General features: G+C 67.0%; 34 protein-coding genes. 16 read left to right on the top strand and 18 right to left on the bottom strand.

The genetic code is table 11. The features are described from left to right. Positions 1–179 precede the first annotated feature (179 nt). Positions 180–2,789: a TerB N-terminal domain-containing protein gene (locus tag TSH20_RS23390; protein WP_247874519.1), complete on the top strand. Its 2,610-nt coding sequence runs from the start codon at positions 180–182 to the stop codon at positions 2,787–2,789. Continuing rightward, the gene (locus TSH20_RS23385) at positions 2,782–4,089 is read left to right on the top strand and encodes an ATP-binding protein (protein ID WP_199232119.1); all 1,308 of its coding nucleotides are present in this window, start codon (positions 2,782–2,784) and stop codon (positions 4,087–4,089) included. The genes TSH20_RS23390 and TSH20_RS23385 overlap by 8 nt, the downstream gene beginning before the upstream one ends. A gap of 69 nt (positions 4,090–4,158) precedes the next feature. Here TSH20_RS23385 and TSH20_RS23380 read toward each other — a convergent pair whose 3' ends face one another. The 3 genes from TSH20_RS23380 to TSH20_RS23370 all read right to left on the bottom strand — a co-directional run bounded on the left by TSH20_RS23380 (position 4,159) and on the right by TSH20_RS23370 (position 8,411). Further along, complete coding sequence (locus TSH20_RS23380; RefSeq protein ID WP_109492990.1) at positions 4,159–5,550, bottom strand: hypothetical protein; 1,392 nt, start codon at positions 5,548–5,550, stop codon at positions 4,159–4,161. Positions 5,551–5,658: 108 nt separating this feature from the next. Further along, the gene (locus TSH20_RS23375; RefSeq protein WP_109157330.1) at positions 5,659–7,740 is read right to left on the bottom strand and encodes an AAA family ATPase; all 2,082 of its coding nucleotides are present in this window, start codon (positions 7,738–7,740) and stop codon (positions 5,659–5,661) included. Then, positions 7,737–8,411, bottom strand: a complete 675-nt coding sequence (locus TSH20_RS23370) for a winged helix-turn-helix domain-containing protein (protein WP_146205457.1) — start codon at positions 8,409–8,411, stop codon at positions 7,737–7,739. The genes TSH20_RS23375 and TSH20_RS23370 overlap by 4 nt, the downstream gene beginning before the upstream one ends. Before the next feature lie 148 nt (positions 8,412–8,559). Here TSH20_RS23370 and TSH20_RS23365 point away from each other — a divergent pair, with 148 nt between their 5' ends. Then, the gene (locus TSH20_RS23365) at positions 8,560–10,824 is read left to right on the top strand and encodes a DEAD/DEAH box helicase (protein ID WP_109157328.1); all 2,265 of its coding nucleotides are present in this window, start codon (positions 8,560–8,562) and stop codon (positions 10,822–10,824) included. A 454-nt stretch (positions 10,825–11,278) separates the two neighbouring features. Here the strand turns inward: TSH20_RS23365 and TSH20_RS23360 are convergent, their stop codons facing one another. Beyond that, positions 11,279–11,788 carry a hypothetical protein gene (locus TSH20_RS23360; protein ID WP_109157327.1) on the bottom strand — a complete coding sequence of 170 codons (510 nt, stop codon included), beginning with the start codon at positions 11,786–11,788 and terminating at the stop codon, positions 11,279–11,281. 171 nt (positions 11,789–11,959) lie between these two features. Continuing rightward, entirely contained in the window at positions 11,960–14,098 is a 2,139-nt protein-coding gene (locus TSH20_RS23355) for a 3-hydroxyacyl-CoA dehydrogenase NAD-binding domain-containing protein (protein ID WP_199232118.1), read from the bottom strand. A gap of 222 nt (positions 14,099–14,320) precedes the next feature. On the opposite strand from TSH20_RS23355, the gene TSH20_RS23350 reads away from it, so the two are divergent. After that, positions 14,321–15,106, top strand: coding sequence for an SDR family NAD(P)-dependent oxidoreductase (locus TSH20_RS23350; RefSeq protein ID WP_109157326.1), 786 nt, complete (start codon positions 14,321–14,323; stop codon positions 15,104–15,106). 31 nt (positions 15,107–15,137) lie between these two features. Then, the gene (locus tag TSH20_RS23345; RefSeq protein WP_109157325.1) at positions 15,138–15,419 is read left to right on the top strand and encodes a GNAT family N-acetyltransferase; all 282 of its coding nucleotides are present in this window, start codon (positions 15,138–15,140) and stop codon (positions 15,417–15,419) included. Here the strand turns inward: TSH20_RS23345 and TSH20_RS23340 are convergent. The 3 genes from TSH20_RS23340 to TSH20_RS23330 form a co-directional block, all read right to left on the bottom strand. Then, positions 15,416–16,096, bottom strand: coding sequence for a ChrR family anti-sigma-E factor (locus tag TSH20_RS23340; protein ID WP_109157324.1), 681 nt, complete (start codon positions 16,094–16,096; stop codon positions 15,416–15,418). The genes TSH20_RS23345 and TSH20_RS23340 overlap by 4 nt on opposite strands. Continuing rightward, positions 16,093–16,686 (bottom strand): sigma-70 family RNA polymerase sigma factor, encoded by a 594-nt coding sequence (locus tag TSH20_RS23335; RefSeq protein WP_247871623.1) that lies wholly within the window; start codon positions 16,684–16,686, stop codon positions 16,093–16,095. The genes TSH20_RS23340 and TSH20_RS23335 overlap by 4 nt, the downstream gene beginning before the upstream one ends. 95 nt (positions 16,687–16,781) lie before the next feature. Then, complete coding sequence (locus TSH20_RS23330; protein ID WP_109157322.1) at positions 16,782–18,029, bottom strand: MFS transporter; 1,248 nt, start codon at positions 18,027–18,029, stop codon at positions 16,782–16,784. Between the two features lie 289 nt (positions 18,030–18,318). On the opposite strand from TSH20_RS23330, the gene TSH20_RS23325 reads away from it, so the two are divergent. The 4 genes from TSH20_RS23325 to TSH20_RS23310 all read left to right on the top strand — a co-directional run bounded on the left by TSH20_RS23325 (position 18,319) and on the right by TSH20_RS23310 (position 22,696). Then, entirely contained in the window at positions 18,319–19,137 is an 819-nt protein-coding gene (locus tag TSH20_RS23325; RefSeq protein ID WP_109157321.1) for an enoyl-CoA hydratase-related protein, read from the top strand. A 47-nt stretch (positions 19,138–19,184) separates the two neighbouring features. Further along, on the top strand, positions 19,185–20,366 hold the full coding sequence (locus TSH20_RS23320) for an acetyl-CoA C-acyltransferase family protein (protein WP_109157320.1): 1,182 nt from the start codon (positions 19,185–19,187) through the stop codon (positions 20,364–20,366). A gap of 244 nt (positions 20,367–20,610) precedes the next feature. After that, positions 20,611–21,792 carry a glycine betaine/L-proline ABC transporter ATP-binding protein gene (locus TSH20_RS23315; RefSeq protein WP_247871622.1) on the top strand — a complete coding sequence of 394 codons (1,182 nt, stop codon included), beginning with the start codon at positions 20,611–20,613 and terminating at the stop codon, positions 21,790–21,792. Then, a complete protein-coding gene (locus TSH20_RS23310; protein WP_109157319.1) occupies positions 21,785–22,696 on the top strand; it encodes a proline/glycine betaine ABC transporter permease in 912 nt (303 codons plus the stop codon). Before TSH20_RS23315 ends, TSH20_RS23310 begins: the two co-directional genes overlap by 8 nt. A 2-nt stretch (positions 22,697–22,698) precedes the next feature. On the opposite strand, the gene betI is transcribed toward TSH20_RS23310, so the two are convergent. Continuing rightward, positions 22,699–23,274, bottom strand: a complete 576-nt coding sequence (betI, locus tag TSH20_RS23305; RefSeq protein ID WP_109157318.1) for a transcriptional regulator BetI — start codon at positions 23,272–23,274, stop codon at positions 22,699–22,701. Positions 23,275–23,426: 152 nt separating this feature from the next. Here betI and TSH20_RS23300 point away from each other — a divergent pair, with 152 nt between their 5' ends. From TSH20_RS23300 to TSH20_RS23270, 6 genes are all read left to right on the top strand, one after another. Beyond that, positions 23,427–24,401, top strand: coding sequence for a choline ABC transporter substrate-binding protein (locus tag TSH20_RS23300; RefSeq protein ID WP_109157317.1), 975 nt, complete (start codon positions 23,427–23,429; stop codon positions 24,399–24,401). A gap of 245 nt (positions 24,402–24,646) precedes the next feature. Continuing rightward, entirely contained in the window at positions 24,647–27,343 is a 2,697-nt protein-coding gene (locus TSH20_RS23290) for a HAMP domain-containing sensor histidine kinase (RefSeq protein WP_247871621.1), read from the top strand. Positions 27,344–27,367: 24 nt separating this feature from the next. Then, positions 27,368–28,966, top strand: a complete 1,599-nt coding sequence (locus TSH20_RS23285; RefSeq protein WP_247874517.1) for an ABC transporter substrate-binding protein — start codon at positions 27,368–27,370, stop codon at positions 28,964–28,966. A 65-nt stretch (positions 28,967–29,031) separates the two neighbouring features. Next, the gene (locus tag TSH20_RS23280) at positions 29,032–30,414 is read left to right on the top strand and encodes a diguanylate cyclase (protein ID WP_247871624.1); all 1,383 of its coding nucleotides are present in this window, start codon (positions 29,032–29,034) and stop codon (positions 30,412–30,414) included. 382 nt (positions 30,415–30,796) lie between these two features. Continuing rightward, positions 30,797–31,774: a pyridoxal-phosphate dependent enzyme gene (locus TSH20_RS23275; RefSeq protein ID WP_109157312.1), complete on the top strand. Its 978-nt coding sequence runs from the start codon at positions 30,797–30,799 to the stop codon at positions 31,772–31,774. A gap of 235 nt (positions 31,775–32,009) precedes the next feature. After that, positions 32,010–32,666 (top strand): YitT family protein, encoded by a 657-nt coding sequence (locus TSH20_RS23270; RefSeq protein WP_109157311.1) that lies wholly within the window; start codon positions 32,010–32,012, stop codon positions 32,664–32,666. A gap of 34 nt (positions 32,667–32,700) precedes the next feature. Here TSH20_RS23270 and TSH20_RS23265 read toward each other — a convergent pair whose 3' ends face one another. From TSH20_RS23265 to TSH20_RS23250, 4 genes are all read right to left on the bottom strand, one after another. Next, a complete protein-coding gene (locus tag TSH20_RS23265) occupies positions 32,701–33,423 on the bottom strand; it encodes a sulfur transferase domain-containing protein (RefSeq protein WP_109157310.1) in 723 nt (240 codons plus the stop codon). A gap of 79 nt (positions 33,424–33,502) precedes the next feature. Then, the gene (locus tag TSH20_RS23260) at positions 33,503–34,501 is read right to left on the bottom strand and encodes a hypothetical protein (RefSeq protein WP_109157309.1); all 999 of its coding nucleotides are present in this window, start codon (positions 34,499–34,501) and stop codon (positions 33,503–33,505) included. A gap of 5 nt (positions 34,502–34,506) precedes the next feature. Continuing rightward, on the bottom strand, positions 34,507–35,565 hold the full coding sequence (locus TSH20_RS23255; RefSeq protein WP_109157308.1) for a hypothetical protein: 1,059 nt from the start codon (positions 35,563–35,565) through the stop codon (positions 34,507–34,509). Positions 35,566–35,674: 109 nt separating this feature from the next. Next, positions 35,675–37,204 (bottom strand): 5'-nucleotidase C-terminal domain-containing protein, encoded by a 1,530-nt coding sequence (locus TSH20_RS23250; RefSeq protein WP_109157307.1) that lies wholly within the window; start codon positions 37,202–37,204, stop codon positions 35,675–35,677. A gap of 174 nt (positions 37,205–37,378) precedes the next feature. Between TSH20_RS23250 and TSH20_RS23245 the strand changes: the two genes are divergently transcribed. Beyond that, complete coding sequence (locus TSH20_RS23245; RefSeq protein ID WP_109157306.1) at positions 37,379–38,077, top strand: type 1 glutamine amidotransferase; 699 nt, start codon at positions 37,379–37,381, stop codon at positions 38,075–38,077. Here the strand turns inward: TSH20_RS23245 and TSH20_RS23240 are convergent. The 5 genes from TSH20_RS23240 to TSH20_RS23220 form a co-directional block, all read right to left on the bottom strand. Beyond that, complete coding sequence (locus tag TSH20_RS23240; RefSeq protein WP_109157305.1) at positions 38,034–39,686, bottom strand: molybdopterin-binding/glycosyltransferase family 2 protein; 1,653 nt, start codon at positions 39,684–39,686, stop codon at positions 38,034–38,036. The genes TSH20_RS23245 and TSH20_RS23240 overlap by 44 nt on opposite strands. 242 nt (positions 39,687–39,928) lie before the next feature. Next, positions 39,929–40,645, bottom strand: coding sequence for an XdhC family protein (locus TSH20_RS23235; RefSeq protein WP_109157304.1), 717 nt, complete (start codon positions 40,643–40,645; stop codon positions 39,929–39,931). After that, positions 40,642–40,971: an XdhC family protein gene (locus tag TSH20_RS23230; RefSeq protein WP_109155379.1), complete on the bottom strand. Its 330-nt coding sequence runs from the start codon at positions 40,969–40,971 to the stop codon at positions 40,642–40,644. Before TSH20_RS23230 ends, TSH20_RS23235 begins: the two co-directional genes overlap by 4 nt. Beyond that, on the bottom strand, positions 40,968–42,185 hold the full coding sequence (locus TSH20_RS23225; RefSeq protein ID WP_109157303.1) for a VWA domain-containing protein: 1,218 nt from the start codon (positions 42,183–42,185) through the stop codon (positions 40,968–40,970). Before TSH20_RS23225 ends, TSH20_RS23230 begins: the two co-directional genes overlap by 4 nt. 7 nt (positions 42,186–42,192) lie before the next feature. Then, the gene (locus TSH20_RS23220) at positions 42,193–43,116 is read right to left on the bottom strand and encodes a MoxR family ATPase (protein ID WP_109157302.1); all 924 of its coding nucleotides are present in this window, start codon (positions 43,114–43,116) and stop codon (positions 42,193–42,195) included. Positions 43,117–43,319: the final 203 nt, after the last annotated feature.

Below are 43,319 nucleotides of genomic sequence, written 5' to 3'. Positions count from 1 at the left end.
ATGGGGGGGTAAACCCCGCCATATCCGGTCCGACCGTGCTCTGGCTGCTACTGGCGGCGATCGGCGGCACAGGCCTCCTGGTGGTTTGGCGGCGGGGCCAGCGCTCGCGAATGGTTCCGGCTTCCCCCAGGCATGAGCCGGTCGTTGAGGCCGTGAGCTTGGATGGACACGGGCCTATCGTGTCGGCCAAGCCGGCGCAAATGGCGACGCTTCTTGATGCCGCTGATGAAAATGCCCGGGTCGCCTTGTTAAGGGTCAACCCACCGAAGGTAGAAATGGCAGTGTCAACTCCAGCCGAAGAAGCGGGAAACGGCTTGGAGGTTACGAAACCGGAGGCCAAAGAGCAGGCTGCCGGGGTTGAGGTGACCGCCCCCCAATTCGGCGATGCCGGTTCGCCATCGCCTGGCGAGATGAACCGTCGCCGTGTGACCGAGATCCTTGCCCGCAAAGCACCACTTTCCGCACCAAATCCGCCTCCACCACCTGCGCCGACACCGGGCGAGATGAACCGCCAGCGTGTGGCCGAAATCCTCACCCGCAATGCTCCGCTTTCTCCACCACTGCCGGCAAAGCCCCTTTCGCCGCCGGCGGTGCAGTCCCCGACCCTGTTCGGTGAAATGGCCGACACCATCGACTGGAGCAATCTAGGGCTTGGGCGGACGCAAGCCGCTCCGTCGCCGCCACCTCCTCCTCCCGCCCTCGCGGAAGCCGGAGGGTGGGTGCCGGCGGGGAGGTCGGTGACGGTGGCTGGCATCACAATCGCGGACGGGATGGTCTATGTCGGCCGGCATCTGCCCCGGCTGGATCGTGCCGGAACAGAAAACTGTCTGATCGATCCGTCACTTCCGGTTCGTTCAGGGACGACGCAATGGCGGATCGGCTATTTCCCGTCCTATGCGGGACTCGACCCGGTCTACCGCTACGCCTATCTGCGCTGGCTCGCCGATGGACGTTCGACCCCGGAGGCGGATATGGGGTTGGTCTTCCTGTTCTTTTATGGGCTGGAGCGACGGCTGATCGGCGACCGCAGCCAGGCGGATGCTCCCGCAATCATTGCCGAAGTCGAGCGGCTGCGCCGCGTCTACGGCGCCAACGCCTCCTTTATGCGCTATTCCGGTCAGCTCCTGACCATGGCGCGACTGATGTTCGAAGGCGTGCCGGGCGAACCGCCGGACCTTCATGACCGCAATTGGGAAATGCCGCTCGACCTCAAGGTTGGTTTGGGTCATCGCGTTGCGACGGGCGAGGCGATCAGGGGCGACTGGATGCTGGCGTGGCTGCATTGCGATCCCGATCTGGTTTGGCGCACGCCGGCGATGCGTGCGCCGGAACAATTCCGTGCCCTTTTCCTGCGTCGCTTCGCCGAACGATTCCCCAACGGCATCACCGTCAAACCGCCGCAACGCAAGCTGCGCCCCGCCTATCAGGCGTGCAGCGGAACCTTCCGCGCATCGGTGTCCATCGAGGTCGCCGGGGCGGAACTGCCGGACGTGGCGGCGCTCAGCGCGCCGCTGACCAAGGCGCGACCGCTGGCGGAAACCTGCATGGACGCTCTGGACCCCTACAGCCGCTTTCTCGGCCGCAGTCCGGAGCGGCGCGACAGCCTAGAGGCCTTCGCGCTGCTGCCGGCCGAATTGCGTGAAACCCCGCCACCGGCGGTGGAAGGGTTGCGTCGCTGGCTGGACGGGCTTGCCGCCGACCGTCCGGCCCTGGTCCCCTGGACCGAGCTTCTGCAGCGGGTGAATGGCGCCCTTCCCGACAAGCCGGGCAAGCGCGACGTGCAGGGCTTGGCGTCGTCCCTGGCGGTTCTGGGTTACGGGATCGAACCCGACCCGGCCTTCGGCGGGCGGTTGCCTCGCCAGAACGAGCCACTCGCGCTATTCCGGATCGTTGGGGACGGAATGCGGGACGGTGCGCCGGACGGGGCCGCGTCCGACGCCTACCGTAACGCGCTTCTGCGGTTGACGCTGGCGGTGATGGTCGCCGGGGCGGACGGCAGCGTCGCGGCGGAAGAGCGGGCGCTGCTTGCCGCGCATATCGCCGACGCGCCCGACCTGTCGGAGGACGAGCGGCGACGTCTGGCTGCGCATGTCCATTGGCTGGAGGCCTGCCCGCCCGACCGCAATGCGCTGAAGTCGCGCGCGGCGGCCCTGCCGGTCGAGGCGCGGGACAATGTCGGCCGGCTGGCCATCGCCATGGCCGCTGCCGACGGGCGGGTGGACGCCGAGGAGATAATGCTGCTCCAGAGGCTCTACAAGCTCCTGGGTCTCAATCCCGACACGCTGTACTCCGATCTGCACGCCCTTGGGGCGGAGGACCGGGGCGGTTCCGGTCCTATCGGCGGTCCTGCTGCCACCGCGCCGGAACCTGACGCATCCGCCGGGCTGCGCCTGGACCCCGAACGCATCCGCCGCATCCAGGCGGATACCGCCCGTGTGTCCAGCGTGCTGGGGTCGGTGTTCGCCGACGAGGTCGCGGTGCCGGAAACCCCGCCCCCCGTCGCTGCGGCCGACGATAAGGAGGATGCGGATGAAGACGATCCTTTCGACGGGCTGGATTCCCAACACCGGACCCTGCTGCGCGAACTCTGCGCCGCCGAACGGTGGAGCCGCGACGATTACATGGCGCTCGCCCGCTCGCTGGAGCTGATGCCGGACGGCGCCATCGAAACGATCAACGAATGGGCCTTCGACCGCTTCGACGAGGCCATCCTCGACGATGACGATCCGATCACCGTCACCCTCTCCCTTCTGCAACCGTCCATGCCGGAGCCTGCTGCGCATGTCTGAACCGATCGCCAAGATCAAGCCCAAGGACCGCGATGCCATCCTTCAGGCGCTGCGTGCCGGCGTCGTGCCTCGCCTGGGGCTGCAACACATCCAGGTCGGCCGCGCCCGTGAGGTCGAGGAGATGATCCGCGACGTTGAGCGGATCGCCCAGGGCGGTGCGTCCATCCGCTTCATCATCGGCGAATATGGGGCGGGCAAGACCTTCTTCCTCAACCTCGCCCGGTTGATCGGACTGGAAAAGAAGCTGGTGGTGGTCGGCGCCGATCTGGCCCCCGACCGCCGTCTCCACGCCAGCGGCGGACAGGCGCGCGGCCTCTACGCCGAACTGCTGCGCAATCTGGCGACGCGCACCAAACCGGAAGGCGGGGCGCTGGCCAGCGTGGTTGAGCGATTCATCGGTGACGCCCACAAAGCCGCCAAGGCGTCGGGCCGGGAGGTCGAGGAGGTCGTTCACGAGCGTCTGGCGCCGCTGGAGGATCTGGTTTCCGGGTTCGACTTCACCACCGTCCTCACCCGCTATTGGCAGGCGTCGGAAGAGGGCAGCGAAGCGGGCAAGGCGGCGGCACTGCGCTGGCTGCGCGCCGAATACTCCACCCGGACGGAAGCCCGCCAGGCGCTGGGCGTGCGCGACATCATCGACGATGCCAGCTTCTACGATTATCTGAAGCTGCTGGCGAAGTTCGTGGTGATCGCCGGCTATGATGGGCTGCTGGTCGTGCTGGATGAAATGGTCAACCTCTACAAGCTGACCAACGCCCAGGCCCGTTCGGCCAATTACGAACAGATTCTGCGGATCCTGAACGATGCGTTGCAGGGTTCGGCGGCCAACATCGGCTTCCTGTTCGGCGGCACGCCGGAATTCCTGATGGACCCGCGGCGTGGCCTGTACAGCTACCCGGCACTGCAATCGCGGCTGGCCGAGAACAGCTTCGCGCAAGGCGGTTTGGTCGATCTGTCCGGCCCGGTGATTCGCCTTCAGAACCTGACGCCGGAAGATTTGTATGTTCTTCTGCGCAATCTGCGCAACGTCCACTCCGGTGGCGATCCGGCACGCCACGCGGTTCCCGACGAAGCGCTGGGCGCCTTCATGGAGCATTGCAGCAAGCGGATCGGCGACGCCTATTTCCGCACGCCGCGCAACAGCGTGACCGCCTTCATCAATCTGCTGGCGGTGCTGGAGCAGAATCCCGGAACATCGTGGCAGAGCTTGCTCGGCACGTTGGAGGTGGCGGCGGAAACGTCGTTGCCCGATGCGATGCCGGAGGGTAACGGCGACGAGTTGGCGTCGTTCAGGCTGTAGGGGAGGAGGGAGGGTTGACGCCTACCGTGGTCTCCTCCCAGCTTCCGGGCGTCCAGGCTACAACCCGGTTCATGGGCGATGGGCCTGACAGGGGGACCGTGGCGATGTGGAAGCGGCGCGGCTCGGTGCTGTCGATGCACAGGCCGATGCCGCAGTCAGCATCCAGCTTGGCATTCGTCTGCCGGGCGCGAGCGTGCAGGATCGCGCTGTTGGCGACGACCATGCGATCAATGAACTTGTCCGCCAGATCCACCCACGCTTGTGGGTCCAGCGGCCGACCCGCAGCGAGGCGTCGAGGACCGGGGTGAACACCCAGTCCGGCCGCGTCAGGCGGCAGGCCGCGCGGCTGGGCATGTCCTGCTCCAGATCCTCGCAGATGAGGACCATCAGCCGGCGTCCCGCTTCGGTCTCCACCACTTCCAGCACATTTCCCGACCACGTCCATTCCCGGTGGTCCATCCCCGTGGCGGTGTGGTCGATCCCACAACCGGTAAGCCGACCGCAATCCATGGCATAGCCGTTCATCTTCCGCTGTTGCCACAGCACGTCGCCACGTCCGTTGAGCGCGGTGCACTCGTTGTAGAAGCGATCCTCCTCAGCCGGTTCCTCGCTGATACCGGAGCCGAGAAGGATGAGCGAGAGCGAACCCGCCGGCTTCCGTCGCAGCCCCTCGCGGATGAGGCGGCGCGTGGTAGGGCCGACGCACAGTTCCGGGAACACGGCGATGTGTGCGCCCTGGGCATCCAACTCCGCCAGAGCTTTCAATGCCCGCTCGGCGAGCGCCGTCTCGTCCGTCGGCACCACGTCAAGGAACGCGCCACCCTCGGAGGGTGTGATCGCCTGGAAGTGGAGATCGTCGGCTTGTTCGGCCAGCGGAACAAAGCCGACGCGGGTGTCGTCGGGAGCGTCGGCGCTCATCCGCCGCGGCAACACACGGACGTTCAGGCGGTAAGCTGGCCCCAGGGCACCCGGACGAACAACGGTGAGGTGGGGGAATTCCTGCTCCAGATTGTCACCGTTGCCCCCGACCTTTCCCCTGTCCAGGCGGAGCGGCCCGCGCGGGATCACATGTCCCAGCGCGCCAGGATTGCGGCCGTAGCTGCCGTGCTGCCGCTGCTGGCGGTTGAAGGCGCCCAGTCCTTTGCTGGCCTTAAGCAGGCCGCCAGCTGGGGTTGCCTTGGGCCGTATCGTCTCGAAGGCGAGGTCGATGCTCTGCGCCACCACGAAGGCGCGCCGCAGCCAGGGCTTCGGCGGCACCGTGAAACGAATCTTCCGGTCGAAGGGTTCGGTGCCTTTCAGATAGGTTTCCATGAGCGGTGGCAGTCGGCCGTCCGGCGCGTTCAGCAGCAACTCGACGAAGCGGTCCACCTCGGCCGGACGCTGATGTCCCCAGGCATGCCCGACAACCTTTTGGATGTTATTCTCCAGTTCCGCCCACAGGCAGGCGAACACGTCGGGCACCCATTCAACATAGTCGGACCATGTAGGAAAAAATTGTTCGGTCGGAGAGTGAGGCGACATAAAAGCTTGTCCAAAGGGTGATGCCAAAGGCGCTTCTGCGCGTGAAGGTTATACGCTCTCCGGATGTATGGGAACATGTTTGTTCGCCGGCTTGCGAGCGCGCTTAAGGGGTCCGGCGATTCTCTTGATCGTGTCCACAAGGTCCTGGTCGATTTCTTCCTTTACCGCTTTGGCAAGCTTGGTGTAGCGGTCAAGAAGCCGACGTCCCACCTCTCTGAAAAGCAGCGGCTCTCTTTCCGCAATTGGTCGAATATTTTGCAAGCATTCCTTCGTGCATTGGAACGCTTCATCCTTCACTTTTGTTTTTCCTAATGCAAAAACTAGAGTTTCGCAGACTAGTGAGTAATAGAAATAAGGGGTCGCCGAAGAAGTTCTTAATGACACGCTGAGATAAACTTCTTTCACAGCGCGACATATATCCGCTATTGCCTCAAAATTACCAAAATCTCCCATAATCTCGCAGATAGCCATCTGAACATTGTAAACCGATGGTATATCAAGTATTATTTCATCTTTCTTTGCTTTCTCAAATATTTTTCTGGTCTCTTCATAAGATTCTTTCAATCCTTTGAAATCTTTTTCTGCGCTTAGCGATTTCATTAAGGTTGCGTATAGAAACGAAAGCGTGTAAACGCTGGTTCCTATATTCAATACGGAATCATCAAGAAGATTGATGGCTTCCCTTGCAACTTTCTGTGCGGATTTGTTTTCGTGTTTTAAGAGATGCACCCGTGCTAGCGTAGACAACGCCTCGGCGAGCGACGCCTTTGACGAAGCAGTCTTTTCATTGCTGAGGGACTGCCAAATGGCCACACACTCCTGAGCGGCCAAACCTGCGGCATCAAAACGCTCTTTCCGCAAGTAAATGTTTGCAGATCTTAAGAGCAGGTTCGATAGGCAGGGAGCCAATCGGCTGGCACGCTTATCAACAAGCGGCCTGTAGGTGTCGATTGCGCACTCCAAGAGATCCAATGCGGTTTCGACTTGGTCGGTTACGGCCAAGTCATCGGATGCAGCTAGAACACCTGCAGTTAATCTCTCGACCCAAGACAGAGAGTCGACGCCCTCTCTCCGCAATTCCTCTAGCCATTCCAATAGGCGGGTGTAGCTGGTGCCAGGATTGCGGGCGAACGTCTTCAACTCCGCTTCTCTGGGATCCCGGAGTTCCACAGCGCGTTGATAGGTCTCGCGTTGCCCATCACTGAGTCGAATCGACTCCAGATCCGTCAACCCACTGACCTCACGCGCCAGCCACAGCATGTCGGCCAGCAGCGTGTTCCGCTCGCCCGGGCGATCGGCGATGGCAGCCAGCGTCTCGCCGCCGGCATAACGGGCGCGGTAGAGTACCTCGGCCTGCGCCCAATAGAGTTCCTTCTCTTCCGTTGACAGACCGCTCAGCAGGTCGTCCAGCCGGTCGCGGGCGAACTGCCAGTTCCCCTCGTAATCCGGCACGTTCTTTTCGACGCGCATCGGCACCGGGTATTGGCGGATGGCGCGACCCTCCGGCTGCTGCCGGGCGATGGACTCCGCCGTCGCGACGATGCCGAGCACGCTCTGCCGGTTGTGGACGAAGCAGTGCACCACCGTGTCCGGCAGTTCGACCGTGCAGACGCCGGACGTGTCGGACAGGCCGGTACGGCTGTCGATCAGGACGAAGTGGTACTCCGCCGTCAACGTCTCGCGCATGCGCGCAATAAAGGCTGCACCGCCGAACCGTTGATAAAAAGCAGCCCAGTCGAAGCCTTGGGACCGCGCGCCGTACTCGCCGTCCTGCCGGCCAGCGGGTACGAAGTGCAAGGACCCCTTGGCACCAGACGGCAAATTCAGCTCCTGTGCGACTCCACGAAGATCGGCGAGGTCGAGCGGGTCGCCTGCATCCTCCTTCTTCGGCGCCAGCAGCAGGTCGACATAGGCCCACAGCCGGTCGATCAGCCCCTCCGTCCGCTTCAGGTCCGGATCGCTGCGCATCAGCGGCAGGAAATAGCGGTGCAGGCCCGGCGCTTCGATGTCCCAATCAATGACCAGAACCTTCTTGCCGTTGGTGGCCAGGACCCAGGCGACATTGGCCACCGCCATACTGCGCCCGGATCCGCCCTTGTAGGAATAGAAGGTGACGACCTGCCCAGTCATGCCGCCACCAGATCGTCTTCGCGCGCATCGCTCTTGAGCGTCGTGAGGTCGAGCAGCGGCAACTCGGCGCGTTCGAACGTCCAGCCGACCGGTTCGCGCTGCATGCGCTGGTGGTAGCGTTCGGCGGAAGACATCGACCCGCCGGCGGTAAACCGACCCTCCAGGGCGGCACGCGCGGCGATGCCGAGACGGATGAAGACCTCACGCCCGGACTTCTGGCTGATGACGACGCCGGCGTCGCGTAGCGGCTTCAGCATGCGGGTCATATGCCCCGCATCCTTCTTCAGGGCCTGCGCAAGATCGACATTGCGGTACTCCTTTTCCAGCAACAGATTCAGTATGGGCTGACTGGAGGAAGCCAACAATTGCGCCTCGAAAGCGGCCGACGGGGCGCGGTCCTTGAGCGCGCCCATCATCTCCACCGCCATCGCGACCTGACCAGCGCGGAAAAGCGGATCGGACTCGCTGTCCAGCGGCAGGCGGCGCGCCATGGCATCGTACAGCGACTGCAGCCTCTCGAACTCCGCAACCGCGTCCCGGGCCGCGCCTTCTGCGGCGGCCTCGACGACGTCCTCGGCGAGGGCCATCAACAATCCGTCAATGTTCTGACTCTGATCCGCTTTCCCCTCCGGTATCGCTTCGATCAGCGTCTCTACGGAGTTCCATGGCATGGTAGGACCTTCCTGGCGTTTCGGGCCATCTCTTCACAGAGAGAATTGACTCCGAGGTCGCACAGAGTCAAGGATCGGTCAACTTTCCTGGTTGAATTAACCTGTCGGCGTTACGCGCTTTCCGATATAGTGCGCGAGAAAGGGAGACATGACGATCCCGACGCCCACCGCTCCCGATTCCTTCGACCTCCTGCATCCTGGTATTCGCCGTTGGACTTGGCAGCAGGGCTGGGGCGATCTGCGCCCGATCCAGCGCGCCGCCATCCCATCCATCGTCGCTGGCGACCGCGACGTCATCGTCGCTGCGCAGACCGCCGGCGGCAAGACCGAGGCGGCGTTCCTGCCGCTGATTTCACGGATCGCCGACGAGCCGGGCGGCGGCTTCCGGTTGCTCTACGTCAGTCCCTTAAAGGCATTGATCAACGATCAGTTCCGCCGGCTCGATGCGTTGTGCGAAGCGTTGGAAGTGCCGGTGTACCGCTGGCATGGCGACGTCTCCGCCAGCCAGAAGCAGAAGGCGCGCCAGCGTCCGTCCGGCATTCTGCTGATGACGCCTGAATCGCTGGAGGCCACCTTCGCCCGGCGTGGGCTGGAGATTCCCCGCCTCTTCGGGGCGCTCGATGCCGTGGTGATTGACGAGTTGCATGCCTTCATCGGTGCCGAGCGCGGACGGCAGTTGCAGTCCCTGCTGCATCGGCTGGAAGTGTCGATCGACCGCCGGATTACCCGAATTGGCCTATCCGCGACGTTGGGCGACATGGCGCTGGCCGCCGACTTCCTGCGTCCCGGCGAGGGGGAGCGGGTGGAATTGGTCGAGGACACGGCATCGGACCAGAGCCTGCTGCGCCTGCAATTGCGGGGCTTCACCCGGACGGCCCTGGCCGCTCCGGCCGACGCGGCACAGCGCCAGTTGTCCGCCGCCGAAGCCAAAGAGGAACTCCCGGAGGATGCGGATGAGGCGGTGCAGCGTGCCATGGCCGAGCATCTGTACAAGACCCTGCGCGGCGGCCGTCATCTGGTGTTTGCCGGGCGGCGTGGCACGGTGGAGGAGTTGTCTGACCTGCTGCGCCTGATCTGCGAGCGGGACCATGTCCCCAACGAGTTCTTTCCCCACCATGCCAACCTGTCGCGTGACCATCGCGCCTATGTCGAAGAGCGCTTGCGCGAAGGGCCGCTGCCGACGACGGCGGTCTGCACGGCGACGCTGGAACTCGGGATAGACATCGGTGACATCGCCAGCGTGGTGCAGGTCGGCCCCCCCTGGTCGGTGGCGAGCCTGCGCCAGCGGATGGGCCGTTCCGGCCGTCGCGCCGGGCATCCGGCCACTCTCCGGCTTCTGGTGGCGGAGCAGGAACTTCGCGCCGGCTTGACGCCACCGGACGCACTGCGTTTCGGCCTGACGCAGGCGGTGGCCATGGTGTCACTTCTGCTGCGCCGCTGGGTGGAGCCACCACGTCCCGCATCCGTCGATCTTTCGACCCTGGCGCATCAGACGCTCGCCCTGATCGCCGAGCGCGGCGGCGTCCCTGCAAAGTCCGCCTGGGAAATCCTGTGCCGTAACGGCCCCTTCGGACTGGTTCCGCCGCGGCTCTATGCGGCTCTGCTCCGCGCGATGGGGCGTCCGGAGGCGGGATTGATCGAACAGGCGGCGGACGGCACGCTGCTGCTCGGTGAGGCGGGAGAAAGGCTGGTCGATCATTACGACTTCTATAGCGTTTTCCAGACCAGCACCGAATTCCGCGTTGTCCATGGCGGCACCACGCTGGGCACCCTGCCGGTGGTGACGCCGCTGGCCGCAGGAATGACCATCATCTTTTCAGGTCGGCGCTGGACGGTGACGGCGGTGGTGGACCGGGAAAAGCTGATCGAAGTGGTGCCATCCTCCGCGGGGCGCCCGCCACCCTTCGGCGGCGGCGGTGGCGACTTGCACGACACCGTGGTGGAGACGATGCGCGAGGTGTACGCCGAGACCGGGAGTCCCGGTTTCCTCGACGGCACGGCGAAGGCTTTGCTGGCTGAGGCGCGAGCGGCCTACACTCGCTACGGCTTGGCCGGCAGCGGAGCGATCGACGATGAGGGGCATGTCTGGCTGTTTCCGTGGGTTGGAACCGTAAAGCTCGGTACGCTGGCTTTGGCCCTGCGCGCCCGTGACATCGATGCCAACATGCGGGGCGTTGCCTTGGAGATCATCGGTACGACACGGGAAAAGGTCGTCATGGCGCTGGACACGATCGCGTCCGCTCCGGCGCCCGACGCGATGAGCCTTGCTGCGACCGCCACGAACAGGAGCATCGGCAAGTATGACGCCTTCCTAACCGATGACCTCCTGTTGCATTCCTTCGCCAGCCAGAAGCTGGAACCGGCGGCTTTGCCGGAGATTGCGCGCCGGTTGCTGAAGACCTCTCCACTATGAATGTCGATTAATATCCATCAGGTTGACAACCTGCAGCATTCTTGGTCGGTATTATTAACTGATCGATATGTGTGGCAGGCACGGAGCTTTAGGGGTTCAGAACTGCACCAAAAACGAGCTGGTCATATGTTCACCGCCGGCAACCTCAATTCTCGGTGGTTGCGCGCCCCCGCAACCAAATCACCAAAAAGCCCGCCTCCATCTTGAGCGCGGGCTTTTTGCTGTTCCTCGTACGACAACGCCTTCGCCGAGACCAGCAACGACCTCTACAAGACGGGGGTGATTCGGCGTCGTGGGCCGTGGCGGAACCTGCGGTTCAAGGCTGGCCGTTCCGGAGCTTTCGGCGGGTTGACAGGGCTCCACCCATAAAATGCCCCGGCGGGACGGGTCCGGCCGGGGCGAAAAGGCAGTTGAGACGACGACTGCGGAAAGAAATGCGGTTACGGCACGGCGGTCACGACGCGTGGCGCAGGGGGGCGGAACCGGGGGAGTTCGGCCGTTTCTGCGCCGTGGTCGTGGGGAAGGGCAGCACCGACGGGCGGCCGTCGGACACCCGCAGGGCATCCGCAGGTTCCCGCCCGTTCAACAGCCACTGATAGGCGGCGGCGATGGCGACCCGGTCGCGGCCGTCGGCGGACAGCACGCGCAGGCCGGCTGCGGTTTCCCCAGTCGTGCCGCCGCGGCGAACCGCATCGCACAGCGCATGGCCGAGCCGGAGATCCGACACCAGAACCGCGCTGGTCCCGGCCTGGACGACGACCGAGGCCAAGGCTCCCAGATGGGAGGACGGCAGGGGGGAAAAGCCGACCTCCCGCAGATCCAGGAACAGGCCACGCCCGTTGCTGCCGCCGGACAGCGCAGTGCGCAACGTCCCGAGCCAGGCTGAAGGAGGAGCGTCACGAAGGCCGCTGCAGGCGACGGCGTGGAGACCCCAGTCGGTGGCTGCGACGGTGATGTCCTTCATGCTGTTCCCCTTCGGTGAAGCCCGGGTTCCTCATGCAGGTCGGCTCCCTTGAGTCCGCCGGCTGGGGGGGCGGATGACCGCGACGGAGCGTCCCTGCCGAAAGAGTATAGGGGAAACTCCTAACAATCAGTAACGGAAACTAGTTTCGGGATTGAAATCCGCATTCCGGCTTCAGCATCCGATGGGCCGTCCCTCCGCCGCGCATTGCAGAAGCAAAGCGGACGGGCGCCATTGCGGGCCGCCAATGTCGCGGTGGTAACGCTGAACCGCCTCGGCGATCCTGCCCACCCCTTCCTGATTGGCCCAGAACAGCAGGCCGCCGCGCCAGGACGGGAAGCCGTAGCCGTGCAGCCAGATGGCGTCGATGTCCACCGGCCGGGCGGCGATGCCTTCCTCCAGGATCTTGGCCGCCTCGTTCACCATCGCATAGAGGCAGCGTTCGCGGACCTCCTCGTCGCTGACGGTGCGCGGGGTGATGCCGCGGCGCCGGCGATCCTCCTCGATCACCGCCGCCACCTCGGGATCGGGGATCGGGGTGCGGCTGCCGGGTTCGTAGCGGTAGACGCCGGCCGAGGTCTTCTGGCCGTAACGGCCGCGTTCCGCCAGCGTGTCGAGCCAGTTGGGCGCCTGCGCCTCCGGATCGCCGGACTTGCGCCGCTCCTCGCGGATGCGCCAGCCGACATCGATGCCGGCAAGATCGGTCATCGAGAAATGGCCGAGCGGGAAGCCGAAACCGGTCAGCACGCGGTCGACCTGCTCCGGGCTGGCCCCTTCCTCGACCAGAGCCATCGATTCCCGGCCGCGCTGGTGCAGGATGCGGTTGCCGACGAAGCCGTAGCAGACGCCGACGGCCACGCCGACCTTGCCGATCCTGCGCGCCAGCCCCATCACCGTCGCCAGCACCGTGTCGGAGGTCTTGGCCCCACGCACCACTTCCAGCAGGCGCATGACGTTGGCCGGGCTGAAGAAATGCATGCCCAGCACGTCCTGCGGCCGGCCGGTGGCCGCGGCGATGGCGTCGACATCCAGCGTCGACGTGTTGGTGGCAAGGATCGCGCCCGGCTTGCAGGACTCGTCCAGCTTGCGGAAGATCGTCTGCTTGACCTCCATGCTCTCGAACGCCGCCTCCACCACCAGATCGGCGTCGGCGAGGTCGGCGTAGGACAGGGAGGGGTGGATCAGCGCCATGCGCTCCTCCACCTGCGCCGCGGTCAGCCGGCCTTTGCGGGCAGTGGCCTCGTAATTGCGGCGGATGGCTGCAATGCCGCGGTCGAGCACCTCCTGCGCGGCGTCGACCAACACGGCCGGAATGCCGGCATTGGCGAAGCACATGGCGATGCCGCCGCCCATGGTGCCGGCGCCGATCACGCCGACCTTGCGGATGTCGCGCGTCGGCGTATCGGCGGGCAGGCCGGACACCTTCGCCACCTCGCGCTCCGCGAAGAAGGCGTGGATCAGTCCGGCGCGCTGCGGCGAGTCCATGCAGGCCAGGAACAGTTCCCGCTCGCGCGCCGTGCCCTCGGCGAAGGGCAGGGTGACGGCGGCTTCCACCGCGTCGACGATGCGGTGGGGGGAGAACAGGTGCGGCTGGCGCTTGGCGAGTTCCGCCCGCTTCGCCGCGAACAGGGCGGGGTCGGTGCCGGCGATGCGGTCGGTGCGGGCGCTGACCGGCTGCGGGACGCCTCCGTCGGCCAGCAGCCGTTCTGCGGCGCGCAGGCCGGCTTCCAGCGGCGAGGTGCCGTCCTCCACCGCATCGACGAGGCCGAGCGCCAGCGCCTCTTCCGCGCCGACCGGATCGCCGGACAGGATCATGTCCAGCGCCTTGGCGGCCCCGACCAGCCGCGGCAGCCGTTGCGTGCCGCCGGCGCCCGGCAGCAGGCCCAGCTTCACCTCCGGCAGGCCGAGCTTGGCCGATTTCAGTGCGACGCGGACATGGCAGGCGAGCGCCACCTCCAGCCCGCCGCCCAGCGCGGTGCCATGGATGGCGGCGATCACCGGCTTGGTCGCGGCGTCGAGGCGCGCCACCACCTCCGGCAGGGTCGGCGGGGCGGAGGGCTTGCCGAACTCCCGGATGTCGGCACCGGCCATGAAGGTGCGGCCGGCGCAGACGATCAGCAGCGCGTCCGCCCCGTCGTCGGCCAGCCCGGCATCGAGTGCGGTGATCAATCCGCTGCGCACGCCATGGCCGACGGCGTTGACCGGCGGATAATCGACGGTGATGACGCCGACTTGGCCCCAAACTCCTCCATTTGGGCGCGCATACTGGACAGGATTGGACGGAACCGCTTCAGTCTGGGCCGGCGATGGCATCGGCACTCTCCGGAAAGCCATGGATGCGGGCCGATCCGATCGCAAACGGCGTCATGGGGGGCGGCCCGTGGATCGTCAGTCTAGCAGACGATCCAGCCGAATCAAGATTTCGGAATATAGTTCCATTATACGAAATTTGTTGCCAGCCACACGGTATCGGGAACCGAAGAGCCTGGGCGAAGGTTGGCACTCGGGTCGAAGGTTACCGCTGGAGTTGGGGTTATGGATTTGACGGGGAAGGTCGCGCTGGTCACCGGTGCAGGCTCGGGCATCGGCAAGGCGTCGGCGGTGCGTTTCGCCCAGGCCGGCGCCAGCGTCGGCGTGCTCAGCCACACCGCGGACGAGATCACGAAAGCCGCCGAGGAGATCAAGGCGGCCGGCGGCAAGGCGCTGGCGCTGACCGCGGATGTCGGCGACGATGCGGCGATGCGCCAGGCCATCGACCGGCTGGTGGGGGAGTTCGGGCGGCTCGACATCGTCTTCGCCAATGCCGGCATCAACGGCGTCTGGGCGCCGATCGACGAGCTGACGCCGGAGGAATGGGACCGCACCATCAACACCAACCTGCGCGGCGCCTATCTGACGCTGCACCATTCGGTTCCGCACCTGAAGAAGGCCGGTGGCGGATCGGTGATCGTCACTGCGTCGATCAACGGCACGCGGGTGTTCAGCAACACCGGCGCCACCGCCTATTCCTGCACCAAGGCGGCGCAGCTCGCCATGGTGAAGATGCTGGCGCTGGAACTGGCGCCGAGCCGCATCCGGGTCAACGCCATCTGCCCCGGCATCATTGACACCGAGATTCCCGACAACACCCAAAAGCGGAACCTTGAATCGGTGCAGACCCCGATCGAATATCCGCGGGGCAAGGTGCCCCTGACCGGTGGCAAGTCCGGCGACAGCTTCGACGTGGCGGAGCTTGCGCTTTTCCTGGCGTCGGACCGGGCCAGGCACATCACCGGCACGCCGGTCTGGATCGACGGGGCGGAATCCCTGATGGTCGGCTGACGATCCGCAATCACCAAAGGCGAAGAAGACCATGAGCTTGCAGGACAAGGTGCGGAACAACGAGGAACTCAGCCGCTATGAGCTGACGGTGGCCGACTCCACCGCGCTGGTGACCTACGACATGCGCGAGGGCAAGATCGCCCTGACCCACACCGAAGTGCCGGGCGAAATGTCGGGCCAGGGGGTGGGGTCGGCGCTGGCCAAGGGCGCGCTGGACGACATCCGGGCCAAGGGACTGAAGGTGCTGCCGATCTGCACCTTCATCGAGGCCTACATCAAGCGGCACCAGGAGTATCAGGACCTCGTCGGCTAAGCAGGGTTTCCGGCCTCGTCGAGGAAGATCAGCTCGCCGTCCAGCAGGAAGAGGCAGATGCAGTCTTCCTCGCTGGCGCCGCTGGCGTGATGGTCGGTGTCGGCGACGTATTGGGCGACGTCGCCGACGGCGTAGCTGCCATATTCGTCGCTGAACGCGCCCTGAAGGACCAGCAGCAGTTCGTCTGCGGTGTGGCGGTGGGCCGGCACCGGAGCGCCCGAGGCCATGCGCAGCAGGCAGATGGTCGTTCCGGACAGGGTGCGTTCCCAGCCCGACAGCCAAACCCCCTTGGCGATCTCCCGCCAGGTTCCGTCGTCGGTCGGCGTGTCGATCGCCTCCGGCAGCCAGCTGCGCAGCGGCTCCGGCACCGGGCGCCCGCCCAAGGAGCCGGCGGCAAGCGGCTTCGGCGGTTTCGCCTCAGCCGGCGCGCCACCGGCAGCGAGCAGGCCGTCCATCCGGTCGAGCAGGGCGTCCAGCCCGCCCAGGCTGTCGTGATCGTCGCAGGGCAGCTCCTCGAACCAGCTGCCGCACAAGGCCTCATAAGAGGCGACGCGCTGGCGGCAGTCGGGACAATAGGCGAGGTGGGTCGCCACCAGCAGCGACTTGCCGGCCCGCTCCTGCCCGCTGGCATAGCCGATCAGAAGCTGGTCATCGGGATGGTGGAGCGGCAACGTCACGCCTTGTCCCCCAAGCTGCGTTTCAAATGGCCGAGCGCGAGGCGCAGCCGGGTCTTCACCGTGCCCAAGGGCACTTCGGTGTCCTCGGCGATCTCCTCGTGGGTCTGCTCAAGGAAATACGAACGGCGTAACACTTCGGATTGGTTTGCCGCCAACGAACCGATCGCCTCCTGCAGGTGCCGGCTGCTCTGGACCAGCTGGGCGGACTCCTCCGGCGTGGCGTGGGACTGCGGAGTCATCGCCGGATCCGCCGGGTCGGGGGCCGGGCGCATCTCCTTGCGCAGGCGGTCGATGCGCCGGTTGCGGGCGATGGTGAAGACCCAGGTGCCGACGGTGGCCTGGGCGGGATCGAAGCTGCCGGCCTTCAGCCAGACCGTCAGCATCACGTCCTGGACCAGTTCCTCCGCCGTGCTGCGGTCGGCGCCGAGCCTAAGGCAATAGTGCAGGATCTTCGGGGCGAAATGGCGGAACAGGGCGGCGAAGGCCGTGCGGTCGCGATCCCGCGCCACCGCACCGACCAGCGTGTCCAGCCGGTCGGCATCCAGGCTCTGCGACGGCCGATCCGGATCCTGGTCCGGCGGCTCTGGCAAGAGGGGTTCCCGCGAAAACGGCATGCAACCACCAGTCAGCATTCCACCGCCGGGCAGCTTACCCTGAACTCCTTAACGGAGCCCTTTGAAAATCATCAGTCCTCCGACGATGACTTCAGCGGGCCCATGGGGTCGAGCGGAGAGACGGTGGGCGTCGTCTGCGGCAGCGGACGGAAGGCGGCCTGCTCCTCGGCCGGCAGCGGCGGACGGACGCGGGACCGCCATAAGCCAAAAACGGTGGCGCACAGCGCGCCGCCGCCAATGAAGGCGAACAGGCCGATCGGCCCCGTCGTGGTCATCAGGGCCGATGCCACCGGCGGCCCGATGATGGCGCCGACCGAGTTGGACAGGATCAGGCCGCCGCTGGCCGACACCATGTCCTCCCGCCGCACATAGTCGTTGGTGTGGGCGGCGCAGATCGGATAGATCGTAAAGGACAGGCCGCCGAACAGCGGTGCCACCACCATCAGCGCCAGCTGCTGGTTCATTCCGGCGGCGGCGATCATGCAGACGCTGATCAGCGACAGCGCGGCCGTCAGGCCGATGATGACGCTGCGCCGGTCGAAGCGGTCGGACAGCCGGCCGAGCGGCCATTGCAGCGCCATGCCGCCGAGGATCAGCACCGACATGAACAGCGCCGTCCCCGACACCCCGAAACCGGAGGCGGCGCCGAACACCGGGGCAAGTCCGTAGATCGATCCGGTGATCGCCCCGCTGATGAAGACCCCGGCCACCCCCAGCGGCGAGCTTTGATAGAGCCGCCGGATGCCGAAGGATGAGACGTCCGGCAGTTGCGGCGGCGTGGTCCGCGTCAGCGCCACCGGCACCAGCGCCAGCGTCAGCAGGATCGATACGATCATGAACAGGCGGATGCCGGTCTCGTCATCCAGCCGCAGCAACTGTTGGCCGACGCCCGACGCGCCGTACAGCGTCACCATGTAGGCCGACAGCAGCTGTCCGCGGCTTTGGTTGGTGGCGGTGCCGTTCAGCCAGCTTTCGATGCACATGTAGAGTCCCGCCATGCAGAACCCCTGTGTCAGGCGAAGCACCGCCCACAGCGACGCATCGACGAACAGAGCATGCGACAGCGCGGCGACCGAAACGACCGAGGCGAAAGCGGCGAAGGACCGGATATGTCCGACGCGGGTGATGATCCGGTGCGCGAAGAGCGACCCCAGTGTCAGCCCGGCATAATAGGCGGCGGTGATCATCCCGACCGCGGTGGTGCCGGAATCGGTCGCCGCGAGGCGAAGACCGATCAGGGTCGACAGCGCACCGTTCCCCAGCATCAGAAAGGCGACGCCCAGCAGAAGCGAGGCAACCGAACGCACAACCATAGGCATGCCTGATCTCCGCCGCCGTCAGCGAGTCATGGCCGGTATACCGGTCAGGTTCCGATGATGCATGGCGGGGACTCCGATCACTTGTTGACGGGCGGCAGCTTGCACTGTCGGGGGTCCAACAGCCAAGCCATGGATTCGCTCCGCCGCTGCGGACCGGCACTTCGGCGGCCCTGCCTTACCATTGGGTCACCCAAACCGTTGACAGATCATACCGTTCGGTAACATACCTTCCATCAGGTAATTCCCATCAGCCGATGATCCTCCAGTTGACGTCAGGGGAGACGCTACCATGTCCGACACCGCCCCACCGGTCCTGGCCCCACCGGTCCTGCTCGTCCGCGAGGGGGCCGTGTCCTGGATCCGGCTGAACCGGCCGGGTGTGCTGAACGCGCTGGACGAGGCGACCGCCGCCGCCTTCCTCGACGCCTGCCGCAGCGTGGCGGAAGAGGGCGGGACAGGGCCGACGCGGGTTCTGGTGATCGCCGGCAATGGGCGCGGCTTCATGGCCGGCGGCGATGTCGGCCGTTTCAACGACGATCCCGCCGCGGCTCCCGCCGTGGCCGGCGCCATCATCGCCCATCTGCACGAGGCTCTGCGCGTTCTCGACCGGCTGGACGTGCCGGTGCTGGCCTCCGTCCATGGGCCGGTGGCGGGGGCGGGGATGAGCCTCGCCAGCGCCGCCGACCTCTGCATCGCCGCCGACGACGCCAGGTTCACCATGGCCTACGCCCGCATCGGCGCCACGCCGGACGGGTCGGGCAGCTTCCACCTGCCGCGCCTGGTCGGGCTGCGCCGCGCCATGGAGCTGGCGATGCTGTCCGACGTGATCGACGCCGCGGAGGCCCTGCGGATCGGGCTGGTCAACCGGGTGGTGCCGGCCGCGTCGCTGGCCGAGGAAACCGGCAAGCTGGCGGAGCGGCTCGCCGCCGGGCCGACCGTCGCCTATGCCGGCATCCGTCACCTGATGCGCCAGTCCTTCGACCGGACGCTGGACCAGCAGTTGGACGCCGAGCGCGACCGCTTCCTCGCCACCGCCGCCACCGCCGATTTCATTGAGGGCGTCGGCGCCTTCATCGCCAAGCGCAGGCCGGATTTCACCGGCCGCTGAACCAACGCCCGCCAACCGTTATCTCCGTCCGAGAAGTGGACCCTACCATGCAGAACGACATCGTCATCGTCGGCGCCGCCCGCACCGCCATCGGCGGCTTCGGCGGCAGCCTGAAGGATGTGCCGCTGACCAAACTCGCCACCGTGGCGGTCAAGGCGGCGCTGGAGCGCTCCGGCGCCGCGGCCGACGCCATCGGCCATGTGGTGATGGGCAACGTCATCCCGACCGAGACCAACGACGCCTATCTCAGCCGCGTCGCCGCCATCGACGCCGGGATTCCGATCGGCACCCCGGCCTTCAACGTCAACCGCCTGTGCGGCTCCGGCCTGCAGGCCATCGTTTCGGCGGCGCAGTCCATCGCGCTCGGCGATTGCGAGGTCGCCATCGGCGGCGGTGCGGAATCGATGAGCCGCGGCCCCTATTTCGTGCCGAGCGCCCGCTGGGGCACCCGTCTGGGCGACGGGGCGCTGGTCGATTACATGAACGGCATCCTGCACGACCCGTGGCAGAAGATTCACATGGGCGTGACGGCGGAGAACGTCGCCGCCCGCTACGGCATCGACCGCGAGGCGCAGGACGCCCTGGCGTTGGAAAGCCAGCGCCGCGCCGCCCACGCCATCGCCGAGGGGCGCTTCAAGGACCAGATCGTCCCGGTGGAGATCGCGTCCCGCAAGGGCACGATCGTGTTCGACACCGACGAGCATGTGCGCGGCGACGTCACCCCGGAAGGGCTGGCGAAGATGAAGCCGGTCTTCAAGAAGGACGGGTCGGTGACCGCCGGCAACGCCTCCGGCCTGAATGACGGCGCCGCCGCGGTGGTGCTGGCCGACGCCCGCCGTGCCGCGGCGCTGGGGCTGAAGCCGTTGGCCCGCCTCGTCGGCTATGCCCATGCCGGCGTAGAGCCCGATTACATGGGCATCGGCCCGATCCCGGCGACCCGCAAGGTGCTGGAGCGGACCGGCCTGTCGGTCGCCGACCTCGACGTGATCGAATCCAACGAGGCCTTCGCGGCGCAGGCTTGCGCCGTGATCCGCGAACTGGATTTCGATCCGGCCAAGGTGAACCCCAACGGCTCCGGCATCTCGCTCGGCCATCCGGTGGGAGCGACCGGCGCCATCATCACGGTGAAGGCGATCCACGAACTGCACCGCACCGGCGGCCGCTATGCCCTGGTGACCATGTGCATCGGCGGCGGCCAGGGCATCGCCGCGATTTTCGAACGGGTTTGACGTCGAGAGGTTCCCCCTCTCCCCCCGGGGAGAGGGAATCCTCCTGCGCCGGAAGATGTGCGTCCAGGTTTTTCATTGAACGATCAATTAAAATAAGATCCGCCTCCGTCTGCGGCCAATCGCGCAACAGCGCCGTCAAAATGCAGCTTTCGTGAACGCAGCTATCGACCGCGCCCCTTGTCTCGGGGCAATCTACGGCCCGATTGTCTTCACCCTGGTCTGTTGCGTTCCGGAAGCCTTGCCCATGACGATGATCCTGCCCACGCCCATCGGCTCGTCTTCGACGGGCGCTGCACCGGTGCGTCTGGCGGTCCGCGGCCTGCGCAAGGTCTTCGCCGACGATCCGCTTCCGGCGCTGGACATGCTGCGCAACGGCGCGACCAAGGCGGAGGTGCTGCATCGGCTGAACGTCAATGTCGGCGTGGCCGAGGCCAGCTTCGACATCCGGGCCGGCGAAATCTTTGTCATCATGGGCCTGTCGGGGTCGGGCAAATCGACCATCATCCGGCTGCTGAACCGCCTGATCGAACCGTCGGAGGGGGAAATCCGGCTGGACGGCCGCGACCTCACCGGCCTGTCCTATTCCGATCTGGTCGAGGTGCTGCGGCGGGACATGAGCATGGTGTTCCAGTCCTTCGCCCTGCTGCCCAACCGCACCGCTCTGGAGAACGCCGCCTTCGGGCTGGAAGTCGCCGGGGTGAAGCGGGGGGAGCGGCGCAGGGCGGCGCTGGCGGCGCTGGAGCGGGTGGGGCTGGCGGACTATGCCGACCGCTATCCGAACGAGCTGTCGGGCGGGATGCAGCAGCGGGTCGGGCTGGCCCGCGCGCTGGCCAAGAACCCGACGATCATGCTGATGGACGAGGCCTTCTCGGCGCTCGACCCGCTGATCCGCAGCGACATGCAGGACGAGCTTCTGCGGCTGCAGCGCGAGGATGCCCGCACCATCGTCTTCATCTCCCACGATGCGGAGGAGGCGATGCGCATCGCCGACCGCATCGCGGTGATGGAGGACGGGCGGATCGCCCAGATCGGCACCCCGGCGGAGATCCTGCGCGCGCCGGCCGACGAGTATGTCCGCGCCTTTTTCCGCGGCGTCGATGCGTCGCGCGTTCTGCGCGCCCGCGACATCGCCCGGCCGCCTGACGACGGTGATCCCGACGAGCCGGTACGATTCCGCTACCGCACCGATGCGGCGGGGATTTTCCGCGGCGTGCTGGCCGGCGACGGCGCATCGGCGCTGTTCGGGCTGGAGCCGGTGGCGGCCGACACCCCCATCCATGCGCTGCTCGGCCGGATCGCCGCGGCGCCCTGTCCGCTGCCGGTCATCGAGGCGGATGGCCGGCTCATCGGCGTGATCTCCCGCGCCGTGCTGCTGGCCGCTCTCGACCGTGGCGAGGATGCCGGGCGCGAGGTGCGCCATGGCTGACGCCGGTCCGATCGACGTCGAGTGGCTGAGCGAGACCATCGGCGGCGGCATCGCCCGCGGCTCCGAATGGCTGGTGAACACGATCCTCGACCATGGGCAGCCGGTGCTGACCGTCATCGCCGCGGCGGTCGACGGGCTGGGCGAGACGCTGGACGGGCTGCTGCTGGGGGTGCCGCCCTGGCTGCTGGCGCTGGTGCTGGCAGCCATCGCCCTATGGCGGGTCGGGCGTGGCTTCGCGCTGTTCACCCTGCTGGCGATGGGCGGCATCTTCGTGATGGGGCTGTGGGAGCCGACGGTCTCCACCCTCGGGCTGGTGCTGGCGTCCACCGCGCTCAGCCTGATCGGCGGGGTGCCGCTCGGCATCTGGATGGCACGCAGCAAGCTCGCCGATGGGCTGGGCAAGACCCTGCTCGACCTGATGCAGACGATGCCGGCCTTCGTCTATCTGATCCCGGCGGTGCTGTTCTTCGGGCTTGGCCGGGTGCCGGGCATCATTGCCACCGTGGTCTTCGCCATGCCGCCGGCGGTGCGCCTGACCGCGCTCGGCATCCGGCAGGTTCCGGTGGAGCTGGTAGAGGCCGGCCGCGCCTTCGGCTGCCGCCAACACCAGCTTTTGTTCAAAATACAGCTTCCCAACGCCCTGCCGTCGATCATGGCCGGCGTGAACCAGACCATGATGATGGCGCTGTCGATGATCGTCGTCGCTTCGATGATCGGCGCCGGGGGCCTGGGCAACGTGGTGCTGCAGGGCATCCAGCGCCTGGACATCGGGCTTGGCGTGCAGAGCGGGCTGAGCGTGGTGTTCCTGGCCGTCGTGCTCGACCGCATCACCCAGAGCTTCGGCCGGGGCTTTGGTCGACCGGCTTCCGCCAGAACGGCCAAGCGGCGCTGGTGGCGGCGGTGAGGTCAGGCGTTCAGTTCGGAATCGAGGTAGCCCAGCGCCACGGCGCGCGCGGCGCTGCCGTCGATGGCGCCGGTCAGGGCGAAGCGCAGCCACAGCCCGTCGATCATCGCGGCCAGCCCGACCGCCACCCGTTCCGCCCGTTCCGGCGGCAGCAGCGGGCGCAGGGCGTGCAGCAGGTTGGAATGCAGCCGGCGGGCGTTGATCCGCTGCAGCCTCGACAGCGCCGGATTGTGCGGCGCCTGCGCCCAGAAGCCCAGCCATGCCGCGACCACCCGCGGTTCGAACTGGTCGGGTGCGAAGTTGCAGTCGACGATCGCCTCCAGCCGGGCGCGCGGCGAATCGGCCGCCGCCAGCCGCTTGGTCGCGTCGTCGCGCAGCTGTTGCAGCATGCTGCGCATGGTGGCGGCCAGCAGTTCGTCCTTGCCGCCGAAATAATGATGGATGATGCCGGGCGAAACGCCGGCCCCGCGGCTGATCGTCTGCACCGTGGTGTCGGCCAGCCCGTGCTTGCCCATCGAGGAGATGGTCGCGTCGATCAACTGGCGGCGGCGGATCGGTTCCATTCCGACTTTGGGCATGGGGCTGGCGGTCTCCTGTCCTTGTCCGCCAAGGCCGTCCGCGACCGGGACCTTGGCTTGCGCCGCAACAAATGCGCCATTTTCACCGCTCCGTCGATGACGAAAACGGCAGATGCCGCGGACTGGAACAACAAGAACGAGGAGTTGAGCACATGAACGGATGGAAGGCTCCGGCCAAATGGATCGTCGGGGTGGGCATCGCGACGGTGATGGCGCTGGGCGCCGGCGGGGCGCTGGCCGCCGAACCGGCATCCTGCAAGGCGGTGCGCTTCGGTGACGTCGGCTGGACCGACATCGCGGCGACGACGGCGCTCGCATCGGTCACGCTGGACGCGCTCGGCTACAAGCCGACCACCACGATGTCGTCGGTCCCGCTGGTCTACACCGGGCTGAAGACCAAGTCGCTGGACGTCTTCCTCGGCAACTGGATGCCGACGATGGAGCCCTTCATCAAGCCGGTGCTGGAGGACGGCTCGGTCGAGGTGACGCGCGTCAACCTGGAAGGCGCCAAATACACGCTGGCGGTGCCGAAATACGCCGCCGAGGCCGGACTGAAGACCTTCGCCGACATTGCGAAGTTCAAGGACAAGCTGGGCGGCAAGATCTATGGCATCGAGGCCGGCAACGACGGCAACCTCATCATCGACAAGATGCTGAAGGCCGACGCCTTCGGCCTGAAGGACTTCAAGCTGGTCGAATCCAGCGAGGCCGGCATGCTGGCCGAGGTGAAGCGGGCGACCCGCAACAAGGGCTGGGTGGTCTTCCTGGGCTGGGAGCCGCACCCGATGAACAAGAGCTTCGAGCTGACCTATCTGGAAGGCGGCGACGACTGGTTCGGCCCCAACCTGGGCGGCGCCACCGTCAGCACCAACGTCCGCAAGGGCTATGCCGCCGAATGCCCGAACGTGGGCAAGCTGCTGTCCAACCTGTCCTTCACGCTGGACATGGAAAATGCGGTGATGGGCGACATCATGAACGCCAACAAGAAGCCGGAGGCGGCCGCCAAGGCCTGGCTGAAGAAGAACCCCGACGTGCTGAAGGGCTGGCTCGACGGCGTCACCACCTTCGACGGCAAGGACGGACTGGCGGCGGTGCAGGCCAAGCTGGGCGTGGCCGGCAAGTCCTGAGCCGAGAGCGCGGCAGGGCGGGGCGGTGTGGGGCGGGGCGGGGCGACTCTTCGCCCCATCCGCTCTACTCCGTTCCCTTTTGAAGCATTACCCCTTTGCCCTCGAACATTGCTCTGCTAAGGCCCATTAGGTCCTGAATGCGGAGCGTTCGTGGCGGCTCGCCGATCACCCTTTGCCCGATCCCTGCCCCTGTCCCGGCGGCCCGTCCGGGCAGCCTGCGCGCGTGACGGCGCGGCGGGGCGCGGATGAGGATTAGGTCGCGCATCGCCATGGTCGGCGGCGTGCCGGTGGCGGTCGCCGCGGTGATCGCGGTCGCCGGCGGGCTGCTGCTGGCCCGCAGCGAGCGGGTCTATGAATCGGCGGTGCTCGCCGGCTCCGTCTATCGCGACGTTCTGGCGGCGACGGCGGCCCGCATCGACTATCTCCAGGTCGCGCCGGCCGACCGCGCCGGCCGTGCCGACCGTTTCGAAAAAATGTCGCAGTCGGCGGCGTCCGAACTGCGGCAGCTGGACGAGGCCGGATCGGCCAGGACCCACCGGCCGGAGGTGGAGCGCGCGACCGGTGTGCTGGCGCGCTATGTCGACCAGATGCGCAGCTTCATCCAGGTGACCGCGGCGAACGACGCCGCCGTGGCCGACATGGGGCTCCACGCCGCCACCCTGATGGCGTTGACCGACCGTGCCCGCGAACGGCAGCATGCCGCCAACGTCGACTCCCTGGGATCGCTGACGGAGGCCGACAAGCGCCTGCGCGACAGCCGCGAGGTGGTGGACGGCGCCCACGAACTGCGCGAGGCGATGCTGGACCTCCAGCGCGCCGAGGCCCAGCATGTCGCGGCGCTCGGCTTCGGCCGCGGCCTGCATGGCGGCGGGCAGCCCCTGACCGCCGGCGATTTCCGCATCGCCACCGACCGGCTGACGGCGACCGCCGACCGGCTGCAGGCGGTGCTGGGGCGGACGGATCCGCTGGTCGACCGCTATCCGGCCAAGCAGGCCGCCGCCCGCTACGCGGCCACCGTCGCCGGGCTACAGGGCGCCGTCGCGGATCTGCGCGCGGCCGATGCGGAGCGCGACGCGGCGCTGAACCGGTTCGAGGCGGCGGCACAGGCGGCGGCTGGGATCGCGGAGGCCAATGGCGATGATGGGGGCGATGCCGGACCTGCCGGCAGTCTGGGCGAGCGGATGCTGGGGGAACAGGTCCTCCGCATGCTGCCGGTGGTGCGGGCGCTGGTCCTGACCGGGACGCTCGGCCGTCAGCCCGACGTGACCTACCTGTCCTCTCTGCTGCCGACGCTGCGCCCGGCGCTCGACGGGTTGTATCAGGCGCAGGCCCGCACCGCCGCGGCCCAGCGGGCGCTGGACTCGGCACAGCGCGCCGGCGCGGAGGCGGCTGCGGCCATCGAGGCGCTGACCGCCCGGATCCTGATGGTGAAGTCCACCGGCTACACCGCGATTCAGGACGAGGTGGTCCAGCTGATCGCCTATGCCATCCAGGCCAATGACACCGAGCAGGAGACGCAGAACGTCGCCGTCGTCGCCCTGCGCCTTGGCCGGCGGGCGGCCGACGCCGTGGCCGTGCGCGACGCGGAGGAGGCCGACCGGATCGTCGCCGATGCCGGCGCCCTGCTGGCGACCGTGCGCGAGCTTCCCATGTCGCCGCTGCTGCAGGACGAGGTGCTGGCGGCCATCCGCAATTGGCGCGACAGCCTGCGCCGCACGGCGGACGGGCTGCGCCATCTGAACCAGCTTCTGATCGCCATGGACCGCGACGCCGGCGCCCTGGTCGAAACCGCCCGGCAACTGGACGAGACCTTCCGCGAGGAGGCCGCGCGCATCGGCGAATTGTTGACCCGCATCCTGGTCATCGGCGCGACCATCGGCCTGCTGCTGGCCGCCGGCGCCGCGTCGGTGGTGGCGCGGTCGATCAGCCGCCCGGTTCTGCGCCTGCAGCGGCAGATGACCCGGCTGGCCGAGGATCCGCTGGCCGGTCCGATCGACGGCACCCGCCGCCAGGACGAATTCGGCGCCATGGCGCGCGCCGCCGCCTTCTTCATCCGCGAGATCGGCCTGCGCGAACAGGCGGCCCGCCACGCGAAGGACCGCGCCGACCGCGCCCTGGAGGACCTGCGCCGGACCCAGGCCGACCTGATCCAGGCGGAGAAGATGGCGTCGCTGGGCGGGCTGGTTGCCGGCGTGGCGCACGAGATCAACACCCCGCTCGGCAATGCCCTGATGGGCGCGACCCATTTTCAGGACCGGCTGGCGGCCATCGGGCGGTTGGCGGGCGAGGGCAATCTGCGCCGCAGCGACTTCGCCGAATTCCACGAGACGGCGGACGAGCTGGCCCGGTTGATGGTGCTGAACCTGCGGCAGGCCGGCGAGCTGGTGCAGAGCTTCAAGCAGGTGGCGGCCGACCAGACCAGCGGCGAAGGGCGGCAGTTCCTGCTGAAGCCCTATCTGGAGGATCTGGCGACCAGCCTCAGCCCGTCATGGCGCAGGGCGGGTCACAGCCTGCGGGTGGAATGCCCCGAAGACATCGAGATCGACGGCTATCCCGGCGTTCTGGCCCAGATCCTGACGAACCTCGTGATGAACTCCATCACTCACGCCTATCACGAGGGGCAGCAGGGCCATCTGCTGATCCAGGTCGCCGCGCCGGAACCGGACATGGTGGATCTGGTCTACGCCGACGATGGCCGGGGGATCGCCCAGACCGATCTCGCGCGGGTGTTCGATCCGTTCTTCACCACCAGACGCGGGAGCGGCAGCACCGGCCTCGGGCTTCACATTGTGTACAATCTCGTGGCGAATCGCCTGGGTGGCAGGGTCGCGGTCGATAGCCCTTCCGGCGGCGGTGTGCGCTTCACCATTCGCTTTCCACGGCGATTTGCTACTGATAACGTATCGTTGGCGCCCGCAATACCATCCCCGCAGGAGCAGTGAATGCCTTTGCCGCTGAAGACATCGATGCGGAGTCTTGCGAAGGGGGCTGCTGTTCTGATCGGGCTTGCCGTGCTGTCGGGCCCGGCGCTCGCCGACAAGTCGCTGGTCTACTGCACGGAAGGGAATCCGCAGGGTTTCAATGCGCAGGTGTCGACCTCGGGCACGACGGTGAATGCTACGACGCCGCTGTTCAACAATCTGGTGGAATTCGGTCCGGCAGGGCAGGTCATGAATTCCGGTCTGGCCGAATCCTACAAGGTTTCGGACGACGGTCTGGTCTATGAATTCCGTCTTCGTCGGAATGTCGCTTTCCATTCCAACGATCTGTTCACTCCGAGCCGGCCGCTCAATGCCGATGACGTGCTGTTCACCATCGACCGTCAATGGCGGGCCGAGCATCCCTATCACGCTGTCGGATCGGCGAATTACGAATATTTCAGGGGCATGGGGCTTCCGACTCTGCTGAAGTCGGTGGAGAAGCTGGACGATCACACGGTCCGCATCACCCTGACCCATCCGGAGGCTCCCTTCCTGGCCGATCTGGCCATGCCGTTCCTGTCGATCCAATCCGCCGAATACGCCGATGTCCTGATGAAGGCCGGCAAGCAGGATTTGTTCGACGACAAGCCCATCGGCACCGGGCCGTTCCGGCTGGTGTCCTACCACAAGGATGTGGCGATCCGTTACAAGGCCTTCGACGGTTATTGGCGAGGTCGCCGGCTGCTGGACAACCTGATCTATTCGATCACGCCGAACATCGCGGTGCGCCTGAACAAGCTGCGGTCCGGCGAATGCCATGTGATGATCTTCCCCAACCCGGCCGAATTGGGGGCGATAGAAAAAGATCCCAATCTGGTGATCGAGCAGCAGGATGGCCGGAATGTCGCCTATATGGCGTTCAACACCAGCAAGCCGCCGCTGAATGATGTGCGGGTGAGGCGGGCCATCACCATGGCGATCGACAAGCGCACCCTGGTCGATGCGGTCTATCAGAACGGTGGATCGCCGGCGAAGAACCCGATCCCGCCCGGCATGTGGTCCTACGATGACGGCATCGAGGATTATCCGTTCGACCCGGCGGCGGCCCGCCGCCTGCTGGCCGAAGCGGGGTATCCCGAGGGCTTCCCGCTCGATCTGTGGTACACGCCGGTCACGCGCCCCTACCTGCCGAACGGCAAGCGCGCCGCCGAAATGATCCGCGAGAACCTGGAGCGCGTCGGCATCCGGGTCACCCTGAAGACGGACAGCTGGAGCAACTATCGCCAGCAGGTGACCCAGGGCGATCCGGACATGGTGATCTACGGCTGGACCGGCGACAACGGCGATCCGGACAATTTCCTCTATTTCCTGCTGAGCTGCGGTGCCGTGCGTCCGGGCGGCGCCAACCTTGCGCGATGGTGCAATCCGGATTTCGAAGACCGGATCACCAAGGCCAAGGTTACCACCGACGTCGAAAGCCGCACCGCCGACTACAAGGAAGCGCAACGCATCTTCCATCGGGAAGCCCCGTGGTTTCCCATCGCGAATTCGATCATTGCCGTCGCCCATCGCAAAGAGGTGAAGAACTACACCAACAACATCTTCAATCAGGACTTCTCCGGCGTCGACATCGAGCCCCAGTGAGCGGCAGGCCTATGCAAACCTTGTCTGGGCAGGTCCCGACCGTGGATGCGTCTCCCGATGACCTGATGTTCGAGGACGAAGACCCCGGCACGGTGCCGGAACGGCAGTCGGCGGCGACCGCCCCTTGGCCGATCCTGGTGGTGGACGACGACGAGCAGGTGCACGCGATGACCCGCGTGCTGCTGAAGGATTTCGAGTTCGAAGGCCGGCGCTTCGCCATCGTCAGCGCCTTTTCGGCGGCGGAGGCGCGGGAAATCCTCGCCGAGCGGTCGGATTTGCCTGTGGCTCTGCTCGACGTGGTGATGGAGACGCAGGATGCCGGGCTCCATCTGGTCCATCACATCCGGCGCGACCTGGGCAACCGCCACATCCGCATCATCCTGCGCACCGGCCAGCCCGGACAGGCGCCGGAGCGCGAGGCCATCGTCGCCTATGACATCAACGACTATAAGAGCAAGGCGGAACTGACCGCCCAGAAGCTGTTCACCAGTCTGGTCGGCGCGGTGCGCAGCTGGCGCGATCTCGTCACCATCGAGACGCTGAACCAGTCGCTGGAACGCCGCGTCGCCGAACGCACGGCGGAACTGGAACGGCAGACCGCGCTGGCCGACGGGCAGCGCCGTTTCATCGAAAACCTCGTCGAGATGATGCCGAGCCCGGTCTGGTACAAGGACGCCGCCGGCCGGTATGCCCTGTGCAACCGTGCCTTCCGCGAGCTGTTTCCCAATGCCTCCGACGGGATCGAATGGTCCGCCGGCCGCCAGACCGCGTCCGAACCGGTGCCGGCCGGCACGGGTGCCTTCTCCTTCGAATCGAGCGTGGAGGGACCGGACGGGCGGACGCGGGAACTGCTGGTGGTGAAGCGTCCGCTGACCGCCCCCGACGGAACGGAGACCGGGGTGATCGGCATCGCCACCGACATCACCGAGCGCCGGCGGATGGAGCATGAACTGCACCGCCTCGCCACCACCGATCCGTTGAGCGGCGCCCACAACCGCCGCCAAATCCTGGAGCTGCTGGATCGGATCGTGGACGGGCGGGGTGCCGGGTCCACCTGCCTCGTCATGCTCGACATCGACCATTTCAAGCGCATCAACGACGAGCTGGGCCATGCCGCCGGCGATGTCGCCATCCGCAGGGTGGTCGAGGAGATTCGCAGCCAATTGCGCGGCAGCGACCAGATCGGCCGCATCGGCGGAGAGGAGTTCGCCATTCTGCTGCCCGAGACCTCGCGCATCGGCGGTGCGGCGATTGCGGAGCGGCTGCGCGGCGGACTGGCGGCACTGGCGATCGAGCTTCCCGATGGCCGGTGTTTCCAGCTGACCGGAAGCTTCGGCCTGACCGAGGTGCGTCCGCTGGAGGACACGGTCGAAAGCGTGCTGGGGCGGGCCGATCAGGCGCTCTACCGGGCCAAGGCGCTCGGGCGGAACCGGGTCGAGGTGGCCTGAGGGCCGGGCATTGGCCTGCGACATTTTGCACGATGACGGCTTGACCGACGCAGCGGCAACGGGTATGCAGATCCTATGAACACGACCGACACCATGCGAATGCGAATTACCGGCCCGGCGCTCTGAAGCGTCGGAGAGTTGCCGCGTTCGTGTTCACTGGTCGTGTGGAGTGTGTGGCGTGTCGCTGCACCCTGTGGTCCCCGGAGCCCTCAATCCGGTTCATGACAAGTCCAATCGCCTGACCGCTGCTGCGGCGTCGAACAACGGCGTCCGTCTCGGCGAGCGAATGTGTGGCTCGGCGCGAATTATTCACCCGGTCCGCTGAGGCGGTCCGGGGCACGCCCGTCCTATCCAGAAAATTCGTTCGTCGAGGAACTTCGCGATGTTCACCGCGCATGCCGATGCCGCGCGCACCCTCTCCGTCTGCGCTCCTGTCCAGCACCACGACCCCGAAGACCGTCTGCCGGCCTGGTTGCCGCTGTCGGCGGTGACCGACGCCGCCCGGCGGCTGTCCGGCCAGATCGTTCGCACGCCGCTGCTGCATGCCCCGACGCTCGACCGCGATCTGTGGCTGAAGGCGGAGGTGTTCCAGGCCACCGGCGCCTTCAAGGAGCGTGGCGCGCTGAACCGCCTGCTGCGGCTGACGGCGCCCGAACGCGCCGGCGGGGTGGTGGCGATGTCGGCCGGCAACCATGCGCAGGGGGTGGCGCTGCACGCCGCCCGGCTGGGGGTGAAGGCCACCATCGTGATGCCGGAGACGGCCCCCCGCTGTAAGGTGGAGCGGACCGCGGAACTGGGGGCCGAGGTGGTGCTGCACGGCGCCACGGTGGGCGAGGCGAAGGGCAAGGCGCTGGAACTGGCGGCGGAGCGGCGGCTGACCTTTCTCCACCCCTATGACGATCCCGATGTGATCGCCGGGCAGGGAACGGTCGGTCTGGAGATTCTGGCCGACCGGCCGGATGTCGACACAGTCGTGGTGCCGGTCGGCGGCGGCGGGCTGCTGGCCGGCGTGGCCGCCGCGGTGAAGGCCCAGCGCCCGTGGGTGCGGGTGATCGGCGTGCGGCTTGCCCGGCGCGGCGGCCCGACGCTGGCCGACGGCATCAACGTCCATGCGCTGGGCAAACTGCCCCAGGCCATCGTCGACACCCTTGTCGACCGGGTGGTCGAGGTGGAGGAGGCGGAAATCGCCGCCGCGATGCGCGCCCTGCACCGGTCCTTCGGCGTGGTGGCGGAAGGGGCCGGCGCCGCCGGAGTCGCCGCGGTGCTGGGCGGTCGGCTTGGGCGAACCGGGCGGACGGTGGCGGTGCTGTCCGGGCGGAATGTGGACGGCGACACGCTGGCGCGGACGTTGGCGGCGTGATTTCTGACTTGCGATTGCTGCGGCCTCTTGCCCTCTCCCCAACCCTTCCCCGCTTTGCGGGAGAGGGTTGGGGAGAGGGCAAAGCGGCTGGCACCAAAGGACCACCCCACCGGCCGCTCCCCAGCAAATCGCATAGCTCACCCCTTCGCCGAAGCGAAGTATGGATAGGTCAGCAGAAATGACCTATATTGGCGCTCGCGTGTAAACACACAGGCGACGCCAAGGGGTAGCTGGCATGACGAACAATTCCGTCTCGACCATTTCGTCATCCCCTGCATCAGTCACTTACGAGCGCCCGCGTGCGGCGCACAGTGTCTTTGACAATTTGCAAGGTCAACTGTTCGGCGTTGTCATGACGTCGTTCGGGATTGCCATTCTCCATGCCGCCGGACTGGTCACCGGGCAGGCGGCGGGGTTGGCCTTCGTGATTTCCTACGCGACGGGCGTGGATTTCGGTCCTCTGTTCTTCCTGGTCAATCTGCCCTTCTACTTTCTTGCGCTGGCCCGCATCGGCGTCGGCTTCACCATCAGGTCGCTGGTCGCGGTGACCGGCATCGCCCTGCTGTCCGGCCTGTTGCCGACGATGATGAGCTTCAGCGCCATCAACCCCTATGTCGCGGCGGTGCTGGCCGGCTTCTGCGTCGGGATCGGCGTCATCGCGCTGTTCCGCCACGGCGCCAGCGGCGGCGGTGTCGGCATCCTCGCCTATTACCTGCAGGAAAAGACCGGTTTCCGCGCCGGCTGGCTGCAGGCGCTGTTCGATCTGGCGGTGTTCTCGGCCGCCGCCTTCGTTCTGGAGTGGCCGGCGCTGCTGGCGTCGATCCTGGGGGCTGCGGTGCTGAACGCCTTCGTCGCCTTCAATCACCGCGCCGACTGGTACGTTGCCCGTTAAACAGAATAGGGCCCGGTGAAACGGGTGGGCCGCGCTATTCGCGGCCCAGCACCCGGTCGACCACCGCATCGGCCCATTCGCGCGACCGGAAGCTGGCCTTGGCCTCCACCGGGTCATAGACGCGCTCGACCCAATCCCAGAAGGCGATCGGGCGCTTCTGGTTGTAGGCGGCGTAGAGTTCGAAGAAGTAATCGAGAATGCCGGTCTTCGCCTGCTTGAAATGGCCGTATTTCCAGGACAGCTGCTTCATAGCCTGCTCGAGCGGCTGGCCTTCATGGGCGAACAGGTACAGCGTCGCCATGAAGCCGGCGCGGTCGGCCCCCGACTTGCAGTGCATCAGCGCCGGATAGGTCATGGTCTTGAACAGCTCGCGCGCCTTCAGAAGGGTTTCCTTCTTCGGCATGTCGCGGGAGTTCACCGGAAAATCGACCAGTTCCAGCCCATGGGCGCGGCAGGCCTCCGCCTCCAGGATGTAGGAGGCGCAGTCGCGCGACCCGCGCAGGTTCAGGATCGTCTTCACCCCATTGCGCTTCGCCATCGCGATGTGCGACGGCGAGGGCTGGCTCGCCCGGTACATGTTGGGGGAGATGCGGTAGGTGTTGGAATAGATCAGCCGGAAACAGGCGTGATCGATGAACACGCTTTCCAGATGGCCGAGCGCCCGCTGCCACGGCGTCGCCATGCGGCTGCGGCCGCGCTTGATCGCGTCGGCCAGCGCGGTGGTGGTGACCGCCCGCAGGGTGCTTTTCTTCGCCAACTCCAAACCTTCCGACTCTGACGGAACGCCAACATAGGCATGGCCGGCGTTCCGTCAAGAACCCCATCACGCCAAAGCGTCAGGCGACCCTGTCCTGCAGCCGGACATACATGCCGTACTGCGCCGCCAGCGTCAGCACGATTTCCATGTAAAGATTGATCAGGCCGTTGGCGTAGAAGGCCGGGCAGCCGGTGTAATGACGCTCTCCCGCCATCGCAGTCGGTTCGATCAGGTCGGTGTTGAGGACGATCAGGTCCTTGTCCGGATCGTAGAGGAAGGCCGACTGGTCGGAACGCAGCGGGTGGATGGCCTGATGGTCGTCGGCCTCGATCTTTCCCGCCGCCATGAACTGGCACAGCATGCCAAGGCTGCCCATGGCGAGCGGCAGGACCTGTTTCAGGCTGCGGCGGGCGAGATCGTCATAGGCCGCGGCGTCCAGCCCCGGACGCAGCAGCGGCGCCGCCTCCACCAGATTCCAGCAGACATGCAGCGCCGTGTGGCTGCCGGTCTTGGTGATCGACAGCATGTCGTAGCCCGACGGCCCGTGCAGGACCGACTTCTGCAACTCGCGCCCCAGCACATAGCCGGCGGCGGCCATGTCGGTGATGGTGCCTTCCGTCCGGCAGCGGTCCTCCTCCACCATCACCTTGATCGCCCAATCCTTGATGATGGCGTCCAGAAGATGGCAGACGGAATCGCGGAGGAAGCCGACCATGCGGTCGGGATCGGCGGCGGCCATGCCGTCGGGATCGGCGAAGTCCAGCCCATGCGGCGAGTCCGGCGGGGTCGACAGCACCAGATGCCCGGACTCATCCAGCGGCATGCGGGCGATGATGTGCTCCCGCAGGTCGACATAGAGGAATCCCAGCAGGGTGTTGATCGCGACCTTCTCGAAATCCTCCTTGCGGGTGTCGGCATGGGCCGGGCAGTGGCCGGCCAGCGTCAGCAACTCTTCGCTCAGCAGGTACGCCGGCTCCTCAGCGATCCGGTGCAGGATCGGCGCGAGGCTGATCCGGGTCATCCCGGCTTCCTCATGTGCGCCGGCATAGGTCAGGGCGAAGTCGTTGGTGCGGGCCATCGGGCTCAGCCCTCCTGCAGGCGGTCGTAGACGCCGTAGTCGAGCGCCAGCCCGGCGACGATGTCGAGATACAGCTTGATCAGGTTGGTGGTGTAGAAGGCCGGGCAGCCGGTGTAATAGCGCTCGCCCGGCTTGGCGAAGGTGACGATGGGATCGGCGTTCAGCCGGATCAGCCCGTTGGCGTCCAGCACGAAGGCCGTCTGGTCCTTGGGCAGGCGGTGGACGGCCAGCCCGTCGGCCGGCTCGATCCCGCTTTCCTCCATGTAATGGACCAGCATGCCCAGGCTGGCCATCGACAGCGGCACGATCTGCTTCAGGCTGCGGTGGACGAGATCGTCGTAGAAGGCGGCATCGCGCCCCGGCACCAGCAACGGCGCGGCCTCCACCATCGCCCAGCAGATGTGGATCGCGGTGTGGCTGCCGGTCTTGGTGATCGACAGCATGTCGTAGCCGGCACGCTGGTACAGCGGCGAATGCTCCAGCAGCGTGCGCAGGACGAAGGTCGCCGCCGCCTCCAGCGAGATCTCGCCGGAGCCCTGGGAGCGGAAATACTCTTCCTCGCGCACCAGATCGACGGCCCAGCCGGTGATGAGGCCATCCAGCAGGTGGCAGGTGGCGTCGCGCAGGACGGAGCAGAAGACGTCCGGCGCCGCCGCCGCCATGGCGGCGCGGTCGGCCGGGTCCAGCCTGTGCGGCGAGCGCGGCGGGATCGGCAGCATCGGCCGGCCATCCGCATCGAAAGGCAGCTTTTCGGCGATGTGGTCGCGCAGGCGGTTGAACAGCAGCGCGAGCAGGCTGTTGACCGCCACCTTGTCGGCGTCGTCCTGGGGAATGGGGGCCTGGGCGATCGGGGCTGCACCGTCCGCCGTTCCCTCGGCCTTGCCGGCATGGAACGGGCATTGCCCGGCGCCCTTGCGGAAGTCGTCGTTGAACAGGAAGTTCGGGTCGGACTGGATGCGCTGCAGGATATGGGCGATCGACACCCGGCCCAGACCCGCCTCGCCATGGGCGGTGTTGAAGGTCTGGGCGAAGTCGTTTGAGCGGGCGGTCAGGGTGTCGGACATGCGGCGGCCTTCGGCGCGGATGTAGGGCGGACGGATTACCCTAGATGGAAATGCCGGCCGCGCGCAACGGAGTGTCGCCTTCGGGCTCTATAATGTCCCGGCCACTGCGTTATTTTGCCACGATCCGTCCCTCTACCGCGGGCGCGACCGTTTTCTTCGCCTCGACGTAATTCATCACGATGGTCGCCAGCAACACCGCGCCCGAGGCATCGACGATCACTTTGGCCCGCGGGAAGGCGGCATAGCCGTCGCCGCCCTTCAGCATGTAATCGTTGGTGGCGACGCGGTAGGTCGCCTGCGGGTCCAGCGGCTTGCCACCCACCATGATCGAGGTCACCCGCCGTCCGGCCGGAGCCTTGGGGTCATAGGTCATGGTCAGGCCGGAGACCTGCGGGAAGCGGCCGGCCTTCTCCTCCACCTTGCTGAGGCCGTGTTCGAGGGTGGAAATCAGATCCTGCCCCGACATCTCCACCAGCACGCCGACATTGCCGAAGGGCAGTTCAGCGAAGATGTCCTTGCGGGTCAGTTTGGAGCCGGCGGGATGCAGCGCATCGGCGCGGATGCCGCCGCCGTTGGTGATGGCGACATCGGCCTTCAGCGCGTCGCGCAAGGCGTCGACGATCAGGTTGCCCATGCTGGCTTCGCGGCTGCGCACCACGTCCTTGCGGCTGTCGAGGTCCGTCGCCGTGGTGCCGATCACCGTGGCCAGATCGGTGTCGAGCCGCTTGGTGTAACCCTCCACCACCCCTTCCACCTGTGGATCGGCGGGAACGCCGGCGGTGGTGACGAAGCGCCATTCCGTCGGCACCGTGGTGGTCGCTGGCCCTTTGCCGGCGTCCCCCTTGCCCGACTCTTTGGTCTCGACCGCCAGCTTCACGACGCCGAGATACTGTGCGTCATGCCCGGCCTTAAGGATCAGGGTGGAGCCTTCATAGAAGCTGATCGGGTCATGGTCGTGGCCGCCCAGGATCAGGTCGATGCCCTTGACCTTGGCGGCCAGTTCCCGGTCCTCCGCGATGGTCAGGTGGGTCAGCGCCACCACGACCGAGGCCCCCTTGGCCCGCAACTCCTTCACCGTCGCCGCCGCCGTCTCCAGCACCGGAGAGAAGCTCACGCTCGGTCCGGCGCTCGACAGGCGGGCGCTGTCGGGGGTGATCAGGCCGATGAAGCCGACGGTGATGCCGTCGATGGTCCTGGTCCAGCTCGGCACCGTGCCGGCGAAGGCGGAGCCGTCGGCCGACCGGACGTTGCTGCCGATCCAGGGGAACTTCGATTCGGCCATGCGCTGCTTCAGCGCGTCGGGGCCGAAGTCGAATTCATGGTTGCCGAAGGTCACCGCATCGACGCCGATGGCGTTGAACAGCGCGATCATCTGCTCGCCCCGCGTCGTGCCCGACAGCAGCGACGGCGACAGGAAATCGCCGCCGACCGTGGTGATCGCATCGGGCGCCGCCGCGCGCTCGCGCTTCAGCAGGGTCATCAGCGGCCCGAAGCCGCCCTGTCCCTTCACCGGCGCGATCTCGTACACGTCGTTGACGTGCAGGAAGGTCAGCGTGCCGTTTTGCGCCCAACTGGGCAGGGCGGCACCGAAGATGACGGCGAACAGTGGGATGGCGATCAGGCGGAAACGGAACGGCATGGAGAACGGACCTCCGAGGACATGCCTGTGTATTCTAGATCAGCTTTGCCCCGCCGCGCATAGCGGCTTTGCGGCGCGGAGCATGGGATCAGGAGCGGCTGCGGCTTGAACTCCGCCTGCGACGGTCTCACAACTTGATGACAGCCTTACCAACGACGCGAGCCGAGCAGACCCATGCGCATCCTGGTCGTTCAGAACAGCCGAACCGCTCCCATCGGTCTGGTGGGCGATGCGCTGACCGACAACGGCGCGACCCTCCACACCGTCGCCGCCAACGAAGGCGAGGCGATCCCCGATAAGGACGGCTATGCCGGCCTCGTCGTGCTGGGCGGCCCGCAGGATGCCTGGAACGACGAGAAGGGGCCGCATTTCGGCCGGGTGATGGAGACGATCCGCGACTTCACCGACGCCGACCGGCCGGTGATGGGCATCTGCCTCGGCGCGCAGCTGGCGGCCCGCGCCTATGGCGCCAAGGTCTACCGCCACACCACGCCGGAACTGGGCATCCATCGCGTCAGCCTGACCGACGGCGCGCAGGACGACCCACTGCTGGGCGGCTTCGGTCCGGAGCTGAACCTCGCCCAGTGGCACTACGACACCTTCGAGTTTCCCGACGGCGCCGTTCCGCTGGCCACCAGCGAGGCCTGCGACCGGCAGGCCTTCCGCCTCGGCCGCGCCACCTACGGCTTCCAGTTCCACCCCGAGGCGACCGGCGACATCCTGCGCGGCTGGGCCTCGCGCATCCGGGAGGAGGCGCGGGAAAGCAACGCCGGGATGCTGCACGGCCTGGAGGACTCCATCGCCACCCACCTGCCGGTGGCGGAGCGCTTCACCCGGGCGATGACCCGGCGCTGGCTGGATCTGGCGCGCTGACCGTTTCGGTGAAACGGGCCAGGAGGTCGGGGGTGTCGACGTCGTAGAGGATGCCGGCGTCATCGACCGGCACCTCGCACAGCCGGTCGGCATGCTGGCCGATCAGCCGCTTCGCCCCGGCGTCCCCCGTCAGCGCGGCCATCTCCGTGAAGAAGGCGCGGTCCCACAGCACCGGGTTGCCCTGCTTGCCGTGGGTGGTGGGAATGCAGATGGCGCGGCCTTCCACCGGGTTGTAGGCGGCGATCAGCCGGTCGATCACGGCGGACGCCACCTGCGGCATGTCGCCCAGGCACACCACCACCGCATCGGATTCGCTCGGCACCGCCGCCAGCCCGGCGCGCAGCGAACTGCTCAGCCCCTCGGCGAAGGCCGGATTGTGGACGAAGGTGACGGGCCGGTCGGTCAGCGCCCGCGCCACGCTTTCCCCCTGGTGGCCGGTGACGACGATGACGTTGGCGGCTTGCGAAGCCAGCGCCGCATCCACGGCGCGGGCGACCAGCGGCGCGCCGTTGACCTCGGCCAGCAGCTTGTTGGTCGGCCCCATGCGGCTGGAGCGGCCGGCGGCCAGCACCAGGGCAGTGACGCGCGGCGCGCGGGGCGTCTCGGTCGAGACACCCGCCCGTGGCAGGGGGCGTGTCGGAATCTCGGCCAACAGCCCGCCGACGCCCATCCGCATCACCTCGGTGCGGCTCGGCCGAATGCCGGCGGCGATGCGCTGCAGCACCCAATCGAAGCCGTTCAGCTTGGGCGAGCGCGCGCAGCCCGGCAGTCCCAGCACCGGCTTGCCCTCGCGCCGGGCCAGCAGCAGCAGGTTGCCGGGATCGACCGGCATGCCGAAATGCTCCACCACGCCGCCGGCCCGCTCGATGGCCGCCGGCAGCACGTCGCGCCGGTCGGTGATGGCCGACGCGCCGGCGATCAGCAGCAGGTCGGTCGGCGGCGCCTCCGCGATCTCAGCCGCCAGCGCCGCCTCGTCATGGTCGCAGCGCGACTCATGGATCAGCGTGCCGCCGAGCGCCTCGACCCGCTCCCGTGTGACGTTGACGGTCTTGTCGAGCACGCTGTCCTTCACCCCCGGCAGCCGCGTCTGGATCAGCGCCACCGACAGCGGGCGGTAGGGCAGGACAGCCAGCGGCGGCGGGCCGCCGGCGGCGATTTCTTCCGCCTGCTCCACTGCGGCAACTGGGGCGGCGAAGGGGATGATCTTGACGGTGGCCAGCATCTGGCCGGGCTCGACGGCAGCGAAGTCGGGCAGGGTGGCGATGGTGACGCTCTCGTCGATTCCGTTGATTGCGTCGATGCGGGCGGTGTCGAGGCGCAGAAGCCCATGCGCTTCGGCGAACAGGTTGACCCGGCCGGTGAAGGCGGCGGCGACCTGGACGGAGCCGCCGGCCACGACGGCGGCGATGCGGGTGGCGGCGGCGTCCTCGGCGATGTCGCTGTCGGACAGCTTGGCGGCGATCACCTCCGAAATGCCGGCCGCGCGCAGGGCAGTGACGTCATCGGCCGACAGCCGGCGGCCCTTCTTGAAGGCGAGCCCGCTCAGGCGCAGGGAATGGGCGAGGATCGCACCCTCGGCATCGGACAGGGGAAGCGGGCCGAAGAACATGGGGGCTCCGGATGGGCACGGTCGGTGTATGTCCACGGATATGGCGACCGGTCCGGAGCGGGGCAATGGGCGGAAGGTATGGGGTGGGTGAGGCGCTGGGACGGGGAGGTGTCAGCTTCGGATGCCCCCACCTAACCTCCCCCGCTGGGCGGGGGAGGGACTGCCGCCGAACGCCGACAAAAGTCCAATCCCCTCCCCCGCCCAGCGGGGGAGGGTCAGGGTGGGGGCAAGCGAGCGACCACTCAGCAGGGATGGTTCTCCCCCCGCCGCACGCAGGTGATCTGCCCCATGATCGCAATCGCGATTTCCGCCGGGGTGACGGCGCCGATCGACAGCCCGACCGGGCCGCGGATGCACTTCACCTCGGCCTCGCTCAGGCCCTCGTCGCGCAGGCGGTCCAGGCGCAGGGCGTGGGTGCGCTTGCTGCCCAGCGCGCCGACATAGAAGGCGGGCGAGCGCAGCGCCACCACCAGCGCCGGGTCGTCCAGCTTGGGGTCGTGCGTCAGGGTGACCACGGCGGTGCGGGCGTCGGGCTTCAGCTCCGCCAGCGCCTCGTCCGGCCACAGGTGGTTCAGCTTGACGCCGGGGAAGCGCGCCTCGGTCGCGAAGGCGCCGCGCGGGTCGATCACCGTCACGTCATAGCCGGTCAGCGCCGCCACCGGGGCCAGCGCCTGGGCGATGTGCACGGCGCCGACGATCAGAAGCCGCATCGCCGGATTGTGGACATGCACGAACAGGCGGAAGCCGTCCTCGTCCTGCGGATCGACCAGCAGGCCGGAGCGGTCCTGGCGGATGCGCCGGCGCACCTCGTCCAGCAGATCGGACTCAAGCCCGAAGCCGCCATGGACGGTGTCCTCGTAAACCAGGGTCTGGAGGCCGGTGTTGAGATCGGTCACCAGGGCGGCTGGGATCGCTGCGGCCTTCGCCGCGAGCAGCCGGTCCAGAATATCGCGTTTCATTCCACGGCCTCGACATAGACCTGCACCTGCCCGCCGCAGGCCAGCCCGACTTCCCAGGCCATTTCGTTGGTGATGCCGAAGGACAGCAGGCGCGGTTCGCCGTCCTCCATCGATTTGGCGGCCTCGTGCGCCACGGCGCTCTCGATGCAGCCGCCGGACACGGACCCGGCCATCGACCCGCGGTCATCGACCGCCATCTGGCTGCCGACCGGCCGCGGCGAGGAGCCCCAGGTCGACACGACGGTCGCCAGGGCCACCCTGCGGCCGGCGGCGCGCCATGCGGCCGCTTGCTCCACGATGTTGTCCGCCATCAGGGTGTCGTTCATCCCGCCGCCTCCTTCAACCAGCGGCGCAAGCCCGGGCTCCGACGCGGACCATCGGCCGACAGGACACCGGCCAGATCCGCGAGGCTGTTCAGGCTGTGGGCCGCAAGAAAATCGTCCACATGCGGCAGCAGCGCCCGGATGCCCGAGGATTTCGGCGCGAAGCCTTCCCAGCGCAACAAAGGATTCAGCCAGACGAGCCGCCGACAGCTTTTGTGCAACCGATCGGCCTCTGCCGCAAGCCCTTCCCCTGCATCCCTGTCCAGCCCGTCGGTAATGAGAAGCACCACGGCACCCTGGCCCAGCACTCGCCGCGCCCACGTCCGGTTGAAGGCGTGCAGTGCGGTGCCGATCCGCGTGCCGCCCGACCAATCGGCAACCGCCCCAGACACGGCGTCCAGAGCCACGTCGACGTCCTTGTGCCGCAGATGGCGGGTGATGTTGGTCAGCCGCGTGCCGAAGACGAAGCTGTAGACCCGGTCGCGGTCGTTGGTCACCGCATGCATGAAATGCAGCAGCATGCGCGAATAGCGGGTCATCGAGCCTGAGATGTCGCACAGCACCACCAGCGGCGGCGGCCGGGTGCGGCGCCGCTTGCGGGCAAGGTCCGACAGGTCGCCGCCGGTGCGCAGCATCCGCCGCAGCGTGGCGCGCGGATCGACGCGCGGCCCCATCGGGTCGGACCGGTAACGCCGCGTCGTGACCTCGGCCAGCGGCAGGGCGAGGCGGGACAGCAGGCGCTTGGCCTGCGCCATCTCCTCCCCCGTCATCTTCTCGAAATCCTTGTCCTGCAGCCGTTCGGCGGCGGAAACGGTAAAGGAGGCGTCGACCTCGATCTCGGTCTTGTCCGGCTCCTCCTGTTCGGCGCCGCTGCCGTGCAGGGCCTCGGCAAGGCGTTGCGCCATCTCCGGCTGGTCGGGCGGGGCCTCCGTCCGCACCCTCGGCAGCATCAGCGACATCATCTTCTTCAGGATGTCGGGATTGCGCCAGAAGACGTGGAAGGCTTGGTCGAACAGCTCGCTTTGGTCGTGGCGGTTCACGAAGATGGCGTGCAGCGCCCAATAGAAATCGGTGCGGTTGGTCAGGCCGACCGCCTCCACCGCCTCCACTGCCTGCAACACCTTGCCGGGCCCAACCGGCAGGCCGGCGGCGCGCAGCGCGCGGGCGAAATGCATCAGGTTGAGGGTGAGTCGGCCGGCCGGCGCGTCGTCCGTCATGGCGGCCTCAGCGCGCGGTGGTGGCGGCCAGCTCGGTCTTGACCTGGGTCAGGATGCGCGCCGCCTCGCTGCCCTGGATGCGGGCGATGTCGTCCTGGTATTTCAGCAGCGTGCCCAGCGTGTCGTTGATGACGGAGGGCTCCAGTTCCAGCTGGTTCAACTCCACCAGCGCCTGTGCCCAGTCCAGCGTCTCCGCCACGCCCGGCGCCTTGTAGAGGTCCAGGCCGCGGAGGGTCTGGACGAAGCCCACCACCTGTGCGGCCAGCCGCGCGTCGGCCTGCGGCGCCTTGACCGCCAGGATCTCCCGCTCGCGCGCAGCGCTGGGGTAATCAACCCAATGGTAGAAGCAGCGCCGCTTCAGCGCGTCGTGAATCTCGCGCGTGCGGTTGGAGGTGAGGATGACGATGGGCGGCTCCGGCGCATGGACTGTGCCGAATTCCGGGATCGAGACCTGATAATCCGACAGAATCTCCAGCAGATAGGCCTCGAACGGTTCGTCGGTGCGGTCCAGTTCGTCGATCAGCAGCACCGGCGGCCCGGCGAGGTCAGGCTCCAGAGCCTGCAGCAGCGGGCGCTTGACCAGGAAGCGCTCGGAAAACAGGTCGGAGGCCAGCGATTCGCGGTCCTGCCCGCCCGACGCCTCGGCCAGCCGGATCTCCATCATCTGGCGGGCATAGTTCCACTCATAGACGGCGGACGAGGCGTCCAGCCCCTCATAGCATTGCAGCCGCAGAAGCTTGCGGCCGAGCGTCGCCGACAGGACCTTGGCGATCTCGGTCTTGCCGACGCCGGCCTCGCCCTCCAAGAACAGCGGGCGCTTCAGCTTCAGTGCCAGAAACAGCGCCGTTGCCAGCGAACGGTCCGCGACGTAGGAGCCGCGGGTGAGAAGCGCCAGCGTGTCATCGACGGAGGCGGGGAGGGACGTGGTCATAGAGGGCCTTGAAGATGGACAAGAAACGCCCTCTCCCGCCCCGGGAGAGGGAGGGGACCCACCGAAGGTGGGGAGGGTGAGGGGTAAGGCAAGAATCCAAGAGCGCATGGTTTCTTGCACTATCCCTCACCCTTCCCACCGCTTCGCGGCGGGCCCCTTCCCTCTCCCGGGGCGGGAGAGGGGGGTAAATTACCCCGCCGCTT

It is taken from the genome of Azospirillum sp. TSH20 (assembly GCF_003115935.1).
Taxonomy (GTDB): Bacteria; Pseudomonadota; Alphaproteobacteria; order Azospirillales; family Azospirillaceae; genus Azospirillum.
Note: the sequence above shows the minus strand (reverse complement) of the source record. Positions and strands in the feature narration are given on the sequence as shown.

What these genes read in the sequence shown, in the direction of transcription:
- TSH20_RS23220 (WP_109157302.1), bottom strand. Translation starts at nt 43,116, where the DNA reads ATGACCACGTCCCTCCCCGCCTCCGTCGATGACACGCTGGCGCTTCTC.
- TSH20_RS23235 (WP_109157304.1), bottom strand. Translation starts at nt 40,645, where the DNA reads ATGAAACGCGATATTCTGGACCGGCTGCTCGCGGCGAAGGCCGCAGCG.
- TSH20_RS23240 (WP_109157305.1), bottom strand. Translation starts at nt 39,686, where the DNA reads ATGTTCTTCGGCCCGCTTCCCCTGTCCGATGCCGAGGGTGCGATCCTC.
- betI (WP_109157318.1), bottom strand. Translation starts at nt 23,274, where the DNA reads ATGCCCAAAGTCGGAATGGAACCGATCCGCCGCCGCCAGTTGATCGAC.
- TSH20_RS23225 (WP_109157303.1), bottom strand. Translation starts at nt 42,185, where the DNA reads ATGACGGACGACGCGCCGGCCGGCCGACTCACCCTCAACCTGATGCAT.
- TSH20_RS23280 (WP_247871624.1), top strand. Translation starts at nt 29,032, where the DNA reads ATGTTCGAGGACGAAGACCCCGGCACGGTGCCGGAACGGCAGTCGGCG.
- TSH20_RS23320 (WP_109157320.1), top strand. Translation starts at nt 19,185, where the DNA reads ATGCAGAACGACATCGTCATCGTCGGCGCCGCCCGCACCGCCATCGGC.
- TSH20_RS23375 (WP_109157330.1), bottom strand. Translation starts at nt 7,740, where the DNA reads ATGACTGGGCAGGTCGTCACCTTCTATTCCTACAAGGGCGGATCCGGG.
- TSH20_RS23275 (WP_109157312.1), top strand. Translation starts at nt 30,797, where the DNA reads ATGTTCACCGCGCATGCCGATGCCGCGCGCACCCTCTCCGTCTGCGCT.
- TSH20_RS23365 (WP_109157328.1), top strand. Translation starts at nt 8,560, where the DNA reads ATGACGATCCCGACGCCCACCGCTCCCGATTCCTTCGACCTCCTGCAT.
- TSH20_RS23355 (WP_199232118.1), bottom strand. Translation starts at nt 14,098, where the DNA reads ATGCCATCGCCGGCCCAGACTGAAGCGGTTCCGTCCAATCCTGTCCAG.
- TSH20_RS23330 (WP_109157322.1), bottom strand. Translation starts at nt 18,029, where the DNA reads ATGCCTATGGTTGTGCGTTCGGTTGCCTCGCTTCTGCTGGGCGTCGCC.
- TSH20_RS23325 (WP_109157321.1), top strand. Translation starts at nt 18,319, where the DNA reads ATGTCCGACACCGCCCCACCGGTCCTGGCCCCACCGGTCCTGCTCGTC.
- TSH20_RS23285 (WP_247874517.1), top strand. Translation starts at nt 27,368, where the DNA reads ATGCGGAGTCTTGCGAAGGGGGCTGCTGTTCTGATCGGGCTTGCCGTG.
- TSH20_RS23230 (WP_109155379.1), bottom strand. Translation starts at nt 40,971, where the DNA reads ATGAACGACACCCTGATGGCGGACAACATCGTGGAGCAAGCGGCCGCA.
- TSH20_RS23385 (WP_199232119.1), top strand. Translation starts at nt 2,782, where the DNA reads ATGTCTGAACCGATCGCCAAGATCAAGCCCAAGGACCGCGATGCCATC.
- TSH20_RS23315 (WP_247871622.1), top strand. Translation starts at nt 20,611, where the DNA reads ATGACGATGATCCTGCCCACGCCCATCGGCTCGTCTTCGACGGGCGCT.
- TSH20_RS23350 (WP_109157326.1), top strand. Translation starts at nt 14,321, where the DNA reads ATGGATTTGACGGGGAAGGTCGCGCTGGTCACCGGTGCAGGCTCGGGC.
- TSH20_RS23300 (WP_109157317.1), top strand. Translation starts at nt 23,427, where the DNA reads ATGAACGGATGGAAGGCTCCGGCCAAATGGATCGTCGGGGTGGGCATC.
- TSH20_RS23290 (WP_247871621.1), top strand. Translation starts at nt 24,647, where the DNA reads ATGAGGATTAGGTCGCGCATCGCCATGGTCGGCGGCGTGCCGGTGGCG.
- TSH20_RS23310 (WP_109157319.1), top strand. Translation starts at nt 21,785, where the DNA reads ATGGCTGACGCCGGTCCGATCGACGTCGAGTGGCTGAGCGAGACCATC.
- TSH20_RS23270 (WP_109157311.1), top strand. Translation starts at nt 32,010, where the DNA reads ATGACGAACAATTCCGTCTCGACCATTTCGTCATCCCCTGCATCAGTC.
- TSH20_RS23370 (WP_146205457.1), bottom strand. Translation starts at nt 8,411, where the DNA reads ATGCCATGGAACTCCGTAGAGACGCTGATCGAAGCGATACCGGAGGGG.
- TSH20_RS23345 (WP_109157325.1), top strand. Translation starts at nt 15,138, where the DNA reads ATGAGCTTGCAGGACAAGGTGCGGAACAACGAGGAACTCAGCCGCTAT.
- TSH20_RS23245 (WP_109157306.1), top strand. Translation starts at nt 37,379, where the DNA reads ATGCGCATCCTGGTCGTTCAGAACAGCCGAACCGCTCCCATCGGTCTG.
- TSH20_RS23250 (WP_109157307.1), bottom strand. Translation starts at nt 37,204, where the DNA reads ATGCCGTTCCGTTTCCGCCTGATCGCCATCCCACTGTTCGCCGTCATC.
- TSH20_RS23255 (WP_109157308.1), bottom strand. Translation starts at nt 35,565, where the DNA reads ATGTCCGACACCCTGACCGCCCGCTCAAACGACTTCGCCCAGACCTTC.
- TSH20_RS23360 (WP_109157327.1), bottom strand. Translation starts at nt 11,788, where the DNA reads ATGAAGGACATCACCGTCGCAGCCACCGACTGGGGTCTCCACGCCGTC.
- TSH20_RS23260 (WP_109157309.1), bottom strand. Translation starts at nt 34,501, where the DNA reads ATGGCCCGCACCAACGACTTCGCCCTGACCTATGCCGGCGCACATGAG.